At 72.2% G+C, this 57,671-nt stretch carries 47 protein-coding genes and 3 pseudogenes (1 of these 50 only partly in view); 28 read left to right on the top strand and 22 right to left on the bottom strand.

Going from position 1 to position 57,671, the window contains the following annotated elements:
* Positions 1–188: pseudogene (locus tag AB0K14_RS33380) on the top strand (STAS domain-containing protein); its annotated part reaches 427 nt to the left of the window's first position; the annotation flags it as partial.
* 408 nt (positions 189–596) lie between these two features.
* Here the strand turns inward: AB0K14_RS33380 and rpsR are convergent.
* Genes rpsR through rpmB form a run of 4 tightly spaced genes read right to left on the bottom strand, consistent with a single transcriptional unit; the run spans position 597 to position 1,541 of the window.
* The gene (gene rpsR, locus AB0K14_RS33375) at positions 597–833 is read right to left on the bottom strand and encodes a 30S ribosomal protein S18 (RefSeq protein ID WP_360464860.1); all 237 of its coding nucleotides are present in this window, start codon (positions 831–833) and stop codon (positions 597–599) included.
* Positions 834–838: 5 nt separating this feature from the next.
* Positions 839–1,135 (bottom strand): 30S ribosomal protein S14, encoded by a 297-nt coding sequence (rpsN, locus tag AB0K14_RS33370; protein ID WP_360464863.1) that lies wholly within the window; start codon positions 1,133–1,135, stop codon positions 839–841.
* A complete protein-coding gene (rpmG, locus tag AB0K14_RS33365; RefSeq protein WP_360464866.1) occupies positions 1,135–1,302 on the bottom strand; it encodes a 50S ribosomal protein L33 in 168 nt (55 codons plus the stop codon). The genes rpsN and rpmG overlap by 1 nt, the downstream gene beginning before the upstream one ends.
* Positions 1,302–1,541 (bottom strand): 50S ribosomal protein L28, encoded by a 240-nt coding sequence (gene rpmB, locus AB0K14_RS33360; RefSeq protein WP_360464869.1) that lies wholly within the window; start codon positions 1,539–1,541, stop codon positions 1,302–1,304. Before rpmB ends, rpmG begins: the two co-directional genes overlap by 1 nt.
* A gap of 47 nt (positions 1,542–1,588) precedes the next feature.
* On the opposite strand from rpmB, the gene AB0K14_RS33355 reads away from it, so the two are divergent.
* From AB0K14_RS33355 to AB0K14_RS33335, 5 genes are all read left to right on the top strand, one after another.
* A complete protein-coding gene (locus AB0K14_RS33355; protein ID WP_360464872.1) occupies positions 1,589–2,683 on the top strand; it encodes a GTP-binding protein in 1,095 nt (364 codons plus the stop codon).
* A complete protein-coding gene (locus AB0K14_RS33350) occupies positions 2,680–2,931 on the top strand; it encodes a type B 50S ribosomal protein L31 (protein WP_360464875.1) in 252 nt (83 codons plus the stop codon). Before AB0K14_RS33355 ends, AB0K14_RS33350 begins: the two co-directional genes overlap by 4 nt.
* Positions 2,931–3,092, top strand: coding sequence for a 50S ribosomal protein L32 (gene rpmF / locus AB0K14_RS33345; protein ID WP_360464878.1), 162 nt, complete (start codon positions 2,931–2,933; stop codon positions 3,090–3,092). Before AB0K14_RS33350 ends, rpmF begins: the two co-directional genes overlap by 1 nt.
* Positions 3,093–3,252: 160 nt before the next feature.
* On the top strand, positions 3,253–4,905 hold the full coding sequence (locus AB0K14_RS33340) for a glutamate--tRNA ligase family protein (RefSeq protein ID WP_364339780.1): 1,653 nt from the start codon (positions 3,253–3,255) through the stop codon (positions 4,903–4,905).
* A gap of 218 nt (positions 4,906–5,123) precedes the next feature.
* Complete coding sequence (locus AB0K14_RS33335; protein ID WP_360457757.1) at positions 5,124–6,371, top strand: MFS transporter; 1,248 nt, start codon at positions 5,124–5,126, stop codon at positions 6,369–6,371.
* A 35-nt stretch (positions 6,372–6,406) separates the two neighbouring features.
* Here AB0K14_RS33335 and AB0K14_RS33330 read toward each other — a convergent pair whose 3' ends face one another.
* Positions 6,407–6,532: a hypothetical protein gene (locus AB0K14_RS33330; RefSeq protein WP_360457760.1), complete on the bottom strand. Its 126-nt coding sequence runs from the start codon at positions 6,530–6,532 to the stop codon at positions 6,407–6,409.
* A gap of 143 nt (positions 6,533–6,675) precedes the next feature.
* On the opposite strand from AB0K14_RS33330, the gene AB0K14_RS33325 reads away from it, so the two are divergent.
* Positions 6,676–7,992, top strand: a complete 1,317-nt coding sequence (locus tag AB0K14_RS33325) for a GGDEF domain-containing protein (RefSeq protein WP_360457763.1) — start codon at positions 6,676–6,678, stop codon at positions 7,990–7,992.
* Positions 7,993–8,054: 62 nt separating this feature from the next.
* Here the strand turns inward: AB0K14_RS33325 and AB0K14_RS33320 are convergent, their stop codons facing one another.
* Positions 8,055–9,119: a lytic polysaccharide monooxygenase gene (locus AB0K14_RS33320; protein ID WP_360457767.1), complete on the bottom strand. Its 1,065-nt coding sequence runs from the start codon at positions 9,117–9,119 to the stop codon at positions 8,055–8,057.
* A gap of 563 nt (positions 9,120–9,682) precedes the next feature.
* Between AB0K14_RS33320 and AB0K14_RS33315 the strand changes: the two genes are divergently transcribed.
* The 5 genes from AB0K14_RS33315 (at position 9,683) to AB0K14_RS33295 (ending at position 17,182) form a co-directional block, all read left to right on the top strand.
* A complete protein-coding gene (locus AB0K14_RS33315; RefSeq protein WP_360457770.1) occupies positions 9,683–10,393 on the top strand; it encodes a hypothetical protein in 711 nt (236 codons plus the stop codon).
* A gap of 49 nt (positions 10,394–10,442) precedes the next feature.
* A complete protein-coding gene (locus AB0K14_RS33310) occupies positions 10,443–12,809 on the top strand; it encodes an ATP-binding protein (RefSeq protein ID WP_360457773.1) in 2,367 nt (788 codons plus the stop codon).
* Positions 12,810–12,928: 119 nt separating this feature from the next.
* Positions 12,929–15,388 (top strand): PEP/pyruvate-binding domain-containing protein, encoded by a 2,460-nt coding sequence (locus tag AB0K14_RS33305; protein WP_360457776.1) that lies wholly within the window; start codon positions 12,929–12,931, stop codon positions 15,386–15,388.
* Positions 15,385–15,972 carry a TetR/AcrR family transcriptional regulator gene (locus tag AB0K14_RS33300; protein ID WP_360457779.1) on the top strand — a complete coding sequence of 196 codons (588 nt, stop codon included), beginning with the start codon at positions 15,385–15,387 and terminating at the stop codon, positions 15,970–15,972. The genes AB0K14_RS33305 and AB0K14_RS33300 overlap by 4 nt, the downstream gene beginning before the upstream one ends.
* 70 nt (positions 15,973–16,042) lie before the next feature.
* A complete protein-coding gene (locus AB0K14_RS33295) occupies positions 16,043–17,182 on the top strand; it encodes a nucleotide disphospho-sugar-binding domain-containing protein (RefSeq protein WP_360457781.1) in 1,140 nt (379 codons plus the stop codon).
* Positions 17,183–17,468: 286 nt separating this feature from the next.
* Here AB0K14_RS33295 and AB0K14_RS33290 read toward each other — a convergent pair whose 3' ends face one another.
* The 5 genes and pseudogenes from AB0K14_RS33290 to AB0K14_RS33270 form a co-directional block, all read right to left on the bottom strand.
* Entirely contained in the window at positions 17,469–17,981 is a 513-nt protein-coding gene (locus AB0K14_RS33290) for a TetR/AcrR family transcriptional regulator (RefSeq protein WP_360457784.1), read from the bottom strand.
* A complete protein-coding gene (locus AB0K14_RS33285; protein ID WP_360457787.1) occupies positions 17,965–18,339 on the bottom strand; it encodes a DUF4260 family protein in 375 nt (124 codons plus the stop codon). The genes AB0K14_RS33290 and AB0K14_RS33285 overlap by 17 nt, the downstream gene beginning before the upstream one ends.
* Positions 18,340–18,442: 103 nt before the next feature.
* Positions 18,443–18,778, bottom strand: a pseudogene (locus tag AB0K14_RS33280) (response regulator transcription factor); the annotation flags it as partial.
* A 147-nt stretch (positions 18,779–18,925) separates the two neighbouring features.
* The gene (locus AB0K14_RS33275; protein WP_360457789.1) at positions 18,926–21,703 is read right to left on the bottom strand and encodes a tetratricopeptide repeat protein; all 2,778 of its coding nucleotides are present in this window, start codon (positions 21,701–21,703) and stop codon (positions 18,926–18,928) included.
* Positions 21,700–23,496 (bottom strand): TIR domain-containing protein, encoded by a 1,797-nt coding sequence (locus AB0K14_RS33270; protein WP_360457792.1) that lies wholly within the window; start codon positions 23,494–23,496, stop codon positions 21,700–21,702. Before AB0K14_RS33270 ends, AB0K14_RS33275 begins: the two co-directional genes overlap by 4 nt.
* A gap of 164 nt (positions 23,497–23,660) precedes the next feature.
* Here AB0K14_RS33270 and AB0K14_RS33265 point away from each other — a divergent pair, with 164 nt between their 5' ends.
* From AB0K14_RS33265 to AB0K14_RS33240, 6 genes are all read left to right on the top strand, one after another.
* Positions 23,661–24,230, top strand: a complete 570-nt coding sequence (locus AB0K14_RS33265) for a PadR family transcriptional regulator (RefSeq protein WP_360457795.1) — start codon at positions 23,661–23,663, stop codon at positions 24,228–24,230.
* Positions 24,227–24,646: a hypothetical protein gene (locus AB0K14_RS33260; protein ID WP_360457798.1), complete on the top strand. Its 420-nt coding sequence runs from the start codon at positions 24,227–24,229 to the stop codon at positions 24,644–24,646. Before AB0K14_RS33265 ends, AB0K14_RS33260 begins: the two co-directional genes overlap by 4 nt.
* Before the next feature lie 72 nt (positions 24,647–24,718).
* On the top strand, positions 24,719–25,999 hold the full coding sequence (locus AB0K14_RS33255) for an ROK family transcriptional regulator (protein ID WP_360457801.1): 1,281 nt from the start codon (positions 24,719–24,721) through the stop codon (positions 25,997–25,999).
* A gap of 265 nt (positions 26,000–26,264) precedes the next feature.
* Complete coding sequence (locus AB0K14_RS33250; protein ID WP_360457804.1) at positions 26,265–28,709, top strand: glycoside hydrolase family 2 TIM barrel-domain containing protein; 2,445 nt, start codon at positions 26,265–26,267, stop codon at positions 28,707–28,709.
* 338 nt (positions 28,710–29,047) lie between these two features.
* A complete protein-coding gene (locus AB0K14_RS33245) occupies positions 29,048–30,592 on the top strand; it encodes a cellulase family glycosylhydrolase (RefSeq protein ID WP_360457806.1) in 1,545 nt (514 codons plus the stop codon).
* Between the two features lie 143 nt (positions 30,593–30,735).
* Positions 30,736–31,785, top strand: coding sequence for an LD-carboxypeptidase (locus tag AB0K14_RS33240; RefSeq protein WP_360457809.1), 1,050 nt, complete (start codon positions 30,736–30,738; stop codon positions 31,783–31,785).
* 77 nt (positions 31,786–31,862) lie between these two features.
* On the opposite strand, the gene AB0K14_RS33235 is transcribed toward AB0K14_RS33240, so the two are convergent.
* Complete coding sequence (locus tag AB0K14_RS33235; RefSeq protein WP_360457812.1) at positions 31,863–34,097, bottom strand: carbohydrate-binding protein; 2,235 nt, start codon at positions 34,095–34,097, stop codon at positions 31,863–31,865.
* Between the two features lie 810 nt (positions 34,098–34,907).
* On the opposite strand from AB0K14_RS33235, the gene AB0K14_RS33230 reads away from it, so the two are divergent.
* From AB0K14_RS33230 to AB0K14_RS33210, 5 genes and pseudogenes are all read left to right on the top strand, one after another.
* Positions 34,908–35,456, top strand: coding sequence for a tetratricopeptide repeat protein (locus AB0K14_RS33230; RefSeq protein ID WP_360457815.1), 549 nt, complete (start codon positions 34,908–34,910; stop codon positions 35,454–35,456).
* Between the two features lie 148 nt (positions 35,457–35,604).
* The gene (locus tag AB0K14_RS33225) at positions 35,605–35,982 is read left to right on the top strand and encodes an FAD-dependent oxidoreductase (protein WP_360457818.1); all 378 of its coding nucleotides are present in this window, start codon (positions 35,605–35,607) and stop codon (positions 35,980–35,982) included.
* 122 nt (positions 35,983–36,104) lie between these two features.
* Complete coding sequence (locus AB0K14_RS33220) at positions 36,105–37,379, top strand: FAD-dependent oxidoreductase (protein WP_360457821.1); 1,275 nt, start codon at positions 36,105–36,107, stop codon at positions 37,377–37,379.
* 200 nt (positions 37,380–37,579) lie between these two features.
* Positions 37,580–38,603 (top strand): annotated as a pseudogene (locus AB0K14_RS33215) (zinc-dependent alcohol dehydrogenase family protein).
* Positions 38,604–38,824: 221 nt separating this feature from the next.
* Complete coding sequence (locus AB0K14_RS33210; RefSeq protein ID WP_360457824.1) at positions 38,825–39,373, top strand: EF-hand domain-containing protein; 549 nt, start codon at positions 38,825–38,827, stop codon at positions 39,371–39,373.
* Between the two features lie 152 nt (positions 39,374–39,525).
* Here AB0K14_RS33210 and AB0K14_RS33205 read toward each other — a convergent pair whose 3' ends face one another.
* A complete protein-coding gene (locus AB0K14_RS33205; RefSeq protein ID WP_360457827.1) occupies positions 39,526–40,830 on the bottom strand; it encodes an ABC transporter substrate-binding protein in 1,305 nt (434 codons plus the stop codon).
* Positions 40,831–41,081: 251 nt separating this feature from the next.
* A complete protein-coding gene (locus tag AB0K14_RS33200) occupies positions 41,082–41,924 on the bottom strand; it encodes an oxidoreductase (protein WP_360457830.1) in 843 nt (280 codons plus the stop codon).
* Between the two features lie 86 nt (positions 41,925–42,010).
* Between AB0K14_RS33200 and AB0K14_RS33195 the strand changes: the two genes are divergently transcribed.
* The 3 genes from AB0K14_RS33195 to AB0K14_RS33185 all read left to right on the top strand — a co-directional run bounded on the left by AB0K14_RS33195 (position 42,011) and on the right by AB0K14_RS33185 (position 44,888).
* Positions 42,011–43,078 (top strand): LysR family transcriptional regulator, encoded by a 1,068-nt coding sequence (locus AB0K14_RS33195; protein ID WP_360457833.1) that lies wholly within the window; start codon positions 42,011–42,013, stop codon positions 43,076–43,078.
* A 248-nt stretch (positions 43,079–43,326) separates the two neighbouring features.
* On the top strand, positions 43,327–43,734 hold the full coding sequence (locus AB0K14_RS33190) for a YciI family protein (protein ID WP_360457836.1): 408 nt from the start codon (positions 43,327–43,329) through the stop codon (positions 43,732–43,734).
* 8 nt (positions 43,735–43,742) lie between these two features.
* Positions 43,743–44,888, top strand: a complete 1,146-nt coding sequence (locus AB0K14_RS33185) for a DUF6596 domain-containing protein (RefSeq protein ID WP_360457994.1) — start codon at positions 43,743–43,745, stop codon at positions 44,886–44,888.
* A 51-nt stretch (positions 44,889–44,939) separates the two neighbouring features.
* Here the strand turns inward: AB0K14_RS33185 and AB0K14_RS33180 are convergent, their stop codons facing one another.
* Entirely contained in the window at positions 44,940–46,001 is a 1,062-nt protein-coding gene (locus AB0K14_RS33180) for a hypothetical protein (RefSeq protein WP_360457839.1), read from the bottom strand.
* Between the two features lie 315 nt (positions 46,002–46,316).
* Between AB0K14_RS33180 and AB0K14_RS33175 the strand changes: the two genes are divergently transcribed.
* The gene (locus AB0K14_RS33175; RefSeq protein ID WP_360457842.1) at positions 46,317–47,033 is read left to right on the top strand and encodes a class I SAM-dependent methyltransferase; all 717 of its coding nucleotides are present in this window, start codon (positions 46,317–46,319) and stop codon (positions 47,031–47,033) included.
* A gap of 3 nt (positions 47,034–47,036) precedes the next feature.
* Here the strand turns inward: AB0K14_RS33175 and AB0K14_RS33170 are convergent, their stop codons facing one another.
* The 7 genes from AB0K14_RS33170 to AB0K14_RS33140 form a co-directional block, all read right to left on the bottom strand.
* The gene (locus AB0K14_RS33170; protein ID WP_360457845.1) at positions 47,037–47,687 is read right to left on the bottom strand and encodes a hypothetical protein; all 651 of its coding nucleotides are present in this window, start codon (positions 47,685–47,687) and stop codon (positions 47,037–47,039) included.
* A 131-nt stretch (positions 47,688–47,818) separates the two neighbouring features.
* Positions 47,819–48,799 (bottom strand): FAD-dependent oxidoreductase, encoded by a 981-nt coding sequence (locus AB0K14_RS33165; RefSeq protein WP_360457848.1) that lies wholly within the window; start codon positions 48,797–48,799, stop codon positions 47,819–47,821.
* Positions 48,796–50,649 (bottom strand): LodA/GoxA family CTQ-dependent oxidase, encoded by a 1,854-nt coding sequence (locus AB0K14_RS33160; RefSeq protein WP_360457851.1) that lies wholly within the window; start codon positions 50,647–50,649, stop codon positions 48,796–48,798. The genes AB0K14_RS33165 and AB0K14_RS33160 overlap by 4 nt, the downstream gene beginning before the upstream one ends.
* Complete coding sequence (locus AB0K14_RS33155) at positions 50,649–53,612, bottom strand: hypothetical protein (RefSeq protein ID WP_360457854.1); 2,964 nt, start codon at positions 53,610–53,612, stop codon at positions 50,649–50,651. Before AB0K14_RS33155 ends, AB0K14_RS33160 begins: the two co-directional genes overlap by 1 nt.
* 209 nt (positions 53,613–53,821) lie before the next feature.
* Positions 53,822–54,358, bottom strand: coding sequence for a DinB family protein (locus tag AB0K14_RS33150; RefSeq protein ID WP_360457857.1), 537 nt, complete (start codon positions 54,356–54,358; stop codon positions 53,822–53,824).
* Positions 54,359–54,362: 4 nt separating this feature from the next.
* The gene (locus AB0K14_RS33145; RefSeq protein WP_360457860.1) at positions 54,363–55,529 is read right to left on the bottom strand and encodes an FAD-dependent oxidoreductase; all 1,167 of its coding nucleotides are present in this window, start codon (positions 55,527–55,529) and stop codon (positions 54,363–54,365) included.
* Between the two features lie 24 nt (positions 55,530–55,553).
* Positions 55,554–56,588 carry an alcohol dehydrogenase catalytic domain-containing protein gene (locus AB0K14_RS33140; protein ID WP_360457863.1) on the bottom strand — a complete coding sequence of 345 codons (1,035 nt, stop codon included), beginning with the start codon at positions 56,586–56,588 and terminating at the stop codon, positions 55,554–55,556.
* Between the two features lie 117 nt (positions 56,589–56,705).
* On the opposite strand from AB0K14_RS33140, the gene AB0K14_RS33135 reads away from it, so the two are divergent.
* Positions 56,706–57,596, top strand: a complete 891-nt coding sequence (locus AB0K14_RS33135) for a LysR family transcriptional regulator (protein ID WP_360457866.1) — start codon at positions 56,706–56,708, stop codon at positions 57,594–57,596.
* Positions 57,597–57,671 lie beyond the last annotated feature (75 nt).

The raw sequence follows: 57,671 nt of genomic DNA, 5'->3' as shown, positions 1-57,671 counted from the left end.
CGCTCGCGCTGGTGGTGGACCTGACCGGGGTGACGTTCGTCGGTGCCGTCGGTGCCGCCGCCCTGATCGCGGCGAACACCCGCGCCGAGCGGCTGGGCACGTTCTTCGCCGTCGTGGCCGACAGTCGCCCCGTGCTGCGGCCGTTGCGGGTGACCGGGGTGGACCGCCGGCTCCCGGTTTACCCGACGTTGACCGAGGCGGCCTGCGCGGTCGAGTCCGGCGTGACGCGGATCCCGGCGCAGCGGGCGGTCGGGCGACCGACGCCCTGGCGAACTTCCCGAGGGGGACGAGGACCGCCTTCCGGGCGTGTGCCGCGCCTTCGGTTCCCCGGGTGCTGCGGTCGGCGGTTCAACGCGCCGGCCGCAGCACCGAACCTCCACCGCCCGAACCCCGCCGCCCCGGAGTCTTCGCCGCCCCGGAGACTTCGCTGTCCCGGGCCTCCGTCGCCCCCGAGCCGCCGCCGCTCCAGAGCCTCCGTGGTCCCGGAGTCCGCCGCCCCGGAGACTTCGCCGCCGGGAGCGTCTGCCGCGGCGAGGTGGAGGGCCCGGTCGCCCCGAGCCCTCCGACCCCGGTTCAGCGACCGCGTCCGCCGGTGGTCATCGGCTCCCCTGCGAGGGGTAGGGGAGCAGTGCCATCTCGCGTGCGTTCTTGATCGCGGTGGCGACCTGTCGCTGTTCCTGCGGGCTCAGGCCGGTGACGCGGCGGGAGCGGATCTTGCCGCGGTCGGAGATGAACTTCCGCAGCAGTGCGGCGTCCTTCCAGTCCACCTCGGTGATGCCCTCCTTGCGCAGGAGGTTGACCCGCCGCTTCGGTGCGCGTTCGATCTTGGGCATCCGGCTCACCAGCTCGACTTGCTGACGCCGGGCAGTTCGCCGCGGTGGGCCATCTCGCGCAGTCGGATGCGGGACAGGCCGAACGCGCGGTTGAACGCCCTGGGGCGGCCGTCCACGGCATCGCGGTTGCGCAGCCTGGTGGGGCTGGCGTCGCGGGGCAGCTTCTGCAACGCCCGCAGGGCCTCGTCCCGGCGCTCCGGGTCGAGCCGGATGATCTCCTTCAGCTCGTGGCGCCGCTCGGCGAACCGGGCGACGACCTCGCGGCGCTGCCGGTCCTTGGCGATCTTGGACTTCTTGGCCATCAGCGCTCCTCGCGGAAGTCGACGTGCCGCCGGACGACCGGGTCGAACTTGCGCAGCACGAGCCGGTCGGGGTCGTTGCGGCGGTTCTTGCGGGTGACGTAGGTGAAGCCGGTGCCCGCGGTGGACCGCATCTTGATGATCGGTCGGACATCGGTCGACTTGGCCATCAGACCTTCACCCCCTGGCGGCGCAGCTCGGCGACCACGGACTCGATGCCGCGGCGGTCGACCGTCTTGATGGCCTTCGTGGACAGCGTGAGCACGACGTGCCGGTTCTCCGACGGCAGCCAGAACCGGCGCCGCTGGGTGTTGGGCAGCCAGCGGCGCGACGTGCGCCGGTTCGAGTGCGAGACCTGTTTGCCGAAGCCGGGCTTGCGCCCCGACAACTGGCAGTGACGCGATGACACGGTGCCTCCAGTTTGAAACGAAAATCGTTTCCGTTAGGCTAACGCACATGGGAACCGAGGTCGTACTGGTGGCCGGACTCGCGCACCACGACGTGGCCGAAGAGGTCTGGCGCGTCTCGCCGGGATCCGTGCTGGTGCGCCACGACCTGCGCGACCTCGCCGAGGGCTTGGTGCGCCGCTGGGTCGACGGCGAGCTGACGGTGCTGGAACTCGCGCACGGCTGCGTCTCCTGCACGCTGCGCCTGGACCTGCTGCCGCTGCTGGAGCGGTTGGCCGGACGGGTGGTCGTGCACCTGGACCCGGCGCTGGAACCGGAGGCCGTCTGCTTCGCCCTGCGCGAGCTGGACGTCCGGGTCGACGCCGTGATCACGGTGGTGGACCGGGCGACGTGGTTGGCCGACGCGACCGGCGAGGACACGCTCGCCGAACGCGGCCTCGGCGCCGCCGACGGCGACGAGCGGACCGTGGCGCAGGTGGTCGTGGGACAGGCCGAGTTCGCCGACGCCATCGTGCTGACCGGCGCGGGCGGCGACCCGGTGCTGGACGCCGTGCTGGACCGGTTGGCCCCGCTCGCCCCCCGCCACGACCGGCACACGCTGGACGTGCCCGCCCTGCTGGCCGCCATCCCCGACAACGCCCGCCGCGGCCGCTTCGACGACGGGTTCGGCGCCCTCCTGCACGGACAGCCGCCGCTGGAACCGGCGCACGGCGTGGCGGTCGTGCACTTCGCCGAACGCCGGCCGTTCCACCCGGTTCGGCTGCACCACGCCCTGGACGTGCTGCTCGACGGCGTGGTCCGCACCCGCGGCCGGGTGTGGGTGGCGAGCCAGCCGGACAACGCGCTGTGGCTGGAGTCCGCGGGCGGCGGGCTCAACGTCGGCAACCTCGGGCCGTGGCTGGCGGCCGACGAGGACTGGTCCCACGCCACCGCCGAGCGCCGGGCGATCGCCTCGGCGTCGTGGGACCCCTGCTTCGGCGACCGGTCCCAGGAGCTGGTGGTCATCACCAGCACCGCGGCGCCGGAGGAGATCACCGCGGTCCTGCGCGACGCGCTGGTGACCGACGAGGAACTGGCGCTCGCGGACGAGTTGGAGTTCGCCGACCCGTTCGCCGAGTGGCACGACGAGATGGAGGAGCTGTGAAGCAGGGCATCCACCCCGACTACCACCCGGTGGTCTTCCAGGACCAGGCGACGGGCAAGGCGTTCCTGACCCGGTCCACGGCCACGTCGACCAGGACGATCGACTGGGAGGACGGCAACACCTACCCGCTGATCACGGTCGACATCACCGCGGACTCGCACCCGTTCTGGACGGGCAACCAGCGCGTCATGGACACCGCGGGCCGCGTGGAGAAGTTCAACCGCCGCTACGGGAAGAGGACCCGCTGATGGCCGTGCCCAAGCGCAAGACCTCGCGCAGCAACACCCGGCACCGCCGCTCCCAGTGGAAGGCCGAGGTGCCCGACCTGGTGCCGGTCACCACCCTCGACGGCCGCAAGTTGACCGTGCCCCGCCGCCTGGTCGCCGCCTACCGGCGCGGCCTGCTCTGATCGCGGTGCGGTGAGCGGCGCCGCCACCCGGCGCCGCCGCTCACCGCACCGGCCACCGCGACCCCCAGGCGCCCGGGGGTCGGCGGCGGGCGGACCGGTGGAGGCCTGTTGATAACCTCACGGTCCGCCCACCCACCCGTTGTTGGAGACCGTGAACCCGATGCTCGACCGCGCCGAGATCGACGCCCTGTTCCCCGCCGACCTGCCGGAGCCGGCGCACTGGGAGCAGCGTTACCCGGAGCGGCGGTTGCCGCAGGGCGCCGAGGTCACCCGGTTCGGTCCCTCGCCGACCGGGTTCGTGCACATCGGCGGCCTCTACGTGGCGATGATCGACCGCGACGTCGCCCACCGCAGCGGCGGCTCCTACGTCCTGCGGGTGGAGGACACCGACCAGGCCCGCGAGGTGCAGGGCGCCGCGGCGCAGTTCGACCAGGCCTTCGCCTACTTCGGCCTGCCCGCCGACGAGCACGACGAGGTCGGCGACTACGGCCCGTACCACCAGTCCCGGCGCGAGTCGATCTACCTCACCTACGCCCGCGAACTGCTGCGCGAGGGCAAGGCGTACCTGTGCTTCGCCACGCCGGACGAGCTCGCCGACATCCGGGCCCGCCAGGACGCCACGAAGATGCCCCCCGGCTACTACGCGGGGTGGGCGCTGTGGCGTGACCGCGACCCCGCCGACGTGCGCGCCAAGCTGTCCGAGGGCGCACCGTACGTGATCCGGTTCCGCTCGCCGGGCGTCGAGGCCAGGGCCCGGTTCCAGGACGAGATCCGGGGCCGGTTGGAGCACGAGGACAACCGCAACGACGTGGTGATCCTCAAGTCCTCGGCCAACGAGGTCCGGCTGCCCACCTACCACTTCGCGCACGCCGTCGATGACCACCTGATGCGCACCACCCTGGTGATCCGCGCCGAGGAGTGGATCTCCTCGGTGCCGCTGCACCTGCAGCTGTTCGCCGCGCTCGGCTTCCCCGCGCCCCGCTACGCCCACATCGCGCCTCTGATGAAGCAGATCCCCGGCGGCAAGCGAAAGCTGTCCAAGCGCAAGGACTCCGAGGCCTCGGTCGACTTCTACATCGAGCAGGGCTTCCCCGCCGAGGCGGTGCTGTACTACCTGCGCGGGCTGGCCAACGGCCGGTTGGCCGAGACGCCGTTGGCCGAGGCGCTGGACGCGCCGATCCGGCTGTCGGAGTGCGGTGTCGCCGGGCCGCTGGTGGACCTGGTCAAGCTGGAGGACATCTCCGCCGACCACATCGCCACCCTGTCGGGTCCGCAGATCCTCGACGCCGTGCGCACGTGGGCGCTCGACCACGACCCGGACCTGGTGCCGGTGCTCGACGCCCGCCGCGACCTCGCCCTGGCCGCACTGGCCGTGGAGCGGGGCGCGGACGTGCCGAACCCGCGCAAGGACCTGCGCAAGTGGTCCGGATTCCGCGAGGCCTACGGGTTCTTCTTCCCCGAGCTGTTCACGCCGCGGGACGTGACGGGCGAGCAGTTCGCCGGGCTCGGCGTGGCGCCCGACCTGGTGCGCGCGTTCGCCACCGACTTCGCCGACGGCTACCGGCCGCTGGAGGACTCCGGCGAGTGGTTCGACCAGATCCGCGAGCTGGCCACCAAGCACGGGTTCGCCGCGAAGCCGAAGGACCTCAAGCAGAACCCGGAGGCCTACCCGGCCGGTGGGTCCATCCGCGAGGCCTCGCAGATCATCCGGCTCGCCCTGACCGGGGCCACCCGCAGCCCCGACCTGCACGCCGTGGCCACCGCCCTGGGCACCGACGAGGTGCTCCGCCGGGTGCGAGCCCTCGCCGGCTGACCAACTCCCCGGCTGACCAGCTCCCCGGCTGACCAGCTCCTCGGCTGACCAGCTCGCCCCGCCGACCAGCTCCCCGGCCGGCAGTTCCCGGCACCGCCTGATTCCCGGCCTCCGACCGGAGTCGATCCCGGCACGGCGAACGGGCGTGCCGGTGGCCCAGGCCGTCGCCGGACCGTCATGCTGGGCGCGCAGCGGTCGCGTGGCGAGCGGGGGACGGGATGGCGCGGGCGGCGGAGGGTGGCGCGGCGACGTGGCGCTCGGTGGTGGCGTCCGGCGAGTTCCGGGCGCTGTTCGCCGCGCAGCTGCTCAGCGTGCTCGGTGACCAGTTCGCGCGGGTGGCCCTGTCGGTGCTGGTCTTCGAGCGCACCGACTCGGCCGGGTGGACGGCGCTGACCTACGGGTTGACCTACCTGCCGGACCTGGTCTCCGGGCCGCTGCTGTCGGGGCTGGCCGACCGGTACCCCCGGCGCGCGGTCATGGTCGTCAGCGACGTGGGACGCGCGGTGCTGGTGGTCGTGATGGCCCTGCCCGGGTTGCCGCTGTGGTGCGCCGCGGTGCTGCTGGTGTGCGTGCAGGCGCTCGGCGCGCCGCACGGTGCGGCCCGCGGCGCGACCCTGGCCGCGGCCCTGTCGGGTGACCGGTTCACCGTCGCCGCGGCCGCGCAGGACGGGATGGTGCAGACGAGCCAGCTGGTCGGCTTCGCCACCGGCGGTGCGGTGGTGGCGCTGCTGGGCGTGGGGGAGGGGCTGTTGCTCGACGCCGCCTCGTTCGCGCTCTCGGCGCTGCTGGTGCGCTTCGGTGTGCGGGCGCGGCCGGCCCCGAACGGCCCCGCCGAGCCCGGTGCGTCGACCGCCGGGTTCTGGTGGCTGTCGCTGCGCACCGGCGCCGCGCTGGTCTGGGGCGACCGGCGGCTGCGGGCGCTGCTGGCGTTGGCGTGCGTGGCCGGGTTCTACGTCACGGTGGAAGGTTTGGCGGTGCCCTACGCCGCCGAGATCGGCACGAGCACCGCGGCGGTCGGGCTGCTGCTCGCGGCCAACCCGGCCGGGACCGTGCTGGGCACGGTGTTGGTGACCCGCCTGGCACCGCACCGCCGGCTCCGGTTGCTGGGTCCGCTGGCCGTGGCCGCGTGCCTGCCCTTGGTGCTGTGCGCGTGGCAACCGGGATTGCTGCCCACCCTGCTGCTGTGGGGCCTGTCCGGCGCGGCCTCCGGTTACCACACCATCGCCCGTGCCGCGTTCGTCCAACGGGTGCCCGACCGGCAACGGGGCCAGTGCCTCGGCCTGGCAGTGACCGCCCTGCGCACCGCACAGGGCGGCGGGATCGTGCTGGCCGGTCTGGCGGCCACCGCCATGCCCGCCTCGACGACCGTCGCCGTCGCGGGCGGGCTCGGGGCGCTCGTCGCGTTGGCGGCCACCGCGTCGTGGCGACGTGCGGCCACCGCCGCCGGGCCCGGAGCGACGGGGTGAACGCGCCGGGCCGGGCGGGGTGCCGCGGGGCAGGGTCAACGGCGGACGTGCCGGGTCCACTCGTTGCCGGCGCGGGTCCACTCGTTGCCGTGGCGGAAGGTCCACTCGTTGCCGCGCCGGGACGCGGCCGGGGTCCACTCGTTGCCGAATGTGATGATCATGGGGTGCTCCTCGACGTAGGTCGTGCCGGCCGGGACGGTCGCCGCACCCGTACGGACTCGTGACGTGGGGTAGTTCGGTGGTTACGGTGCTGGGATACGTCCAAGTGCGGCGTGGTGTGAACCTATTGGGGTATGGGATGAGTGTGAGCGCGGAGTCCCCGCCGGCGCGAATGACCGGCCAGCGGCTGCGCTTCGTTCAGCCGTCCCGGTGGCGGCTGTGGGAGCTACCCCGACCGGTGCTCGCCCTGGTGCTCGCCGTCGACGTCGCGGCCGCGGTCCTCGTCGCCATGACCTCGGTGCACGCCACGATCACCGACACCGACCTGGTGCGCTTCGCGATCCTGTCCGCCGCGGCGGTGGTGCACCTGGAGGGGGCGCGGCACATCGAGCGGTTGCGGGAGATCACCGTCAGCGGCTCCCCGTACGTCAACCTCAAGAGCCTGTGGAGCTTCACCGCGGTCCTGCTGCTGCCGCTGCCGCTGGTCGCCGCGGTGGTGGCGGTGACCTTCGTCTACGCCTGGGCCCGCGTGGACGGCCAGTCCACCGCGTCCAAGAAGGTCTTCACCGCCGCCACGTTCGTCCTCGCCTCGGGCACCGCCGCCGCCGTGCTCGCCGCGTCCGGGCTCGTGGTGCGGCCCGGCGTCCCCGACGGACCGCTGGGCGCGCTGGTCCTGGTCGCCGCCGGCGTCGCGTGGTGGTTCGTCAACTTCGCGCTGGTCGTCGGTGTCGTCGCCCTCAGCGCACCGGACACGTCGCTGAGCAAGGTGTTGGGCGATCCCGCCGACCAGCTCATCGTCGCGGCGGCGCTCGGGCTGGGCATCGGCATGGCCGCGCTGCTGCTGCACCAGCCGTGGCTCGTGGCGATCCTCATGCTCACCGTCCTCACCCTGCACCGCGGGTTCCTGATGCCGCAGTTGCAGCGCCAGGTCCGGACCGACGCGAAGACCGGGTTGCTGTCGTCGCAGTTCTTCGCGCAGGTGGCCGACCCGCTGCTGGGGCGCCTGCGCGACCAGGGCAGGCCGGCGGCCCTGCTGATGCTCGACCTGGACGACTTCAAGGCGATCAACGACGAGCTCGGTCACCCGGCGGGTGACGAGGTGCTGCGCGAGGTGGCCTCGATCCTGCGGGCCGAACTGCGCGACGGCGACCTCGTCGCGCGCTACGGCGGCGACGAGTTCGTGGCGCTGCTGCCGGGGGCGAGCACCGCGGACATCGACGAGATCGGCATCCGCGTCCAGCGGGCCCTGCGCGAGCTGCGGCTCACCGTGACCACCACCACCGGGCAGGTCGACCTGCCCGGCCTGTCGGCCTCGATCGGCGCCGCCCTGATGCCCGAGCACGGCAACTCCGTCGACCGGCTGCTGCTCGCCGCCGACACCGCCGAGTCACGCGCGAAGAAGTCCGGCAAGGGCCGGCTCGCCCTGGCGCCGAGCACCACCGCGGCCGAAGACGTCCCCTGACCCGGACGCGGCCGAGCCCGGCCACCCACCAGCGTGGGCGGCCGGGCTCGGCGCGCGAGCGGTCAGGACGCGGTGCAGGAGAGGGTCGGGGTGCCGAGGGTGCCGGAGGCGACGAAGCCGAACGTCGTGCTCGCCCCTCCGCCGAGTGAGCCGTTGTAGTTCACGTTGCGCGCGGTGACCGAGGTTCCGCTGGTGGTCGCGGCGGCGCTCCAGATCGAGTTGATCTGCTCGCCGTTGGCGAAGGTCCAGGTCACCGCCCAGCCGGCGATGGCGGCGGTCCCGGCGGTCACGCGCACCTCGGCCTGGAAGCCGCCGGACCACTGGGAGGTGGTGCGGAGGGTGGCCGAGCAGCCCTTGAACGGGACACCGGTGGTCGTGGTCGTCGTGGTGCTCGTGGTTGTCGTGGTCGTGGTGGTGCTGGTGGGCGTGGTCGTGGTGGTCTGGCCACCGCCGGTGAAGTTGACGTCGCTGCAGAAGTAGTACGACTGGTCGAGGTGGCTGGCCTGCCAGACGGTGTACAGCATGTGGTGGCCGGTGCGGCCGGGCGCGTTGACCGGGACGGGCGTGGTCATGCCGGTGGCGATCCGGCCGGTCTGGCCGACCAGCTCCAGGTCGCTCCACTTCAGCTTCTGCGTCTTGGGGTCGAAGCCCTGCTTGGTGGCGTAGACGCGGATGTAGTCGGCGCCGTGGGAGGACTGGTCGCGCAGGTTCAGGGTGAACTGGTTGGGCCGGTCGGTCGGCTTCCAGTTGCCGGGCTCGTCGAAGGCGTTGTAGCGGCCGTTCCACGTCTGGCCGGCGCTGCACAGCTGACCGTCCGGGATGGCGGCCTGGTGGTTGCCCGCGACGTTCTCCCGGAACAGGCCGTTCCAGTTGTACATCGCCGACGAGTCGGCCTGCCACGCCTTGTAGCACATGGGGTCTTCGGTGGCCATCTGCTGCGTGGGGCCGTTGGGCCACCGCAGGTAGCAGTCGTAGTGGCGGGCGGGCGGGTCGCTGACCGCGCCGTGGGCGGAGGCGGTGCCCGCGCCGAAGGTCACCAGCAGGGTCGTCAGCAACGCCAGGCAGGCGCCGACCACCGCCGACACCCGCCACACCGAGCCGGGTCGGGTCGGGACCTTCGCGGTCAAGGCACCCCGCGGCGTGCTGGGAGCGCTCCCAGGAACGTGAAGCATGTGTACCGCCAAATCTTCGTTGATCGGACGACGACGTGGACCTCGCGGTTCCGAGGCGGAACCGGTGCTGCTCACCAACTCGCTGGTGCGGTCGAGCAGGACCGCGTGGCGCATCCCTTCACATGGCTCTGGGAGCGCTCCCAGCGATGTGGTCAGTGTTCGGATAGCAACTACCGCCGGCATTCCGCCATTAGGGTGACATTGCGCAAAATCGGCTGATCGGCCTCCGTAGATGTAGTGGAACCGGCGGTACGGCAGCCCTTGTTCGGTCCATTGCGGCTAGGTCCACACCGTGCTGCGGGACATCGTCCCGTCCTCGACCCCGGGTGCCTGGCGTGCGCTGTATCCACCGTCAACCGATCGAGTGGGACGAGCGGCTGAACGAGTGGCTTCTGCGTCATATGACGCAGAACGCGCCTCCGTCGATCGGTACAACTGCGTCTCATCGGACGCCCACCGGGTCAACGGACACCTGGGGCGACCGGATCGGGCGCGATTCGGCGGCGAGGAGTCATGTCATGATGCAGGGGCAGCCATTGCACGACGTGCGCGTCGAGATCGGCGGGAACGCCCACGGTCCGGTAGTCGCCGGCAGCGGCAACGTCACCCACGTGAACACCGCGACGCCCGCCCCGGAGGCCGCGTCCGAACCCGACGGGCGCGCCGACCTGCTGGCGGCGCACCGGGTTCTGGTGACCACTGACGTGCAGAGGTCGAGCTCGCGCAACAACGACGGGCAACGGCGCATGCGCCGGGCACTGGAGGAGTGCGTCCGGGCGGGGGCGGTGGCCCTGGGCGTGCCACCGGACGACTTCGGGCTGGTCGACCGCGGTGACGGCCTCCAGGTGGTGATGCCGGAGGCGGTCGGGTTGGTCGACGTCCTCGACACCTTCGTCGAGGCGGTCGCCAAGGTGCTGCGGGAGCACAACGCGGCGGCCAGTGCCGCCTACCGGATCGACCTGCGGGCCGCGGTGCACGTCGGTTACGTCGACCGGGTGGGCGGTGAGTGGTCCGGAACCCCGTTGGTGCACGCGGCGCGCCTGGTGGACGCGCCCGAGGTGAAGCACGCCCTTGACGGGGCAGGTGACGCGTGCCTGGCGCTGGTGGTGTCGGACGCGGTGAAGCACGTGGTGGACGAGGGCTACTGCAAGGTCGGTCCCACCGGCTACCGGCACGTCGCGGTGGTCGTCAAGGAGACGTCCTGCGATGCCTGGTGGCGGTTGGTGTGACCGGACCGTTCGGCGCCGGGACTTCCCGCGCTACGAGGAGGGGGCGATCGTGAGCCGGGCACCTGGAGACCCCGGTCGACCGGGCGAGGACGGCCGAGGCCCCGCGCGGGCCCACGGGGGCAACAGCCACACCGTCGAGGTCGGCGGCAGCACCGACGGGCCGGTGGTCGCGGGGGACTACAACGTCGTGATCGACGCGCGGCACGGATCCTCCGTCACGGTCGGCAGGGTCGAGCGGGAGCGGCCCGCGCCCGTGCGCCGGGATCGGATCTCGGTCCTTCCCCGGCGCACGCGCGAGCCGCTCGGACGGGAGACCGATGCGGCGGCGCTGGCCGCGGTGATCGCCGCGGGTGGGCTGGTGCAGCTGAGCGGGCCCGCCGGGATCGGCAAGAGCACCCTGCTGCGCCACCTGGCGCGCACGGCCGAGAACGGACCCGACGGCGTGGTGTTCGTGGGTGCCACGCACAAGCAGGTCGCCGACCTCGCGCAGGAGGTGTTCGAGGCCTGCTACCGGACCTGGGGCTACGCGCCGTCCCGGACCGACCTGCGCGGGCTGCTGACCGGTCTCCGGATCACGGTGTACGTCGACGACGCGGACCTGACGATCGACCAGCTGCGGGAACTCGCCGACCTGGCGCCCGACGCGACCTTCGTGGTGGCCTGTCGGGACAGCACGCTGTTCGGCGACGGCGCCGTGCACCACCTGGACGGCCTCGGCCCGGACGCGGCGACGCGACTGCTGACCGATGCCCTCGGCAGGCCGTTGCACGACGCGGAACAGGTCACGGCGTCGGAACTGTGGCGGGTGTCGGGCGGGAACCCGCTGCTCCTGCTGCGCGCGGCCGGGATGGCGGCAGCCGGCCGGTCGGCGCTGCCGGCGCCCGGCGCCGTCGACGACCTGTTGCCGCGGCTGCTCGACCAGCTCGACGCCTCCGCGGTGACCGCGCTGAACCTCCTCGCGGCACTGCAGGACGCCGAACTCGCCGTCGAGCACGTCGGCGCCCTGGCCGGCGAACCGGATCCGGCCGCGCTGTGCGAGCGCCTCACGGATCTCGGGCTCGTGACGCCCGGCGAGCACGGCTACCGGTGCGCGCCGGGTGTGGTGTCGGCCGTGCGGCGCCGCGACACAGCGGCGATCCCGGTCGAGGGACTGTGCCGGTACTTCACCCGGTGGGCAGCCGATCCGGCCACCACCGCCGACCGGGTCGCCGCCCACAGCAGGGCGATCGAGAGGGTCGCCGGCCTCGCGACGAACGCCGGGATGCCCGAGCTCACCGTGGCCCTCGGCCGGGCCGCGTCGCCGAAGTTGGCGTACTCGCTGCGGTTCGACGCCTGGGGACGGACGCTGGGCCGCGGGTGGGACGGTGCCCGACGCGCGGGCGATCGGCAGGCCGAGGCGTACTTCACCCACGAGGAAGGCATCCGCTGCCTGGTCACGGGCAGCCGCGTCGCGGCGGCGGCCCTGCTGGCACAGGCGGCCGTGCTGTGGCACGTCCTCGGCGACGACCGGGGCACGACCGCCGCCTCCGACGCCCACCAGTTCCTGCCGCAGGAACTCCAGCCACCCGGCCGGATCGACCCACCGGCGGACACCGTCCCCGAAGACACGTCCCAGGCCGTCGCCGACCACATGGTCGACCTCGAACACACGACGCCGGAACCCCCGTCACCCACCGGCTACGACCACGTCGACCAGGGCCACTCCGGCACCGACCTCGCCGACTTCGAGGTGCCGCCCGACCCGGGTCCGACCTCGGCGCTCGGCAACTCCACCACCACACCGGGCGGCGGTGACCTCGGCCTGACCGCCAACGTGACAGGTCCGGCGTTACCCGGCAGCGCCACCGGGGCGACGGCCGCCACCGGGGCGACGGCGGCAGCCGCCACGCAGGGCGGCTCACTGCTGGCCACGCTGCTCATCACACTCGCGGTCGTCGGTGCCGTCGCGCTCTACGCGTACGACCAGAACCGGGAACAGGAGGCCACCGGCAGCCGGCCACCCGCGACCGCCGGTGCGAGGGGGACCGACGTCGCGAACGACCGGCCGACCGGGGCCGCCGACGACGAAGAGCCGGCGATCACCCGTACCCGGCAGACCGGGGTCGCCGGCACCTGGAACGACGGCCAGTCCACCTACGACATCGTGGAGTCCGGGTCCGGCGTGTACCTCTACCGGACGGAGTGCGATGACACGATCAGACTGATCGGCGATGACACGGAAGCCACCGGGGAGGCTCCGGTGCGGACCTACGACCCCGGCGGCGGCTGCGGTTCCCTGCTCGGGTACGTCACGGTCACGGTCGAAGTGGGTGCCGACGAGGACACCGCCTTGCGGACCGTGAGCCAACCGCCTGATGAAGCGGGCGACTGGACCTGCTTCTCCTGCGGGACAACCACTTTGACCCGCGTCGGGTAGCCGCCGGCCTCGTTCCACCACGACCGACGAACTCCACCGCCCAAGTGAACGTTGCGTTCTCTAATGGTCGGCGCTAGCGTGACTAGTGAACGAACTGTTCACTAACTTGCGAGGTGGGAATGGCGCTCGTCTCAGCGCTGGGCACCTTCGGGCGTGCCGATCTCGCCGAGGCCGGCGGCAAGGGGGCGAACCTCGGGGAACTCGTCACCGCCGGTTTCCCCGTGCCCGCGGGCTTCGTCGTCACGACCGAGGCGTACGACGCCGTCGTGCGGTCGGCCGGCCTCCACCTCGACGTGGGGTCGGACGGGGGCGCGACGCTGCGTGCGGCGTTCGAGGCGGTGGTGGTCCCGGCCGGCATCCGTGCCGCGATCACCGAGGCCTACGCCGCGCTGGGCGGCGGTGCCGTCGCGGTCCGGTCCAGCGCCACCGCGGAAGACCTGCCCGGAGCCGCGTTCGCGGGCCAGCAGGACACCTACCTCAACGTCGTCGGCGAGACCGACCTGGTGCACGCGGTGCGCCGCTGCTGGGGTTCGCTGTGGACGGATCGCGCCATCGCGTACCGCCGCGCTCGCGGTGTCGACCCGGCCGGGGTGCGCATCGCGGTGGTGGTGCAGCGGATGGTCGGCGCCGAGGTCGCCGGCGTGATGTTCACCGCGAACCCCGTCACCGGCCGGCGCGATCAGCTCGTGCTGGCGGCCACCAGCGGGCTGGGGGAGGCCGTGGTGTCCGGGCTGGTCACGCCCGACCACTACGTGCTCGACCGGCGCGGCGTGGTGCGCGAGTGGACTCCCGGCAGGCGCGAGGTCGTCATCAGGGCGGTCGAGGGCGGCGGCGTCAGCCACGGAACCGACACCTCGCCACCGTCACGGCTGCCCGCCGCCGTGCTCGCCGACCTGGCCCGGTTCGGCACGGAGGTCGCCGCCCACTTCGGGCGGCCGCAGGACGTCGAGTGGGCCTTCGCGGGCGGACGGGTGTGGCTGCTGCAAGCGCGCCCGATGACGGCCCTCCCACCGCCGCCGGTGCGGCTCGGCCGCTTCCAGCGGCGGCTGGGTTCCGTGCTGCTGGAGTACGTGCCCGTCCGCCCCTACCCGCTCGACATGACCACGTGGCTGCCGTTCGGGCCGGCGGGCCTGATGGGGAAGGTGACGGGCTACTTCGGGCTGCGCGGCGCCTTCGAGGAGTTCCTGGTGGAACAGGACGGCGTGGTCGACCGGCTCGTCCCACCGGCACCGCGTCCCACGCCCAGGATCCTCGGCACGCCGTTCCGGCTCGTCTCGCTGGCCAGGCGCCACGACCCCGCCCGCTGGACGGCGGACCCGCGGTTCGTCGCCTACCTGGCCCGGGTGCACGACCTGGCGGGCCGAGACCTCGCCGCGATGCCGTGGTCGAGCCTGGTCCGGTTCCCCCGGGAGGTGCTCGACTCCGTCCAGCCGGTGGCCGACCTGCGCATCGCCTACCTGCCGCGCACCGGTCTCGCGTTGGCGCGCCTGCTGCTGGTCTTGAAGCTGCTGGGCCTCGGCCCGCTGCTGCCCGACCTGCTCCTCGGCACGAGGACGCGCACCGGGGACACCAACCGCGCGCTGGAGGCGCTCGCCGACCGGGTCCGCCACGACGAGGCGCTCAAGGCCGCGGTGGACCGCCTCGACCCGGCCGGTCTGGCGGCGTTCGGCGACTTCCACCGCGAGTTCACCGCGTTCCTCGCCGAGTACGGCCACCGCGAGACCGTGAGCCCGATCCTCGTGACGCCACCGACGTGGGGCGAGGCGCCGAAGACCGTGCTGGGTCTGATCAAGGTGCTCGCCGCCGAGCCGACCGAGGCCGTGGACCACGCCGCGCGGGCCGTGCAGCGGCTGTTCCGGCATCCGCGGCTGCGCGCCCCGAAGCGCCGGGCGCGCGTCCAGCGGTGGATCGACCAGGCCCGCGCCGGGATCGCGTTCCGCGAGGACAGCCACTTCTACTTCACGAAGCCCTTGCCGGTGCTGCGGCGGACCCTGGTCGAGATCGGCGGGCGGCTGCGTGACGCGGGTGTGCTGGACAGCGCCGAAGCCGTGTTCCACCTGCGGCTGGCGGAGATCGAGGCCATCGCCGACCCGGCCACCGCGGCGGAAGGCGTCGTGCGCGACCTGCGTGCGGCGGTCCGGGAGCGGTCGGCGCGGCGCGACGAGCTGCGCGGGGTCCGCCTCATCGACCCCGGGCTGATCTTCCCGCGCAGCGGGCACGGCAACGCGCTGGTGTCCGGGACGCCCGCCTCCGGCGGCACGGTCACCGCGACCGTCAAGGTGATCCGCGAGGCGGCCGACTTCGCCGAGTTCACCGAGGGCTCGGTGCTCGTGTGCCCCTACACCAACCCGTCGTGGACACCGCTGTTCCCGCGGGCCGCCGCCGTCGTCGTGGACTCGGGCGGACCCGCGTCGCACGCCGCGATCGTGGCGCGCGAGTACGGCATCCCGGCCATCATGGGCACCGCGACCGGCACGAGCGTCCTGTCCGACGGCCAACTGGTCACAGTGGACGGTGACACCGGCCGCGTCACCGCCGCCGCACCCGCGTCACCGACGTCCGCCGGGGAACCGTCATGACCGAGGACCACCGGAAGTTGCCGCGCAGGCGTGGCGAAGAGCTCAACGCGGCGATCTACCAGGCGGTGCTGGCGGAGCTGGCCGAGGTCGGCTACGCCAAGCTGACCATGGAACGGGTCGCGGAGCGCGCTCGGACCGGCAAGGCCGCCCTGTACCGCCGGTGGTCCAGCCGCATGGAACTGGCCGTCGACGCGGTGTACCACGCGCTGCCGGACCCGGCGTCGCCACCGGACACCGGGAGCTTCCGCGGTGACCTGCTCGCCCTGCTGCGGCGCAGCGCGGAGCTGCTGACCGGACCCGCGGGCGAGGCGTTGCGCGGCCTGCTCGGCGACGTGCTCCGCGACCCGGAGCGCACCGCCGAGCTGCGCCGGCTCTCCCAGGGCAACGGTCGCAAGGCCATGCGGGAGATCACCCGACGTGCCGTCGAACGCGGCGAGGTAGACGGCGACTCCGTCACGCCCCGCCGCCTGGAGGTGCCGCAGGCGATGTTGCGCCAGCACTTCCTGTTCAACGGCGTGCCCGTGCCCGACGACGTGATCGTCGGGATCGTCGACGAGGTCGTCGTCCCGCTCTTCCGCGTCTAGCCGGCTCTTTCCGCGTGCAGCCCCGCTCTGTCCGCGTCCAGCCCTGATCTCATGCGTCCAGGAGGCACCCGTGCGTGTCCTGTTCGTCTCCAGCCCCGGAGCGGGGCACGTGTTCCCGATGGTGCCGCTCGCGTGGGCGTTGCGGGCGGCGGGGCACGAGGTCCTGGTCGCGACGACCGACACCGGGTTGATCGCGGCACGGGCCGGGCTGCCGGTGGTCGACCTCGCGCCGGACGTCGACCTGGACGCGGTCCGGACCCGGCTCCTGCGGGAGGAGCCCCGGCTCGCGGAACTGGCGTTGAAGGGCGGGCTGGACGACGTGCGGGAGGCGGTGGGCGCGTTCGCGCACATCTCCGCGCTGCTGGCGGACGGGCTCGTCGCCGCCGCGCTCACCTGGCGCCCGGACCTCGTCGTGCAGTCGCAGCTGCAAGGAGCGGGGCTGGTGGCCGCGGCGAGGATCGGCGTTCCCCTGGTGGACCACGGGTTCGGGTTCGCCCGCACCGGGGGACTGGCCGCGTTGTTCCGCGGTCACATGGCGGAGGTGTTCGACCGGCACGGCGTCGACCTGCCGGCCAGGCACGCCGTCATCGACGTCGCCCCGCCCAGCATGCTCGACGGCCCGCCGCAGGGGTGGTCGATGCGCTACGTGCCGTACAACGGCGGCGCGCAGCTGCCCGCGTGGCTGTCCGACCCGCCGGAGCGGCCCAGGGTCGCGGTCAGCGTCGGCACCGTCGTGCCCGAGCGCAACGGGCTGCGGTCGTTGCGGCGCCTGGTCGACGCGGCGAGCGAGGTGGACGCGGAGTTCGTGCTGGCCCTGGGCGAAGCGGACCCCACGCCGTTGGGCCCGCTGCCCGCGAACGTCCGGCCGGTCGGCTGGGTGCCGCTCAACTCGCTGCTGCCGACGTGCCGGGCGATCGTGCACCACGGTGGCGCGGGCACGACGCTCACCGCGCTCGCCTGCGGCGTGCCGCAACTTGTGCTGCCCAACGGTGCCGACCGCCACATCAACGCGCTCGCGGCCCGACGGCGCAACACCGCCCTGGTCAGCTCACCCGAGGACGTGACCGATCACGAGCTGCGCTCGGTCCTGGCCGACGACGCGCTCCGGTCCGACGCCGACGACGTGCGGCGGGAGATCGAGGCCTTGCCCACGCCCGCCGACACGGTCGACCGCCTGGTCCGCCTCGCCACACCACGTCGTCCCCGCTGAGCGTTCAGAGGGCGGCGCGGTCGAGCTCGTCCAGTTGCCGTTGCGCCCGGTCGGCGTCCTGGTCGCGGTGCTGCGCCCCGGCCCTGGGCGGCGGCGGTCTGCTGGGCCGCGACGACGCACGCCTTCCCCGTGTGCGCCCGTCCGCCCGTCTTCCTGATCGCCACCCCCTCGTGTCGGCGCGGCGGGGAAACTCCCCCGTTCGTCGGTGCGCGGTGATCAGACCCTGTCCGCTGGATTGCGGTGAACCCGAGACAGCGCACCAGCGTCGGCCGCTGTCGGATGCGGCCTACGAGCGGTGTCGAGCAGGATCGGCGAACGCCGCGAGCCCTGTCCTCCAAGCGCCGTCGAGGTCCGCGTCGGGCGGGAAGCGGCCGTCGAGTTCCAGGATGACCATGCCGTGCGCGAACGCCCAGACGGCACGTGCGCGGTCCACCTCGCCGCCGACCGCGCGCACGAGTGGCAGCGCGGTCGCTTCCTCGACCCCGGGCGGCAGCAGGTGGCGGGGGAGCGGTCCGGAGTTCATCAGCCGGTAGAGGTGGGGGTGCGCGAGCGCGTAGGCGCGGTAGGTCGCCGCGAGCGCGACCAGGGAGTCGGCTCCCTCCAGCGCGCCGGCCAGCTCCCGCATGGCGAGCGCGATCACCCGCGCCTCGACCGCGCCCTTGTCCGGGAAGTGCTTGTAGAGCGACGGAGCGCGAATGCCCAGCCGTTCGCCGAGGGCTCGCATGGTCAGGGCCGCGGCGCCGCCTTCCTCGATCAGCGCGCGTGCCGCGTCGACGATCTGCTCAGACCGCTCGGACACGCCGGCTCCCGTCGCGCTCACGCAGGCCGTAGCCGAAGGCCCGGTCCAACGCGATGTGCGCCAGCCAGCCGAGTCCCGCCGTGAACAGCGGAACCCAGTCCCCCAGCGCGCCGAAGCTGTAGCAGACCAGGACGGCCAGTGGGATCCACGGTCGGTGCACGAGGTTGTAGTAGGGCACGGCCTTCGGGGACAGCCTGCCGTGACCGGCCGCGCCGGCACCGATGACCATCGTCAGGTCGGGCGCGATCAGCAGCAGCAGCGCGCCGATCAGCGCCGAGCCGCCGTGGTTGATCACCTCCAGCACGATGAAAGCCAGGAGGAACACCGCCAGAGCGGCCCACGCCACCCGTTTGGCCACTCGGAAAGTAGGTGTCGGAATGACGGACATCGGGGCCCCCAGCAGCGGCTAACGTTGTTAGCGCAACCCTACGGCTAATGCTGTTAGCCGTCAAGCCGCCCCTGCGGGGGCCAGCGTCCTTGAGCAGGAAACCCCCGGGTGCCGCTTTCAGCGCGCCGCTGACGTGTTCGTCGGTGTCGAAGGTGGTGATGACGACGATGGCCAGCGGGTCCTCGACGTCGGGTCCTGCGAGCCGGCGTGTCGCCTCGACGCCTTTGAGGTGTGGCATCCGGATGTCGAACAGGCACACGTCGGGCCGTAGTCGACGGGCGAGCGCCACGGCCTCGCGGCCGTCGGCGGCTTGGCCGACCACGTCGACGTCCGGTTGGCCGTTGAGGATCGTGGTCAGTCCCGCCCGGATGGTGTTCTGATCGTCGGAGATGACGACGCGGATGGTCATGCGAGGGCCTCTCGCCTCGGGATCACCGCGTGCACCGTCCAGCCGGTCAATCCTGATGGTGGTCCTGACACTCCTGCTCACACCGCCTGGAAGTGGCCGCCACCGACGGTCGCAACCCCGCTGTCCTGACCGGGCGGGGCAGGGCGGTCAGTAGAGGTGTTCCAGGAGGGCAGGCAGGATCGTGGACGCGCCGCCCCGCCGATCGGCGGTCCACTCACGGCGCAGCGTCTCGAACCACTGCCGCCGCACGTCCTCGGGGAGCAGCCTGAACAACTCCTCGAACTCCGGGAACTCGCGTCTGACCGCCGCCGTGCCGTGCGGGCCGATGCGCGGGTCGGTGAGCATGCGGAAACCGTCGGAGTAGTGCTCCAGTGCGGCGTCGAGCATCGCGGGCGCGCCGGCGGCCACCGCGTCCAGGGTTGTCAGATGGCCTTGGAGCAGCCGCCAGCGACCCCGGAGGTCGAGGAAGTCGTACGCCCGGTCGACCTCCTCGATGTCGACCGCGCAAGCGTCGAGCAGGAACCGGTATCGCTGATCGCCGGTGCGGCGCCAGGCTCGACAGGCCAACTCCGCCTGGTCCACCAGCGACGCCGACAGGGACCAGCCGTCGCCGATCCGCCTCGCCTCGGTGACGGCCTGCGTCAGGTAGCCCAGTCCTCGGTCCACGTCGTCGTGGCCGAAGATCCGACCGGCCCGGTTGAGCGCCGTCGGGTACGAGCGGACCGCCAGGTCGCGGCAGATGCCGACGGCGCGGGTGATCAGCTCGCGGGCCCGGGCCATCGGATCGTCCACCAGGTCGACGCCGAGTCGGTGTGCCTGGAACAGGCAGATGGCCTGCTGTTGGTGGATCAGGCCGAGCCACGGCACGTTGCGGTAGAGCTGGAAGGCGTCCTCGGCCTGCTCGTAGGCGTTCCACGCGCGCAGGAACTGCTCGTCGTAGCGGTTCACCTCGCCCTGGACGCTGAGCGACAGCGCGACGCCGAACCGTCGGTCGAGCCTGCGACGCACCGCGATCGCGCTTTCAATCAGGCCGTGCGCCTCCCGGTAGCTGCCCCGCAACGCCTTGAGGTAGGCCCAGTTCGTCTGGATCGAGGCCATCTCCTCGCGGTCCGCATCGTCGCTGCCCGGCCCCAGCGCGCCGACGAGCGCGTCCCGTGCGCTGGAGTAGGAGTCCTCCGCGTCCGCCCAGCGGCCCACGTTGCGGTAGTAGAAGCCCAACTCCTTGTGCGCATGGGCAAGGGCGGTGGCCCGCAGGTCGGCAGGCAGGTCGGCGGCTCCGCGCAACGCCTGCCGGAAGTGCTCCTCGGCCTCGACGACCCGCTCCGGCAACCGCAGGCAGGCGTTGCCGCGCAGGTTCGCCAGCGTGCCGCGCAACCGCGGCCCGGCGGCGTGACCCGGCACGTCGGCGAGCAGCTCCAAGGCCTCGGCCGGTTGCTCGTTGTCGGTCAGGAACGCCGCGACCCGCAGCGCGATCTCCAGGTGTCGGGTCGCACCCTCGTCCCGCAACCACTGCCGGAAACCGAGGACGGCCGCGCTTTCCGAGTCGTTCAGCGACAGCCTGGTCCCGGGCAGGAAGCGCTCGACCTCGTGGCAGAGGAGTTCCACGAACAGCACGTCGTGGCGTTGGATCGCCTCGTCGTGCCAGGCGAGGAACGTCGCCGCGCCCGCGGCGGAGTCGACCAGCAGCCGGTAGCGCAGTTCGGCGACCCGGGCCTGCGCCGGTGCTCGTTCCCCGCCCTCGCGCGCCGCCTGTTCGGCGGCCGTCGAGCCGTAGACGTCGGAGGCCCTGCGCCACAGCCACGCCCGCCAGGTCCCGTCGTGGTCGTCCAGCGGGAGGAGTCGCTGGGCCAGCTCCTCCGCGAGCGCGTCGTGCAGGGTGATGTGGTGGTGGTTCGCGCGCGGCCGGATCCACGGCCGGGTGAGCAGCGACCGCCAGGCTTCCTCCCACGTGGCGATGTCCTCGGGCAACGATCGGTCGCTCATCAGCCCGGTCCACACCGCCCGGCTGACGCCGTGCCGCACGACGACCAGGCGCCTGATGGCCTCGACCCAGAAATCGGCGCCGCGGTAAGGGGTGAGGAGCCGACGGCGGAACGCCTCGCGCACCCGGTGGTCGACGGGGTGGTCGTCGGTGAGTTCGGCCGGCGCGTCGTCGTGCACCAGGAACTGCACGGTCAGCGCCAGCCACAGCGGATGCCCCTCGGTGAGCAGGGCGATCCGCGTCCGCTCGGCGGGGCCGAGCGCGTCGCGCAGCGGGCCGGCGTCGAAGAACCTCCCCACCTCGACGTCGGTGAAACCGGTCAGGCCGATCGACGTGGTCTCCACGGGGTCGTGTCCTTCGCGCAACAGGTCCGCGATCGCGCCGGCCGGGTCCTCGGCGACGCCCGGCCTGCCGGACAGGACGAACAGCGTTCCGGGCAGTCGCTTCATCCACTGGGCCGACGCGGTTGGGAAGAACCGGCTCGGGGCGGCCTCCACCGTGTCGAGGGTGATCACCACCGTCGTCCCGGTGTCGCGCACGAACGACCGGTAGCACTCGACGAACAGGTCCCTGGCTCGCCGCAGCCGGCTGAACACCGCGTCGGCACCGAGACCCTCGTCGGGGTGGTCGGGCGTCCACGAGAGGTGCCGCAGGTACGGCGTGAAGTGGCGGCACTCCGGGTCGAGGCGGTTCGCGATGTACTCCTGCAAGCCGTCCATCGGCCAGAACTCGGAGTCGTCCACGTCGACCGGTGGGAGCCACACGACGCCGGGCGCGGAGCGTTGCGACAGCGCCCGCACCATTCGCGTCTTGCCGACTCCGCCGGGCCCGTGCACCAGCAGCGCCCGGCTCCGGCCATCGACGCCGACGGCGTGGGCGGCGGCGAGCACGTCGGCTTCCGCGGCTCGTCCGACGTAGAAGTCGTCTTCGGGCCACTCGGTCATTCGACGGCCTTCCTCATGGCTCCCATGACGTCCTCCGACAGCCCGTCGAACTCGCCCAAGGCGGAGCGGAGGTCGGAATCGTCCTCCACCAGGGCGGCGACGAGATCGACGACTTCCCACGGCGTCTCGGATCGGGGGTCGCGGAACGCGGCGGCGAGCGCGCCCGCGGCCTGAGGGAGTGTCCGGTCGACGGACCCGCGCTCTTCCACCAGCCGCCAGGACGCTTCGTGCCACAGGCACTCGACCGCCATCACAGCCACCTCGCGGTAGGCGGGCTGGCCCGACCACCTGCGGTACAGGTCCACCGCCGTGGCATGGGCTTGTGCCCTCTCCCGGTCGGTCCGGTAGTAGCTCCGGAAGAGCAGTCGCCGGATCGGTGGGCTGATCGTGTACCACATCTCGTACCCGAACTGGTGGGTCAACGAGGTCGAGTGGACCACCTCCCACAGCTGGTCGAGGTCCCAGCCGACCTCCGCCGCCTGCGCGATGAGCTCCGGGTCGCGTTCGGCGTAGAAGCGCAGGTGCGATCTCGTGATCAGCCGGTGTACGACCAGGTGCCGAAGCGCTCGCTGCACCACCGCGCTCGCGCGGACGGGATCGGGCGACCGGTCGACGCCGAGGGATTCGGCGGTGAGCAGGTGGTCGCGCAGGTACGGCCGGGTGATCGCGTCGAACGCCCGCGACGTGTCGGCCTCGGTGCTACCGGTGAAACCCCGTTCGGCGGCCCAGTCGAGCCAGGCGAACAGCGGTTCGGGCATTCCCTGGCTCAGCTCGTGCAGCCGCCTGGCGCTCTCGTCGATCCGGTGGGCGGGCCCCGTCGCCTGGCGGGCCACCGTCATCGCCCGGACGACGTCCGGGCCGAACTCGGCCAGGGCCACCGACCGGAACCGGGCGTCGCCGGTTCGGCCGAGACCTCGCCAGTCCGCGTATCGGCGGGTGCCGACGACCACGCCCACCCGGGCCTTCCCCGCCATCGCGCGGCGCAGTGCGGCCAGCGCCCGGCGGACCTCGGCCGTGGTCGCGGGGAGGAGCCGGTCGGCGGTGTCGAGCAGGTAGAGCTGACGCGGCCCTCGTTCGGCGAGCTGCCGTGCCAACGATGTGATGTCGGTGTCGGCGAAGCCCTCCGCGTCCACGTCGAGCAGCGCCGCGAGCAGGCGAACCGCGTCCGTCCGCAGGGTCTCGCGCCCTTGCACGTCGAGCAGCCGCACCGTGAACCACTCGCCCGTGCCGCTCAGCTCGTCGCGCAGCCGGCGGAGGAACCAGGACTTGCCCATGCGGGGTGGGCCCGCGACCACCCAGAAGTCGTCCGATCCGGCCAGGGCGGCGCGGACCAGTGCGACTTCCTGCTCACGGCCGCCCGTGGACACGACCTCGGGGGCGGCCTCCGTCACCTCCAGCCCCAACGCGGCCGCGATCGCCGGGAACTTGGGGCCGAACGGCGGGTGCAGGTCCAGCAGGTCGTAGTCGCCCAGCAGGCCGGCCTCGTCCGGGTCCACCCGGTCGACCCGGAGGACGTAGATCAACCGCGTCCCGGACTTGATCTCGCGTCGCAGCGCGAACCTGCTCTCCCTCCGGCACCACCCGGAAGCCAGGTAGTGAACGGACAACAGCGCGATGAACAGGTCGGCCCGCCGCAGCTCGTCCTCGACGACCTCGACGATCCGGTCACCGCGTCGCGCCGGGTCCTGCCACCAGAAGACCGTCAGGTCGTGGTCGGCCAGCCACGCCACCAACTGCTCGGCCGTGCCGCTGTCCTCCTCGGCGTAGCTGAGGAAGACCCGTCGCACCGCCATGCCGCCTCCATGTTCACCGTCCGCGCGGAAGCGCCCCGGTGGTCTTCACCGCCCGAGTGGTTATCGGCACGGCCCGTCGTTCCGCAACGTGCGGCTCGTCGCGGTGAGCGGCTTGCCGAAGTGTTGATGCCTCTGATAGATATATCTGGCAGATAGGAGGTCGGATGGCCAGGTCGAGTCAGACCGAGCTTGCGGTGCTGGGCGGGTTGAGCGTCCAGCCCATGACGGGATACGCGCTGCGCGAGGCGATCCGGGACGTGCTGGGGCATTTCTGGAGCGAGAGCTTCGGTCAGATCTACCCCACCTTGGCCGACCTCGAACGCCAGGGGTTCGTGAGCAGGCAGGGCGCGGCCCGGGCCGGTGCGTCCACGTTCGCGATCACGCCGTCGGGTACCCGGCGCCTGGAGGAGTTGCTGGCGCAGCCGGTTCAGGCCACGCCACCGCGCAACGGACTGCTGCTGCGGCTGTACTTCGGCCGCCACCTCGGTCCCACCGCGTGCCGGGCGCTGGTCCAGGCGGCGTTGGCCGAAGCGCAGGACGCGCTCAAGCGGTACGCGGAGATCCGCGAGGAGATCGAGGGCCAGGACGGCCAGGACCGTGCCTACTGGCTGCTGACCGTCTCCGCCGGAGAACATTCGGCCCGTGCCGCACAGGCGTGGGCCCACGAAGCACTGTCCACTCTCGCCGCCCTCGACGAGGACCCGGCGAGCACACGATCAGGGGGAACCTCATGACCACGGCTTTCACGCACCGGCTGAGACGGACCGCTGCCGCTGCCGGGGCGGGTTTCGTCGCGGTGTCGGCGTTCCAGGCACTGCTGGCTGCCGGGATCCCGTTGGGCCGCGCGGCATGGGGCGGCGCGGCGGCCGAGCTGCCCACCACCCTGCGGGTGGCCAGCGGGGTCGCCACCGCGTTCTGGCTGGTGGCCGCGGCGGTGGTGCTGCGGCGAGGTGGCTACCCCGTGCGGTGGGTACCGGAGCGGGTCGCCACGGTCGGCACGTGGGCGTTGGTCGGCCTGCTCACGGCGGGGCTGCTGATGAACCTGGCCTCGCCGAGCCCGTGGGAACGCTTCGGCTGGGCACCGGTGATCGCCCTGCTGGCCGCGCTGTGCCTGGCCGTGGCCCGCGGACACCGCCCGACCGCGTCATGACGTCACCTCCGCTGCCCGGTGGAACCGGTAAATAAAGTAACCTGGCAAAGGGGTGGGAACGAGGAGGTGTCCGTGGCGAGGAGCCCGGTCTGGGCGAGCCGGCCGAAGACGCGCGGCATGGTGCTGGACGTGATCAGGGCCGCGCGCACGATCAGCCGGGTGGAACTCGCGACGGCGACCGGTCTCACCGGGGCGACGATCTCCGAGGTCGTGCGCGAGCTCCTGGGCGAGGGCCTGGTGGTCGAGGCGGGTCGGGGTGCGCCGACGGGTGGCAAGCCGCGCACGCTGGTCCAGCTCAACCCGCCGGCCCGCTACGGGGTGGGCGTCCAACTGGAGCGCAACACGTGCGTCATCGTGGTCGTCGACCTGGCCGGCCGGCCTGTGGCCCGCACTTCGTTCCAAGGTGTGGCGCCGATGCCGCCGGAGAAGGCGCTGCCGCTGGTGGCGTCGCAGGTGGACGCCCTGCTGACGACGGCGGCCGTGGACCGGGAGAAGGTGCTCGGGGTCGGCCTGGTCAGTTACGGTCCGCAGGACCGGCGTGCGGGTGTGCTGTTGACGCCGCAGCCCACCGAGGAGTGGTGCGACTACCCCGTCGCGCCGCGCCTCGCGGAGAGCCTCGGGCTGCCCGTGCTGCTCGACAACGACGCCGCGGCGGCGGCCATCGGCGAGTACTGGATGGGCGCGGTGGACCCGCGCAGCACCTACGGCTGCATCTACATGGCCACCGGGATCGGCGGCGGGGTGGTGGTCGCGGGTGAGGTGTACCGGGGCAGCTCCTCCAACACCGCGGAGATCGGCCACGTCTCGATCGACGTCCACGGCGATGAGTGCCCGTGTGGCAACGTCGGGTGCCTGGAGAACTACGCCGGCCCGTCGGCCCTGGTCCGGCAGGCATTGGCGACACCGGGACTCGCCCGACGGCTGGCGCTCGATCCGGCCGGTGACGACTTCCTGACCGAGTTCGCGCGGATCGCGGCCGCCGCGAACTCGGGCGACCCAGAGGCCCGTGAACTCGTCGAGCGGTCGGCCCGCTACCTCGGTCACGCCGCGGTCACCCTGGCGACCCTGTTCGACCTGGACGTGATCGTCCTGGCCGGGCAGAGCTTCGCGGTGGCCGGTTCGATCTACCAGGCGGTGATCCAGCGGGAGGTGGACCGCCGGTTGTTCGCTCGGCGGGCGCACCCGGTTCGGGTGGTGCCCTCGGTCAACGGGTCGGACGCGGCGGCGATCGGCGGCGCGGTCCTCGTCCTGCAGAGCGAGCTGACTCTCGGCCACGGCCGCTCCGACGACGGGGCGCGACCGGTGCCCGTTGGCGCGGACCCGGTGACCGCGGGCGCGGACCAGGCACCCTGACCGCCACACTGTCAGCGCCTGGACTTCTCGCCGTCAGACGGCCTCCTCCCCGACGTGCTGCGCGGGCGTGCCGCGACGGTCGCCGGCGCAGCCATTGTTAGATCGCCTGAATAAACCGTCAATAGGGCGGATGGCGGCAATGGACCGTAAACGGACGCAACGCACTTCGGTCCCCGTATGCCCTGCCTGTTGACTTAGTTCGGCTGCCTGAGTAACGATCTGCGTGGTCTTCGGCCCTGCGTCGACCACGAGGAAGAGGGCTGCCATGACGCGCTCGAACTTGCACGACGGCTGGCGTCTGCGAGCCGTGGGAGGCCCGGTGCCGGACGTCCTCGCCGGTCGGGACGTGCCCGCCCGGGTGCCCGGCAGCACCCACCTCGACCTGATGGCCGCGAACGTCGTCCCAGACCCGTACCTGGACGACAACGAGGCGGAGCTGGCCTGGATGCACCGCGTCGACTGGCAGTACTCGACGACGTTCCCGGCGCGGGCGCCGCAGGTCGGTGAGCGGGTGGACCTGGTCTTCGACGGCATCGACACCGTGGCGACCGTCGAGTTGAACGGCGAGGTGCTCGGCAGAACCGCCAACATGCACCGCGGCTACCGCTTCGACGTCGGGCGCTCGCTGCGCGACGGCGACAACGACCTGACCGTGACGCTGAGGTCCGCGCTCGCCCACGCCGAGCAGGCGGAGGCCGAACTCGGTTGGCGGCAGCGGGCGTACCCGCACCCGTACAACGCGATCCGCAAGATGGCGTGCTCCTTCGGCTGGGACTGGGGACCCGACCTGCAGACCGCCGGTCTGTGGAAACCCGTGCGGCTGGAACGCTGGGACACCGCCCGTCTGACCGGCGTGCGCCCCCTCGTCACCGTCGACGCCGACGGCACCGGCCGCGTCGACGTGCACCTGGAGCTCGACCGCGCCGCCGATCGCGACTACACCGCGCTGGTCACGGTCGGCGACCGCACGGAACGCATGGCCGTCACCGGCGACATCGCGCACGTCACCGTGCTCGTGCCGGACGCCCGGTTGTGGTGGCCGGTGGGCTACGGCGACCAGCCGCTCCACGACCTGACCGTCGCGCTGCTGGCCGACGGCAGGCAGGTGGACGTCGTCCGGCGCCGGATCGGTTTCCGCACCGTCACCGTGGACACCGAACCGGACGAGCACGGCACCCCGTTCGTGTTCGTCGTCAACGGGAAGCGCGTGTTCGCCAAGGGCGCCAACTGGATCCCGGACGACCACTTCCTCACCCGGGTCACCCCAGAGCGGCTCGCCCGTCGGATCGACCAGGCCGTCGACGCGAACATGAACATGCTGCGGGTCTGGGGCGGCGGCATCTACGAGACCGACGACTTCTACGACGCCTGCGACGAACGGGGCGTGATGGTGTGGCAGGACTTCCCGTTCGCCTGCGCCTTCTACGCCGAAGAGGAACCACTGCTCGGGGAGGTCGAGGCCGAGGCGCGGGAGAACGTCACCCGCCTGGTCGCGCACCCGTCCCTCGTGCTGTGGAACGGCAACAACGAGAACCTGCCCGCCTACACGGACTGGGGCTGGGAAGACGGCTTGGAGGGACGGAGCTGGGGCGGCGGCTACTACCACGACCTGCTGCCCAAGATCGTCGAAGAACTCGACCCCACCCGCCCCTACGCACCGGGCAGCCCGTACAGCCCCGGCGACCTGCCACCCAACGACGCCCACCACGGCACCCGGCACGACTGGGACGTCTGGAACGCCCTGGACTACACGCACTACCGCGACCACATCCCGCGGTTCTGCGCCGAGTTCGGCTTCCAGGGGCCGCCCACCTGGGCCACCCTCACCCGGTGGGTCCACGACGAGCCGCTGACGCCCACCTCGCCCGCGTTCCTGCTCCACCAGAAAGCCGAGGACGGCAACGGGAAACTGGACCGCGGCCTCGCACCCCACCTGCCGGCGCCGACCGACTTCGAGCAGTGGCACTGGGCGACCCAGCTCAACCAGGCCCGAGCGGTGGCCTTCGGCGTCGAGCACTACCGCTCCTGGTGGCCGCGGACCGCGGGTGCCCTGGTCTGGCAGCTCAACGACTGCTGGCCGGTCACCTCGTGGGCCGCCATCGACGGCGACGAACGCCCCAAACCCCTCTACTACGCCCTCAAGCACGCGTTCGCGCCACGGCTGCTGACCGTCCAGCCCCGCGAGGAAAGGCCGACCCTGATCGCGATCAACGACCACGACGAGCCCTGGGCGGGTGCGGTGCACGTGACCCGGCAGAACTTCGCGGGCGAGGAGTTGGCCGCCGCCGAGCTGCGGCTCAGCGTGCCACCCCGGTCCACCGCGGTCCTGGACCTGGCCGACGACCTCCTCGAACCCGCCGACCCGACGAGCGAGGTGCTGGTCGCGACCGCGGGCGGCGTTCGCACCCATCACCTGTTCCGCGAAGACCTCGACCTGCGCTACCACCCGGCGCCCTTCACCGCCGACGTCACACCCGTGGCCGGCGGGTACCGCGTCGACGTGCGGGCCACCTCCTACGTCCGCGACCTCGGCCTGCTCGCCGACAAGGTGGCCGCCGACGCGGTCGTCGACGACATGCTCGTCTCGCTGACCGCCGGCGAGGCGCACCACTTCACCGTGCGCACGTCCGAGAGGTTGCGGGAACCGGCCGATCTGCTGGATCCGCGCGTGCTCCGCTGCGCCAACACCTCGGCACCGGGCGTCTCGTGAACCACCGGCGGGCGGGGTAGGCCCAGAAGTTCATATCCGTGCGCCCGGAGCGCGGAGCCGATCGCGCCGTCGATTCGATCGGTCACGACTCCGGAATTTGGCGACCGATTCCCGGGAAATGAAAGACGCGGACGTCATGAATCGCGCGGACATTTCCTTGCCAAGGTCTTCACGTTTCGCGACATCTTCGCTACGGTCCTTCTGGGAACGCTCCCAGGTTCGTGGCGGGATCCAATCCCCGGAGCGGTCCGTCCCCCATTCAGTGGCCCTGCCTGCCGGTTGAACGCTTCGGCGAGACACGGCGCCGGGCTGAACGTCACCTGCACAAAGGAGTGCTGATGTTGGGAAGAGTCAGAAAACGCAGTACCGCGCTCGCCGCGCTGGGCGCCGCGGTGTCCATCGCGGGCGCGATCCTGACGGCGGCGGCAGGTGGGTCGTGGGCGAGTGACGCGAGCGCGGCGGCGGCGTTCGCGTGCCGCGTCGACTACACGACCAAGGACTGGGGCAGTGGGTTCGGCGCCGACGTGACCGTGTCCAACCTCGGTTCGTCGGCGGTCAACGGCTGGTCGCTGACCTACACCTACGCCGGCAACCAGACCCTGCAGCACGGCTGGAGCGGCAACTGGTCCCAGTCGGGCAAGCAGGTCACCGTGACCAACATGGGCTGGAACGCCACCATCCCGGCGGGCCGCGGCGTCACCGCAGGGGCGATCTTCTCCTACAGCGGCAGCAACGCCAAGCCGACGGACTTCGCCGTCAACGGCGCCAAGTGCACCGGCATCGACCCGACGTCCACCACCACGACCACGACGACCACCACCACGACCACCACCACCACTCCGCCGGGCGACGGCCCCGCACCGACGCTGCGCGTCGCGGGCAACAAGATCGTCACCGCGGACGGCGAGACCTACCGGCTGCTGGGCGTGAACCGCTCCAGCGGCGAGTTCGCCTGCGTGCAGGGCAAGGGCATGTGGGACGGCGGTCCGGTGGACCAGGCGTCGGTGGACGCGATGAAGACCTGGAACATCCACGCGGTGCGGATCCCGTTGAACGAGCAGTGCTGGCTGGACGTCAACGGCTCGCCCGGCGGCGCCACCTACCAGCAGAACGTCAAGGCCTACGTGGACCTGCTGGTGTCCAACGGCATCAACGTGATCCTCGACCTGCACTGGACCTGGGGCGCCTACCCGAACAGCCCGGAGTGGCACTGCAAGGACGAGCACGCGACGTGCCAGAAGCCGATGCCGGACGCGCGGTACTCCCCGCAGTTCTGGACCGGCGTCGCGAACACGTTCAAGGGCAACGACGCGGTCGTGTTCGACCTGTTCAACGAGCCCTACCCCGAGATGGCCGCCGACTGGAACAAGACCCTGGGCTGGCAGTGCTGGCGGGACGGGGGCACCTGCACCGGTCTTCCCTACGAAGTCGCCGGCATGCAGGACCTGGTCGACGCGGTGCGAGCCACCGGCGCGACCAACGTCCTCATGCTGGGTGGCCTGGAGTGGGCCAACGACATGCGGGAGTGGCTCGCACACAAGCCGACCGACCCGCTGAACAACATCGCGGCGTCCTGGCACGCCTACAGCTTCAACGCCTGCGTCACCGCGGCCTGCTGGGACACCCAGATCGCCCCGCTCGCGGCGCAGGTCCCGGTCGTGCTCGGCGAGTTCGGCCAGGACAACTGCGGCTTCGACTACATGCAGCGGCTGGTCGACTGGGCCGACGCGCACCACATGGGTTACCTCGCGTGGACCTGGAACCCGTGGGGCTGCACCACGGGCGCCGTGCTCATCAAGGACTGGAACGGCACACCCGAGCCCGGCGTGGGCGAGGGCCTGAAGGCCCACCTGCTCAGCCAGGACCCGTACGTCACGCCGTAGTCGAACGCGCGGTGAGCGCTCACGCGCTCACATGGGGTCGCCCGCCGCCGCAGGTGGCGGGCGACCCCGCACGTCGACCGGTCCACGCGGTCGGCGGACAAATGGAGGTGCGCACCCGCGGGTCACGTGGTGGGGTTCCGGGCATGGCGCCCGATCTCGTCCACCCGCCGAAAGCCCGGCCGGGAGACCGCATCGCGGTCCTCTCGCCGTCGTTCGCCGCCGCCGGCGCCTTCCCCGAGGTGCACGAGCAGGCGATGCGCCGGCTCACCGAGGTGACCGGCCTCATCCCGGTCGAGTACCCGACGACGCGGGACGTCGGGGCGACACCCGCGGCGCGCGCCGCGGACGTCAACGCCGCCTTCGCGGACCCGCTGATCCGGGGGATCCTCGCCGTCGTCGGCGGCGAGGACCAGATCACCGTGATCCCGCACCTGGTCGCCGACCTCGCCCGGGCGGACCCGAAGCCGTTCCTCGGGACCAGTGACAACACCAACCTGCACCACTGGCTCTGGGCGAACGGCATCGCCAGCTTCTACGGCGGCTCGTCGCAGGTCCACCTCGGTCCCGGACCCGCCGTGGACGACGTCCACGCCCGGTCGCTGCGGGCGGCCCTGCTGACCGGCGAGCGACTGGAGATCACCGATCCGGGTGAGTCCGAGGACGTCGGCGTCGACTGGGCCGATCCGCGCGCCCTGGACTCCTTCGGCGAACGCGAGGCGACGGAGCCCTGGAGCTGGCACGGGCCGGCCCGATCGGTGACCGGCCGCGCCTGGGGCGGCTGCCTGGAGGTGGTCGAGTGGATCCTGACCGCGGGGCGGTTCCCGTTCCCACCACAGGTCCTCCGGGGCGGCGTGCTCATCATCGAGACCTCCGAGGAGCTCCTCCCGGCGCGCAACGTCGGGTGGATCGTCCGCTCGCTCGGCGAACGCGGGATCCTCGGCGAGGTGGAGGCGGTCCTGGTGGCCCGGCCACCGGTGTCCGACCTCACCCGCCGGCCGTCCGCCCGGGACCGGTCGCGGTTGCGCGCCGAACAACGTGACGCGGTCGTCGAGGTGGTGGGCCGCTACAACCCGGAGGCGGTCGTCTGCGTCGGAGTCCCCTTCGGACACACCAGACCGCAGTGGATCCTCCCGCACGGCGGTGCCATCACCGTCGACGGCGCCGAACGCCGGATCTTCGCCCACTACGCGTGACGAGACTCCGGCACCCGACCGGGACGACGGAGGGGCGGGCCGGCTCGACGCGAACCGGCCCGCCCCTCCGATCGGGGTCAGCGGACGTAGATGGTCGGCTGGGACAGGGTGCTCATGCCGCCGCCGAGGAAGAAGCTCGGGTGCGGCGGCTGGTTGTAGGCGCTGTTCTGCCACGCGATGGCCACGCGGTACTGGGCGTCGTGCATGAGGGTGTGGATCCGCCGGTCGGTCTGGGTCGACGTGGCGTAGACGCGCAGCGCGGCGTTGTCGTCGCGCGGCAGGATGATCTCCTCACGCCAGTCGCCGAACAGGTCGCCGGAGAGCGACGGGGTGGCCTTGGTGCCGTTGATGGAGTGCGCTCCGCTGCCGGTGAGCAGGCGTGTGTCACCGCCGGTGCCGTACTTGTCGACGTGGTTGCCGTCCAGCAGTTCCCGCACCGGGTCGGCGTCCCACCAGGCGAGGAAGTTCGCGCTGGCCGGCGCCCGTCCGACGCTGCCGCCGGAGCCGTTGAACAGGTTCGTCAGGCCGGTGCCCTTGCCCCAGAACTCGGCGCCCGGGTTCCCGGCGTACACGTCGCCGGCCACACCGCGAGCCGGGCCCTCACAGCTGCAGGTGTTGTTCTTCTGCATGATGGTGGCGCCGTTGTTGGCGTCCCGCAGGGTGGCGGCGGCGCCGGAGCTCTGCTCGTGGATCTGCCAGATCTCCTTGCCCGGGCGGCTGGGGATGAAATCACCCACGTGCAGCGCGTCGCCGTGGGCGTAGAAGCTCGTGGTGTACCGCCCGGTGCCGTCGGCGTTGATGGTCATGCCGCCGTAGATGATCTCGTCGTTGCCGTTGCCGTCGACGTCGGCGATGGACAGCGAGTGGGTGCCGCGGCCGGTCCACTGGCGGCCTGCGGAGCCGGAGTCGAACTTCCAGCGCCGGGTGAGCTGCCCGTTGCGGAAGTCCCACGCCGCGATGGTGCTCTTCTCGTAGTAGCCGCGGCCCATGATGATGCTGGGGCGCTGTCCGTCCAGGTACGCGGTGCCGGCCAGGAACCGGTCGCCCCGGTTGCCGTTGCAGTCGCCCCAGTCGCAGATGTTGCCGCGAGCGGGGTCGAAGGGCACCGTGGACATCGCGGCGCCGGTGAGCCCGTTGAAGACGGTCAGGTACTCGGGCCCGGTGATGATGTGACCGCCGGAGTTGCGGTGGTCGGCGTTCGCGTTGCCGATCACCTGACCCGTGCCGGACACCGTGCCGTCGCCCGTCCTGACCGCCATCTCGGCCCGGCCGTCACCGTCGTAGTCGTACACCTGGAACTGGGTGTAGTGCGCGCCGGCGCGGATGTTGCGGCCCAGGTTGACACGCCACAGCCGCTGCCCGTTGAGCTTGTAGGCGTCGATGTAGACGTTGCTGGTGTAACCGGACTGGGAGTTGTCCTTCTGGTCGTTGGGATCCCACTTGAGGAAGATCTCGTACTGGCCGTCACCGTCGGCGTCGCCGACGCTCGCGTCACCGGCCGTGTAGGTGCTGCCCGGCCGGGAGATCGGCACGTCCAGGTAGTTGCCGCCGGCGAAGCGCAGTGACGGTCCGGACGGCTCCTTCTCCACCCCGTCCTCGACCGCGCGGACCGTGTACGAGGCGTCCGCCGCTGCCCCGGAGTCCAGGAAGTTCGTGGAGTTGGTGATGGGGGAGCCGTTCAGCTTCGTCGCGCCCCGGTAGACGTTGAACCCGGTCGAGGCAGGCTCGGTGCCCAGGAGCCGCCACGAGACCAGGTTGCCGGTCCCGGAGCGCACGCTGATCAGGCCCCGGTCGAGGTCCTCCATCTGCTTGCCGGTGGGCGGGGTGCCCGCGACGTCGACTTCGAGGTGGTCGACGTTCGCCAGGCCGTCCGCGGTGGTCGGGCTCAACCGGATCGTGTTCGTGCCGGCGTTCACCGGGACGGTGAGCGTCTTCGTGGCCCACGTGCTCCAGGCGCCGGTCGGGTCGAACGCGGTGCCCGGGTGGGCGACCGCGCCGTTGACCAGCACGTCCGCGGGGCGGTTGGCGGTCGCGCCGTTGGCGTACCGGACGGCGATGGTCGCGGGGCCCGCCGCGGCCGCCGTGACGGTGAACTGCGCCGCCGCCCCGACCGCGTTGTCCGCGTTGCAGAACCCGCTGCCGGAGAAGCCGGTGTGGTTGGACTCGATGACGCCGGCGCAGGTGGCCGGTGCGCTTTCCGCCTCGTAGCGGGTCGGAGCGGCCGAAGCCGCGGGTATCAGCACACCGCCGCCGGCGACGGCCAAGGTGACGCTTGTGGCGAGCAGCGCGGTGCGCCGCCTGTGCACGAGCATGACGGACCTCCAACAGGTGAGGGGGTGAGATCGGGTTGCCGGTGGCACGGACCGGTGACGGCGTCGGCGGAGTACTCGGCCGACGACCGGGCGCCATGAGGGGGAGCGGCTACCGTGCCGCTGCGCGTACCAGCCGATCCGATGGTGCCTGCGTCGTGAGGTCGTCACGGCGACAGCCCGCACCCTGAACAAAGTTGGTGAGCACCGTTGCTCCTCCGTCGCAGATTCTGGGAACGCTCCCAGCGGTGACTGCGCGCAGCCTGCGGCAACACGGCCGCAGGATGGCGCCACGCTGGTTGTGAAACGATTCAATTTGGCCGGGATGGTGCTGGAAAGCGCTATCCAATCGGTGGGCACTTCAGCCGTGAGATCACTCGTCGGCTTGGGTCGTCGTTCGAAAGCCGTTGGCTCCCATGACGTCCGAGCGCCAACGCTGCTCAGGTAGACCGTACGAACGTCGCCGTCCCGGTGTCAACAGGCTCGGCGAAAAGTTTCGGTGGGTGCCCGCCTCGGTGATCGACTTCCCGGCGCCGTGCCCGAGGGGTGTCCGCCGTGCTCGATCCTCGGTTGTTCGAGGTGGGGAAGCCGTGCCGTCGTGCGTTCGACCGCGCCCTTCAGCGCGGCCGCTGGAGGGACGCGTTCGTGGCGCCGCCACTGCCGGTCGTCCAGAATGGACAAGCCCACTCGGTGCTTCGGCGGCTCCTTCGCCGGCGACGCCGATCGCGGTGTGAAGTAGCGCCCACCGAGCGTCGAGTCCGATCGAGTGGGGTCGCGTATGACCGCCGCCGTGCACTGCACCGGACCATCCTCGTGGCTGCTGCTGCTCGCCGGCCCGACATCCTCAAGGCGCTGTTCACCGAGACCTTCCCGAAGGCGCCGGCAGCGGCCCTGCTCGACCACAACGCCGGACGCTCCGCCGAGACGCGGATGAGGCTGCGGTCGGCCCTGCGCGCGGGCGAAGTGCGACACGACGAGCACGGCGTCACGTCCGCGTCGATCAACCTCGCGTTCCGGCTGCTGGACGCCGAACCTCGCAGCGGCCGCGGACGCCCTGAACGTCGCCCTGGCGTGTTACGAGGACCTCGACTTTCCCCGTCGGCAAGGCCGGACGCGTTCACCGAGTTGGGTGCGTCACTGGTGGCTGCCGGGTCGTCGCGGGAGGTCGATGTGCTGCTCGGCCAAGCGCTGGAGCTCTACCGCGACTTCGGCCACCCGTACGGCCAAGCGTTGACCTTGAACAACCGCGGCGAGTGCCTGATCCGGCTGGGTGAGGTCGAGCAAGCCACCAAGTGCTACGACGCCGCCCTGGCGCTGGCTGAGGCCCGGCCACAGCCTGCTGCGCTGTACCTGAACGGGTGATTGTGGCCGTTGTGCTCATGACCGGTGTTCGGTATGACCGTTGTCGCGCAACGGTTTCGCCATCGAGTGGAATGCCGACGATCATCGCCTGACGGCCGGGCGGTGCGCTACAGTGCCGCCCGGTTGGGGCCGGTTCGAGGGTGGGGCGGTGTCCGTGGACGGAGTCGAGCTCAGTCGTCGCACTTTCCTGGCGGGCGCGGGTGCCGGTGTGGCGGGGTTGGCCCTGCCGGGAGTGGCGGAGGGCAGTCGCGCGGGCGCCACGGTGGCGGTCCTCGGCGGCGGGGTCGCGGGGATGACGGCGGCGCACGAGTTGGCCGAGCGCGGGTTCGCGGTCACCCTCTACGAATGGCGCGCCCTCGGTGGGAAGTGCCGCAGCATGCCCGTGCCGGGCACGGGCCGCGGTGGTCGGCGCGACCTTCCGGGCGAGCACGGCTTCCGGATCTTCTTCGGTTTCTACCACGACCTGCCCGACACGCTGCGCAGGGTCCCGTTCCCGGGCAACGCCAACGGCGTGCACGACAACTGACCGCGGCGACCGGGTTCCTGGCGTCCTTCGCCGGGGGACGGGAAGACCTGCGCATCCCGCTGGGCCTGGGCGGCCTGCCGGAGCAGCTCTCGCCGGACGTGCTGCTGCGGCAGGTGCGAGCCGTGGTCGAGACCCAGTTCCACCTGCCACCGCACGAGGCCGCGGTCTTCGCCCAGCGCATCCTGGTCTACCTCACCAGCTGCGAGGAACGCCGCCCGAACCAGTGGGAGCACACCACCTGGCCGGACTTCCTGCGCGCGCAGGGCAAGTCGGAGGACTACCGGCGGATCTTCGTCCACGGCCCCACCCGCGTGCTGTCGTCGACCAGGACCGACAACGCCAGCACGCACACCGCCGGCCTGGTGTTCGAGCGCATCCTGTTCAACCTCCTCGGCCGCGGCGCGGAGGGCCCGGTGGACCGGGTGCTGGACCTGCCGACGAACGAGGCGTGGATCGACCCGTGGGAGCAGCACCTGCGCCGCCTCGGGGTGGAGTTCCGCGTCGGGTGGGCGGTCGAGGACCTCGCCGTGGACGGCGGCCGGATCTCGGCGGCGCGCGTCCGCGACCCCGAGGGGCGCCAAGAGCAGGTCGAGGCCGACTACTACGTCTGCGCGCTGCCCGTGGACCACGCCAGACGGGTGTGGAACGCGGACCTGCTGGCCGCCGACCCGCGGTTGCGCGACGCGGCCACGTTGGAGACGCAGTGGATGACCGGCCTGATGCTCTACTTCGACCGGCCGACCCCGCTCGTGCACGGTCACGTCTACTACGTCCACGCGCCGTGGTCGCTGAGCTCGATCAGCCAGGCCGCGTTCTGGCCGGAGCGCGACTTCCGGGCCGACTACGGCGACGGCACCACCGCCGACTGCGTGTCCGTAGTGATCTCCGACTGGGACACTCCCGGCGTCCTGTTCGGCCGCCCCGCGAAGCAGCTGACCGAACGGCAGATCGTCCAGGAGGTGCTGGCGCAGCTCAAGCAGCACCTCAACGACTCCGGTGGCCAGGTGCTCGACGAATCGTCGCTGGTGACCTGGTTCCTGGATCCCGGCGTGACCGGGTTGGGCGGTCCGAACCCGACCAACGCCGACGAACTGGTCGTGCAACCGGTCGGGTCCTGGCGCCGACGCCCGACCGCGCGCACCGCCGTGCCCAACCTCTTCCTCGCCGGTGACTACGTGCAGACGCCGATCAACGTGGCCGGCATGGAGGCGGCGAACAGCGCCGCGCGCCTGGCGGTGAACGCGCTGCTGGACGAGGCCGGGTCCACCGCCCCCCGCGCGGTGGTGCACGAGCTGTACCGGGCGCCGGAGTTCGAGCTGCTCAAGGTCAAGGACCAGGTGGACTACCGGCTCGGCCTTTCCAACGCCTTCGACGTCGTGCCCCTTCCGGTGCTCTGACGGGGACCATCCGGCCGAGGCCGCCTGACCGTGGCTACCTGACCGTCGCTACCTGACCCGGACCGCCTGACCGAGGCCACCTGACCAGGACCGCCCGACCTGACCGCGCCGCCCGCGCCCGTTCCGGCGCCCGTCCGGGTAACCGCCGGTTCGAGGCCGCGCCAGGCGGGAACTCCCGGACGAGATCGAGGAGGACCACCATGCGCGGTGCCGTCCTGCACGCCCCCGGCGACGTCCGGGTCGAGGAACGCGAGGACCCGCGGATCGTCGCGCCGACGGACGCGGTCATCCGCCTGTCCGCGACCTGCGTCTGCGGCTCCGACCTGTGGCCCTACCGGGGCATCGAGGAGATCAGCGGGCCCACGCCGATGGGGCACGAGTACGTGGGCGTCGTCGAGCAGGTCGGTGACGAGGTCCGCGACGTGCGGCCGGGGCAGTTCGTGGTCGGCTCGTTCTTCGCCTCGGACAACACCTGCGAGATCTGCCGGGCCGGCTACCAGAGCTCGTGCGTGCACCGGGTGCAGATGGGCGGTATCGGCGCCCAGGCGGAACTCCTGCGGGTGCCGCCTGGGCGCCAGCACCCTGGTGGCGACCCCCGACCTGCCCCCGGACGACCTGGTGCCCGGCCTGCTGGCCGCCTCCGACGTGCTGGGCACCGGCTGGTTCGCCGCGGTGGCCGCCGCGGCGGGCCCCGGCAAGACCGTCGCGGTCGTCGGCGACGGCGCGGTCGGCCTGCTCGGCGTGCTGGCCGCGGCGCGGCTCGGTGCGGAGCGGATCATCGCGATGAGCCGCCACGAGTCGCGACAGGAGCTCGCCCTCGACTACGGGGCCACCGACGTCGTGACCGAGCGCGGCGACGAGGGCGTGGCGAGGATCAAGGACCTCACCGACGGGCTCGGCGCGCACTCGGTCATCGAGGCGGTGGGCACCCAGGAGTCGATGATGCAGGCCATCCGCTCGACCCGGCCCGGCGGGCACGTGGGCTACGTCGGCGTCACCCACGAGGTCGCACTGCCCGGCATGGAGATGTTCTTCTCCCACGTCCACCTGCACGGCGGCCCCGCACCCGTCCGCCGCTTCCTGCCCGAACTGGTCGACCTGATCCGGCGCCGGGAGATCGACCCGGGCAAGGTCTTCGACCTCACCCTCCCGCTCGACCGGGCCGCCGAGGGCTATCAAGCCATGGACGAGCGTCGGGCCATCAAGACCCTCCTCACCGTCTGATCCGGCCGGCATCGGTCTGCCCCGAAGAAACACCGATCACTTCCAGCCGTCGTTCCCATCGGGGCGGCCGGTGTTCTACCGGCAATGCGACCCATTGTGCACGGCGTTCGCGATAACCGTTCGAGTGAACTATTGAACCCATCTTCGCGATTCGGTGCGCCGATCTGCGTCGTTAGGCTTCCCCTCGGAGGCCGAGAACAACGACGAGAACAGGTGAATCCATGTCCGATGAGGTGCTCGCCCGGAACATCGACCGCATTTTCGTGGCACTCGACCTGAACGGTGACGGAATCCTCGAATGGTCGGACTTCGAGACGAAGACGGGCCGCATCGGTCAGGAGTTCGGGCTCGCCGAGGACGCACCCGAGGTCCGCGACTTCCTGACCGCCTACCGGCGGCTCTGGGAGTACGTCCACGGTGCCGCGGACGTCGACGGGGACGCCGTCGTGACGAAGGAGGAGTTCGAGGCGGCGCACGTGGCGCGGCGGCTGTCGGCCGAGACCGTGGTCGACCTGTGGATGGCCGCCTCGGACCGGTGCTTCGACGTGGTCGACCGCAACGGTGACGGCTACATCGACCAGGCGGAGCTGATCGCGTTGTACCGCAGCGCGGACATCCCCGACCCGGAGCAGACCGCCTTGGTCGCCTTCAACGGGATGGACGCCGACAGCGACGGCCGCGTCGACAAAGCCGAGTTCAACGCCAACGTGCGGGGTCTCCTCACGGCCACCGACGATTCGGTGAAGGGCGCGAACATGCTCGGCGACTGAACCGGTCGCGGGCACGGCGACCCCGCCGGTCACAGGCCACGCGGCTTGGTCCTCTTCCCCGGCAGGGAAAGGGTTCCGTCCGGCGTGGACGCGACCGGCGGGGTGTGCGCGGCGGGGTGTGCGCGGAGATCACCGGGCTCGACGCCGGTTGGTCAACCCGATGCGGCCAGGATCTCGTCGATGCGCCGTGACGCCGCCGCCATGCCGTCGTCCACGCCGACCTTGCCGCTGACGACGTCCCGGATCGCCGGCTCGAACACGTCGTCGTGGATCTTGGCGAACTCGACGGTGCCCGGCATCAGCGGCTGGGCGATCCGCGCGTCGTCGGCGAACTCGCCGACCAGCGGGTTGTCGTTCGGCGCGTACTGGTCGAGGCGGATCGAGGGGTAGCCGGAGCCCTTCATCCAGCTCTCCTGCGCCTGCTCACCCACCCAGTAGGACAGGAACCGCTGCGCGGCCCGCTTCTTCTCGGGCGTCAGCGTGGCGCTCAGGGCCAGCGACGTGGTCGAGCCCAGGGTGGCCTGCCGGATCGGTCCGGGCGGCACGGGGGCGAGGTCGAAGTCGACGCCCGCGTCCCGGAAGCCGCCGGTGGCCCACGGTCCGGTGATCGTCATGGCGGCCTTGCCGGTGCGGAACAGCTCCTCGGCCTCGGCGCCCGAGAGCCCGGTGGGGGAGACCTTCTTCCTGGTCACGAGATCGGTCCAGGTCCGGACCGCGGCGATCGACTCCGGCCGGGTGAGCGCGGACTTCGACCCGTCGGGTTCCAGGAGGTCGCCGCCGTGGCCCCACAGCAGGATCGGCCAGACCGGGATGGTCTCGTGGTCCGGGATCGCCAGGCCGTACCGCTCGGGAACCCCGTCGTCGTCATCGTCGGACGTCGACCGGATCATGGCGTTGCGCCACTGGTCCCAGGTGGTGGGCGGCCGGACCGGATCAAGCCCGGCCTCGGTGAACAGCGCCCGGTTGTAGCACAGCTTGAGGCTGGTGAAGGTCATCGGCACCGCGTACTTCACGCCCTGGTAGGTGACCGCGTCGACCGCCGCCGTGACCAGCGCGTTGGACGCGGGGTCGGCGGCGAACCAGTCGTCCACCGGTGCGAGCACGCCCTTCTTCGCGTACTGGGCGACCCGGGTGCTGTCGAACGCGGCGAGGTCCGGGCCACCTTCGGAGGAGTAGGCGGGTAGCAGGTTCTGGAAGAACACGTCCCACGGCATGAGGCTCACCTCGATCCGGACGTCCGGGTTCGCCGAGTTGAACTCGTCCACGATCGCCTCCAGCGCCGTGGGCGCCGGACCCGCGTAGCCGCTCCAGAACGTCAACCGGGTGATCGAGGCGGACGCGGGTTGCCCCTCGGTGCCGCAACCGGTGAGCAGCGCCCCGACCAGGCCGGCCACGCCGACGAACGTCATCACGGAGCGCCGCACGCCGCCACGTGGCAGCCGTTCGGGCAGGGACATGGGCAGTTCCTCTTCTCGGTCGGCTCACAGCCTTGGCGTGACCGGGGTCACGCCAAGGCTGTGAACGCTAACATGCCAATTGAGACATTCCAAGGAGGCTGCCACGCGGATAGGGAATCCGAATCCCGGTATTCGACAATCGGTCGTTCTGCATTGAGAATGTGAGCGATCACAGCACGGTGGTCGGACGCCTCGCCGTGATGCCCCGCCCGTTCAGGCGCACTTCCCCGCGCTCCGCGGCCCGACGGAGCTCATCCGCCGAACGCGGTGTCCCGGGCGACCTTCTCCCAGTCGGCGATCTCCGCGCGCACCGCGTCGAGGTGGCCGAGGATCGCGTCCACCGAGTCGTCGCCGAGCGGCAGCCGCAGCGGGGTGCGGTCGGCGGCCAGCGCCGCCCGGATGGCCGCTGCCGCCTTGGCCGGGTCGCCCGCCTGCTCGCCGTGCCCCGTCGCGACGTACTCCCGGGTCCGGCCCGCGCTGTTCGCGTAGGCCGGGTTCTCCGCGCTGAAGTGCGCCGCGCCCGCGCCGAACAGGTTGGTGCGGAACGCGCCGGGCTCGACCACCAACACCTTGATCCCGAACTCCGCGACCTCGTCGGCCAACGCCTCGGAAAGCCCTTCGAGGGCGAACTTCGTCGCGCTGTAGGCGGAGAACCCGGCGAACGACAGCTGCCCGCCGACGCTGCCCATGTTCACGATCGCGCCGCCGCGCCGGGTCCGCATCGACGGCAGCACCGCGCGGATCAGCGCGGCCGGGCCGAAGAAGTGCAGGTCGAACAGGTACCGCAGGTCGGCGTCGGTGGTCTCCTCGACCGCGCCGACCTGGGTGCGGCCCGCGTTGTTCACCAGGACGTCGATCCGGCCGTGCCGGGCCAGCACGTCCGCGACCACCGCCTCGATCTGCGCGGTGTCGGTGACGTCCAGCCGCACTGGGTCCACCTGGTCGGGGTAGGCGGCCACCAGGTCGGCCAGCGTGTCCGGGCGGCGGACGGCGGCGATGACGGTGTCGCCCAGGGCGACCGCGTTCTCGGTGATCGCCCGGCCGAAGCCGCTGTTCGCGCCGGTCACCAGCCAGACCTTCGGGTTGTCGATCAACTTCGCTCCTCTGCGTGCGTTGGGCTGGGTCCACGGTGGCCGACGGGCCGGTCGTCGTCCAAGATCCGTTGTGATAGCCATTGGTCATGGACGTGCACGGACGGGACCTGAACTACTTCGTCACGGTCGCCGAGGAGCTGCACTTCACCCGTGCGGCCGCGCGGCTGTTCGTGTCCCAGCCCGCGCTGAGCAAGCAGATCCGGGTGCTGGAGCGGCAGCTCGGCGCGCCGCTGTTCGAGCGGGACCGGCGCGAGGTGCGGTTGACCGCGGTCGGTGCCGCTCTGTTGCCGCACGCCGAGCGGATCGTCGCCGAGTGGCAGCGGGCCCGGGCGGCGGTCGAGTCGGCGAAAGCCGCGCAGCGGGCGACGCTGGTGGTCGGCATGAGCACCAGTCCCGGCCGAGGCCTGCTGCCCGCGCTGCGGTCCAGGCTCGTCGTCGAGCACCCGACCGCCCGGATCACCCTGCGCCAGGTCGGCTGGGGCGACCCGACGGTCGGCCTCGCCGACGGCTCGACCGACGTCGGCTTCGTCTGGCTGCCGATCCCCGACTCGGACCGGTACCGGTGGGTGGTCGTCGCACGCGAGCCGCGCCTGGTCGCCCTGCCCTCGGGCCACCGCCTGGCGGCGCGGGGGAGCGTCGACTTCGCCGAGCTGCTGGACGAGCCGTTTCTCGCGCTGCCCGAATCGGCGGGCCACGTGCGCGACTACTGGCTCGCGCTGGACGCGCGCGGCGGCCGGGAACCGGTCGTCGGCGCCGAGATCGCCAGCGCCGAGGAAGCCCACGAGGCGGTGGCCAACGGCGACGGCGTGGTGCTCCTGGCCGAGGGCAACGCGCCGCTGATCGCCAGGGACGAGGTGGTGGTGCGCCCGGTCACCGGGGTGGCGCCCTGCGAACTGGCGGTCGTGTGGCGGGCGGACGACACGCGCCCGCCGGTCGTCGGCTACGCCCGCGCGGCGGCGGATCTGAGCGCGGGGGCCGGTCGGCCCCAGCGGGACCTCACGACGTGGTCTTCCCAGGCCCACGCGGTCGGCCGGGCGGGCACGACCGACGCGCCCTCGTCACGTGGTCGGGGGCGGCAGGAGGCGGCGGGCCAGGAGTTCCACGACCGGGTCCGTGTCGGTGATGCCCAGGCCGTCGGGGAGGGTGAGCTGTGACCAGATCAGGCCGTTGAAGGCGAGCACTTGCACCCGCCAGTCCTCGGGCGCCATGCCGGCGCGCGGCACCCATGGGGATCACGCCGGAGGTGATCCGGCCGTCATGAGGGCCAGGAGCACCCTCGGCAACACGTGTGACGCGGGTCACACTCGAATCGGGGGACGGCGATGTCGAGATCCCGTGACCGGCTCCGTCCCTGCGGTGAACGCAACCACAATGGCTCGCACAAGCACCGAGGAGAACTCCGATGGCCAAGTACCTGCTGCTCAAGCACTACCGCGGCGCCCCGGCAGCGGTCAACGACGTGGCGATGGACCAGTGGACGCCGGAAGAGATCACGGCGCACGTGCAGTACATGCGCGACTTCGCGGCCCGGCTGGAGGAGACCGGTGAGTACGTCGACGGCCAGGCGCTCGCCCCCGAGGGGACGTTCGTCCGGTACGACGGCGAGGGCCGCCCGCCGATCACCGACGGCCCGTTCGCCGAGACCAAGGACCTCATCGCCGGCTGGATGGTGATCGACGTCGACAGCTACGACCGCGCCGTCGAGCTGGCCGGTGAGCTGTCGGCCGCTCCGGGCGCGGGTGGGAAGCCGATCCACGAGTGGCTGGAGCTGCGCCCGTTCCTGTCCACGCCGCCGACGATCACGGAGTGACCACTCGGATGGACGAGGCCCTGCTCCGGAGCCTCACGCCGAACGTGCTCGGGATCCTCGTCCGCCGCGGAGCCGACTTCGCGGCGGCCGAGGACGCCGTGCAGGACGCGCTGGTCGAGGCGGTCCGCGTCTGGCCCGCCGACCCGCCGCGCGACCCGAAGGGCTGGCTGGTCACCGTCGCCTGGCGCCGGTTCCTCGACGGTACCCGGGCGGACGCCGCCCGCCGCCGGCGTGAGGACGTCGTCGACGAGGAGCCCGCGCCGGAGCCCGTGCCGGCGGTGGACGACACGCTCCAGCTCTACTTCCTGTGCGCCCACCCGTCGCTGACGCCGTCGTCCGCGGTCGCGCTCACCCTGCGCGCCGTGGGCGGCCTCACCACCCGCCAGATCGCCCAGGCGTACCTGGTGCCCGAGACGACCATGGCGCAGCGCATCAGCCGGGCCAAGCGCACCGTGGCCGGCGTGCGGTTCGACCAGCCCGGCGACGTCGCCACCGTGCTGCGCGTGCTCTACCTGGTGTTCAACGAGGGCTACTCCGGTGATGTCGACCTCGCCGCCGAGGCGATCCGCCTCACCCGGCAGCTCGCGGCCGCGATCGACCACCCGGAGGTGGCGGGGCTGCTCGCCCTCATGCTGCTGCACCACGCCCGTCGCGCCGCCCGGCACGCGCCGGACGGCAGCCTGGTGCCGCTCGCCGAGCAGGACCGGGGCCGGTGGGACACCCGGTTGATCGCCGAGGGCGTCGGGATCCTCCAGGCGGCGCTGTCCCGCGACCGGCTGGGCGAGTTCCAGGCCCAGGCCGCCATCGCGGCACTGCACGCCGACGCGCCGACCGCGGAGGAGACCGACTGGGTGCAGATCGTCGAGTGGTACGACGAGCTCGTGCGCCTGACCGACAGCCCGGTCGTCCGCCTCAACCGCGCGGTGGCCGTCGGTGAGGCGGACGGACCGCGGGCCGGCCTGGCGGCACTCGCGCCGCTGGACGACTCGCTTCCCCGTCACACGGCGGTGGCGGCATACCTCCACGAGCGCGACGGCAACCTGGTGACGGCGGCACGGCTGTACACCGAGGCGGCCGGGAAGGCCACCAACCTCGCCGAGTGCGTCCACCTGACCCGCCAAGCCGCCCGGCTCAACGCCCGCGAAGGTCACTGACCTCCGTGGTGCCGGTCGAGCGGTCCGCCGATCTCCACGTGCCGCGGCGGTTCAGGTGTCGGACCTGTCCTCGAGGGACAGGTGGTGTGCCGACGACTGCCGCAGCGTGCCCAGGTAGTGGCGGAACGCGGCGCTGTCCTGTTCCTGCTCCGACCGCCACCGCGCCAGGTCGGCGGCGGTGATCTCGCGGCCGGTCAGGGTGCGCAGGTGGGCGGTCAGCTTGGTGTCGTCGTCGGTGGCCTCGAAGACCACCTTGTGGTGCGAGATCTCGAACTTGCGCATCAGCTCCATGCGGAAGGTCGAGTACAGGAACGAGTCCCGGCCGAAGCGGTACGACTCGGGCAGTTCCATCTGGGTCGACTGCGGGCTGTGGTACCACGACACGTACACCGACTCGTCCAGCATCACGTACCGGTACACGGCCGTGTCCTCGTTGTAGAGGATCTCCACCGGGCACAGCCACCGGCAGTCGAACAGCGACACCAGGTTCATCAGCAACTCGTTCTCCAGCTCCTGCTCGATCTGCGCGATCGCCCGCCCCCGGAACCGCGGCGTCGACATCCGGTCCGACGCGCTGCGGCTGATGGCCTTGCGGTTGCCGGGGTTGATCATCGCGATCCGGATCTGCTGGAGCCGGTGGCGCGAGGTGAGCAGCCGTGCCGCGACGAACCGCGCGTTCGGGCCGTAGAAGGCGAAGAAGCCGCTCTTCTGCAGGTCGAGCGTCATGTCCTCGTTGTACGGGTCGCCGAAGCCATCGGTCGGGTTGAGCGCGTCGTAGTGCTTGGACGGCAGGAACAACCGGTTCGTGCGGGCCATGTTCCGCTCGATCCGGTCGGCCACCTCCTCCATGCCCTCGGTGAGCGTGTCCCGCAGGTGCCGGTCCTGCGTCCAGTTGGCGAGCGTGGCGAACACCAGCGCGAACACGACGCTCGCGATCAGGTTCAACCCCACCGCCGAGTAGATCTGCGTGGCGGTGAGGGCGTCGTCCCGCGCGATCAGGGCGACGCTGATCAGCACCGCCACGCCGCACGCGGTCGCGAACGAGTAGCGGACCAGGGCCAAGCGCAGCGCGCGGGCCGACGTGGTGGGCCGGCGGGACCGGCCGCGCGTCACGGCTCCCGCCGTCCGACGCGGCACGGACCATTCCGGCACGGACCACGCCGGTGCGCACCACCCGGCCACGCGGAGGGGAGCGTCACGGGCACGCGGGTGGCGGCACGTCCGCGCACGTCACCGCAGGCGCACAGGAGCCGGGTCCGGTCCGGCACGATGTGGTCGGTCCGCATCCGTCGGCTTCCCCTCGGCGTGCTTTCGTCGAGCCACTGAACCAGATCGGGTCGGCCGCCGCGTCCCATTTCGGCAGGCGCGGCACCGAACTTCACCCGACTGGCAGCGTGCCGGTCCCCGGTTCTGCGCGATCATGCGGTCGTGGGTCGAGCACAGGGCCGGGCTACCGCCGCGAACCGGCGCCGGTACGCCCACGACGAGGTCGCGGGCTACCTGCGCGACTCCTACCACCGCCGCCGGCTGCGCCTCGCGCTCGACCTGCTCGGCGAGCACCTCGACCTGGCCGAACGCCCGCTCGTCGCCGACCTCGGCGCGGGAGGTGGGCAGGTCTCCGCCGTGCTCGCCCGCCGCGGCGCCCGGCCGATCGCCTGCGACGTGGTGCTCGACGCGGGCCGAGCCGCCCTGCGCGCCGGCGTGCCGGCCGTCGCGCTCGACCTCGGCGAACCGCTGCCGTTCCGCTCGGGTGCGCTGGACGGGATCCTGGCAGGGGAGGTCATCGAGCACGTCTACGACCCCGCGTCGCTGCTCGCGGAGTGCCACCGCGTGCTGCGACCCGGTGGGGTGCTCGTGCTGACCACGCCGAACCTCGCCACCCCGCAGGACCGGCTGCGGTTCCTCTTCGGGCACGCCCCGCGCCACGTCGACCCGTTCCACGAGTACCTGCACCTGCACATCCGCCCGTTCACCGCGGGCCTGCTGGCGACCGGCCTGCGGCTCGCGGGTCTGACGCCCACGGCACTGCGGTCCAACCACGTCGTCTGGCGCACGCGCTTCGGCGACCTGCGTTCGGCACGGGTCGCCCGCCACCTGCCGACGTGGGGCGGTTCCCTGGTGGTCAGCGCCATCCGGCCGACGTGAGGCTCAGCCCGCGATCGCAGCCAACCCGATCGACGCCACCCGCACGGCCTCGTCCCGTTCGCACAACCGCCGCACCACCCGGTGTTCGCCGGCGTCCGGGTCGCCCAGCGACAGGTTGGGCATGGCGGCCCGCGTCCACCCCAGCGCGACGGTCACCACCACGTCGGCCTCGTCGGGCACCACCGTTTCGTGGAAGATCCCGGCCGACAGGCGGTACCGCTCACCGGCGCGGTGCACGAGGGTCCGCTCCACCTCGGTCCGGACCAGTCGCGAGGTCGGCCGCACGTGGTCGCCCTCCGGCCCGCTGCGCACGTCGAACACCCGGTGCGTCGGCGCGTCGTCGGTGTCGACGACCCGGATGGTCCGGTTGTGCAGCGCGCCCGCGGCCACCCAGCTGGACAGGTCCCAGCTGTGGGAGTGCGGCACGGACGTGATCGGTGCCGCCGAAGCGGACCGGGCTTCCCAGAGGTGCACGCACACCCCTTCGGGGCCGTCACGGTGAGCCGGCACGCACAGGAACCCCAACGGGTGGCGCACGACCCCGACCCCGAGCCGGTCGGTCAGCACCCCGTCCAGCACCGCGCGCGCCCACGCCACGACCGGCGCCCCGTCGTCGCGCTCGATGGCCGCGTCCAACTCCGAGTACAGCGTCATGGCCAACGCCCCCGCCCAGGTTCCGACCCGGCATCGTAGCAACGACCTCGGCCGTGAGGCCGGGTTTCCGTGCGGCCGGGTTTCCGTGCGGCACAGCCGAAAGGCGGACCGCCTGCCGTCAGGTCGGCGCCTCAGGCGCTGCCCGCGACGGACGGCCGACCGCCGGCACGCCGCCGCCAGAACGGACCGTCGAGGCCCGCGGCCGAGTAGACCGCCCGCGCACCGGCCGCGTGCGCCGCCGTCGCCCGGGCGAGCCAGTCGGGATAGCCGGTCGGGTCGTCGGCGGCCAGCACGGCGCCTTCCACCGCCAACGCCAGGCCCTGCCCCGACAGCGGGTCCGCGGCGAGCGCCGCGTCCCCGATGACCGCAACGCCGGGAGGCGCCGGGCCGGTCGTCCGCGCGGTGGTGGCCGAGCGGTGCCAGGTGTCCACCCGGTGCCCGGCCCAGGCGAACCGGTCGACCGTGCGCAGCAGGTCGGTGTCCGTGCACAGGCCCAGCGCGGTCCCCGCACCGCAGCCGATCGCGTACCACCAACCGCCGGGCGCCGCGGTGACGTGCAGCCGGTCGCCCAACCCCGGCAGCCGGGCGTCCACCCAGCCGGTCAACGCGGTCATCCGGTGGGTGACCTCGCGCGTGATGCCGAGCCGGGGCAGCCGCGCGGTGCGGCCGGTGGCGAGCACCACGCGGTCCGCACGCCGCCACTCACCGCCCACCCGCACGCGCCAAGCGCCACCGTCCCGCTCGACGCCCTGGGCCTTCGCCGGGACCCACGTGCACCCGGCCGACACCGCGGCGGCCACGAGCGCCGGATCCAGGGCGGTGCGGTCCACGATCCAGCCCGCGCCACCGGGCGTGCGCAGCGCCGGCTTGTCGACGACCGCGCCGCCCCAGCTCGCGAGCACCCCGGCACAGGGACGCGCCGGCAAGCCCACCACCCCCAACCCGGCCACCGCGTCGTGCGCCCCGGCCGTGAGCAGCTCCACGGTGTGCCGACGGTGCCGCGCCGGGGGACCGACGAGCAGCACCGACGCCCCGGCGCGGGCGGCGGCCAGCGCGTGGCACGCACCGGCCGGGCCCGCGCCGACCACCACCACGTCGTGACGACCGCTCACGGGACGGCGCCGCCGCGTTCGGTCTCGGCGAACACGCCCGCTCCCGGCACGACGAAGCCGAGCTTGGTCCAGTTGTCCAGCATCTGGTGGTAGGACGGCATGTCGCTCGACCGGGGACTGGGTTCGTGCGCGTCGCCCGGCCAGTCCGACGACGCGCCGACCGTGGCGCGGTGCCAGTGCACCATCGACCCGGCGGCCAGGGCGTCGGCCGTCGTCGCGTACACCGCGTCCGGGCGCTGGGACGGCCACCAGCCCCAGTCGGTCCTGGTGACGCTCTGCTCCTCGACCTTGCACTGCAGGAAGTCCGCGATCCACGGCAGCGCCATCTGCCGGGTGAAGTGCCCGGCCACCACGGTGCGGCCGCGGGCGTCGCCGACGTACTTCGAGGGCGCGCCGTGCTTGATCCGGAACGGTTCGGCGAACAGCTCCGGCTCCCGGATCTGCCAGCCGACCTCGATGCCGGGGTAGAAGGCGCCGCCGGACACGGACTGCGCCGCCGCGCGGTCCAGCCCGTCGGGTGTCACCGACCCTGGCCCGGTCGGGGTGAGCAGCGACGCCGACGGCAGCGCCGACCTGACGAAGTCGCCCTCGGCCCAGGCCCGCATGATCGCGTACTGGGTGGTGGTGAGCGACAGGCCCCAGCGTCTGGTCCTCAGCTTGTTGTACGGGTCGTCGCCCAGCAGTTGGGGCATGGTGTCCGCGCCCAGGCCCGCCGTGCCGGGCTTGCGCAACCGCCGGAACACGGCGAGCCGCGCGGTGTTCGGCTTCACCGGATCGGACAGCGCCTCCCACTGCGCGGCGGGCAGGCCGCCGGCGCCCATGGACGTGTGGAAGCCCTGCAACTGGTCGAACACCCACCCCGGCAGGACGGCTTGGCGCAGGATCGGCGCGACGTCCTCGTCGAACGACGGCTTGTAGCGCGACAGGGACGTGCCGTGCTTGAGGTCCTTCGCCATCGCGGTGAGCCGTGCCAGCGCCCCGCCCGTGCGGAACACCGCCTCGTCCCCGGGCAGCGGGATCCGGCGGACGGCCAGGTCGACCAGGACGTCCCAGAGCGTGACGGTGGGCGGGATGGCCGGTGCGAAGTCCGGCGGGCCGACCAGCACCCACGCGCCCCGCACCGGCACGGTCGTCATCCCGCCGCCCACGCGGAGCCGGAGCACCGCGTTCACCGGGCCGTCGGAGACGTCGTCGAACCACATGTCGTTGTTCGCGTACCCCGTGATGTCCGGTGCGCCTGCCTGCTTGGCGACCACGCCGGCACCGCCGATGACGATCAGCCTGCCCTTGGCGTCGGTGCGCAGCTCGCCCAGGTACTCCAGCGCGGGCGAGGGCGCCGGGTCGGGCCACTGCTCGGCCGCCGGGTTGGCGGAGGTGCCCTTGCGGAACTGGACCGGCCCGGCCGTGCGCCCGGCGATCGACCGCGGGCCGGGGACGATCCGCAGCTTGCGGCGGTCGGTCTGAGCCTCGTTGCGGCGGACCCGCTTGGGCTGCCGGGGCAGCAGCGGGGAGCCGGACAGGCCGTCGAACTCGAAGAACGACGCCTTGCGGTTGGCCAGGTCCACCGTCCACGTCAGGTCGGCGACGTCGGCCAGGTCCGCGGTGATCTCCCGCGACGCGGTCCACACGCCACCGGACTCGGTGTACTCGAAGACCCGGAAGCGCTGCGCCTGGCGGCGGATCCGGCCGCCGACCTTGTGCGGCGGCACCGTCTTCCCGGTGCCCGACTCGCCCATGCGGGCGGGCCGGTCGGGCACCTCGGGTCCGAGGAAGAACTCGTCCGCGGCGGCGTCGCCGACCCGTGCGACGCCGATCGCCGGGTGGATGCGGTAACGCGGGGGCTTGGCCATCAGTCCTCCAGCCAGGTCCCGTCGGGCTGCTTGGTCCACGTCGGCAGCGAGTCGTCCGGTCGCAGCCGCACCAGGGTGGTCGGCAGGCGCACCTCCCACGGGTCGCCCTGCGCGATCTCGGCGCCGGGCGCCTGGGTGCGCTCCTTGATCTCGTCGATGATGCTCACGTACAGCGGGCTGGTCAGCGTCGGCGGGTCGGCGCCCTCCCAGATCTCCCCGGTGTCGAGGAAGTGGGCGACGGCGGCCTCGAAACCGGGCCGGATCGGGACCACCACCCGGGCCGAACCCGCCTTGAGGAACTCGGCGAACTGCGTGTCGACGTCCTGGAGCAGGGCCTTCGTCCGCCACCCGTTCTTGCGCCCCCAGTAGTAGGGGTAGAACAGGTACATCATGTGCTCCCACTCGACGGCCTGCTCGAAGAAGCGGATGTAGCGGCCCTCGGCGTCGGCCTCGTGGAGGTGGGGCTGCGGGTAGCCCTCCGGCGAGTGGCCGATCGCGCCGAACAGGTCGTAGTGCTGCGCGGTGAACACGCTGATGGCCTGCTTGCGCAGCTCGGTGCGCTCGATGATCCGGTTCTCCGCCGGGTTGCGGCCCTGGATGTCGTTGGCGGCCTGCACCTCCAGCGCGGCCAGCTCGTCGCGGTAGTCGCGCTGGAGCTTCAGGTACGCCTGCTGGATGGCGGCGTGGGTCTCCAACTGCCAGGTGCGGTAGGCGCGCTGGGTCCGCTGGCAGTCGACTTCGACGGCCACCGTCCAGGTGCGGCAGCCGTGGGAGTGCACGGTGAGGGGCACCGAACCGCGTTCGTTGTCCAGCGTGTAGTAGTTGTTGATGAAGCTGTTCTTCCTCCGCCCCCACTGTCGCTTGCCGATGACGACGACCACGGCCCAATCGTCCTCGAAATCGGGAAGCCAGCGGTTCGTGATCACGAGCGCGTGGCCGGTGATCGCCTGGTAGCCGTCCGGGATGGGCACGTCGGCGACCTTCGTGCCGCTCTCGTCCTCAAGAGGCACCATGCCCTCGAACGTCTTGGACACCGTGGTGTACGGCTCCGGCGGCGGCTTCAGCCCGGCCACCTGGTAGCGCTTGACGTAGATGCCGTAGTTGGCCTCGGTGATCTGGACCGGTTCGAGCGTGAACGGCTCCGGTTCTTCGAGGGTCGCGCCGGGCTGGGGCTTGTGCGCGTGCGCGTGGATCCAGAACGCGGCGGGCTCGGGCACCATGATGTCGAACATCATCCGCTTGCCGTAGTTGAAGACCTGCGCCTCGTAGACCTTGTCGACCCACTGGTAGACGCCCACGACGTGGCCCTCGCCCGCGGCGTTGTCCACGCCGTGCTCGTTGCGCTCCTCGAAGATCTCCAGCGTGCGCAGGACGCGCACCTCGCGGTGGCGTTCGGACACCTTGGACGAGGCGCGGCTGGTGACCTCCTTGGAGTAGTTCGTCGCGGTCTTGGTGGACTCCTGCTTGACGTGGTTCATGGCGAAGTCGGTGTAGGCCTTGAACTCCACGGCCGGCCCGAAGGAGGCGCTGAGCGCCAGGCCCGCCTTGAAGGTGATGTCGTTCTTGACCACCTCCGCGGCCTCGCGCTGCATCTCGAACCGCTCGGTGGTCTGGGTGTCGCGCTCCTCGACCTTGGTGATCTCGTGCTCGACCGTGGCGGTCTCCTCGGTCTCCTGCCTGCGCAAAGTCGACCGCTTCTTGGACTCGCCCTTGAGCACGTTCTCGATGTGGGCGACCTCGCCGCCGCGGTAGCCCTTGAGCTGCTGGCGCACGACCAGCAGGTCGCCGACGCCGACGGGTTTGATGGTGCCGTGGCTCTCCGGCACCGGCTGGGGCAGCCCGGACTTGCTGTTCTCGGTCTTGGCGAGCGCACCCGTGTCGTAGAGCTGCGAGCCGATCAAGGTGTACGAGGTGGCGCCGTTGTCCAGTTCGGCGAGCCGGCCGTACAGGGTGGTGAGCTCGCCCTCGACGGACTTCAGCGCTGCGGGCAGCGGGGTGCGTTCGAGGCTCAGGGCGAGGGATTCCAAGGTGGCCCGGTGCGACTGGGGCAGCTCCGCGACGGCGGTCCGGCTGAGCAGGAGCCGGGCGGCTGGCGGGTGCTGCTCGCCGGGTTCGACCGCGGACGACTGCACGTCGGCCAGTGCGCGCACGACCGCGTGCACCGGCCCGGTCTCGATGCGCTCGACCTCTCCCGCGCGCACCCGTTCGGTGATCGCCCGGCGGAGGGTCTCCGCCGCGGCGGGCCGCCCGGGTGAGGGCGTGCTCTGCGGTTCCTCGGGCGCGGCGAAGGCATCGGGGGCCACGGCGGTGAGCGTGTCGCTGAGGGACTCAAGGGCGCCGATCCGCGCGCGGATCCGCTCCCGTTCCGCGTCGGTGTCCGGCTCGGGCCGCCGCGGCTGCTGCTCCTCGGGCAGGTCGCGGCGCGGTCCGGGGACGGCCCGGCCGATCGCCGTCGGCCGGTTCAGGGCGGCGCCGACCGCGCCCGCCTCGTCCAGCGCCGGGTCGCCGGCCGCCACCCGGTCGAGCACGGCCATCAGCCGCAGCAGGTCCTCCATCGTGCGCGCCTCGACGGCGCCGTCCCGGGACAGCAGCTTCGCCGCGATGAGGTTGTCGGCCAGCAGTTCGCGGTCGGCGGCGAACGCCGGTGCCCCGACCACCTGGGACAGGGGCTCGCCGAACCCGTCCGCCACGGCCTCCTCGACGTCCGCCCGGGTGGGGTCGCCCATACCGCGCAAGGCCCGTTCGGTGCGCCACAGGGCGGTCGCGTTGGCCAGCTTCCCGAGGTCGGTGAGACCACGCTCGTTCGCGACGAGCCGCGCGGCCGCGGCCTTCAACGCCGTCTTCCGGTCCGGGGCGTCGTGCGCCTTGGCCAGCGCCGCCGCGAAGTCGTCCGAGGCCATCACGTCGACCGCGGTCGCGGGGGCGGGTGGGTGCAGGAGCAGGAACCGGAAGATCTCTTCCATGGGTGGAGCCCCAATCGACCTGGGTGACGGTGACGGTGACGGTGATCACGAGTCTCCGGCCGAGGCCGCGTACGCCGGAATGTCCCGACGTTCACCCGTCAGGGCCCCCGGTTGCTGCCCTTGCGGACTGTCCATGAGGGCGAAACGGGCGAACGGCCGTGCGTCGACCGATCACTCGACGATCGGACGCCGCCGCCAGGTCGATCGGCTCACACAGCGAGGGGGTTGAGGACGAGGTACCCGTCCAGGCGGGCGACCCGACCGGTGTCCGGGTCGGGAGGGAGGGCGTGGCCGAGGTCGTTGGCGCGGACCTCGCCGATCCACTGGTCGTGCTGGTACTCGTGGTTGATCAGGGCCACCAGGAGGTGGGTGGCGACGACGGTGAGCTGCTCCGGGGCGGCGACGCGACCGGTGGCGATGGCGTTCATCCGGGCGTGCACGCGTTCGGTGACGGTGTCGCGGAACCGGGTGAGCCGCTGGATGGTGGGCAGCGCGCCGCGGAACCGCTCGGGTTGCGCGGAGTCCATCAGCGCGTCCAGCTCGGGGTCGGGGCTCGGCTCGGCCGCGGTGAGGTTGCGGATCATGAAGTGGGCGACGTGGGCCTGGTGGCCGAGGTGCCAGCCGATGGCGCTGGAGTCCTCGCTCGGCCGCCAGGTCACCTCGTCCGGGCTGAGGTCCCGCCAGAGCTCGTCGGTGTAGGCGCGGGCGTGGTCGTACTCGCGCAGCAGTGCTTCGACCTCGTACATGTGATCACCTGGGTGTGGTGGGAGCGGGGTCCGGGGAGGAGCGGGCGCTCAGGACGGTGCGGGCGGCGCGCTGCCCGCCGGCGAGGGCGCCTTCGAGGTGGCCGGTGTAGTCGGTGGTCTCCGTGGACGCCCAGTGGAGCCGCCCGTCCAGGGCCGGCTGCCGGTACCGGGGGTGGCCGAAGAGGCTGTAGTTGTTCAGCCGGTGCACGTCGGGTGGCGAGGTCCAGTGCTCGGTGCTCCAGTCGTGGACGTGCAGGGCGCTGGGGCGGGCCGCCGCCGGACCGAACAGCTCGGTGAGCTGCTCGATGACGGCCTGTCGGAAGGCGGGCCCCGTCGAGGTGGTCGTGGCGGTGGCGGTGCCGAACCCGAACAACGCCGCCGGGTGGCCCAGGGGACCGGACATGTCGTGGAGTTCCTGGAGGGGACCGGTGTAGCTGAAGGCCGCGCCGGCGAGGCCGTCGTGGCGCCAGAACGCGTCCGGGTAGACGGCGATGACCTTGACGACCGCGCCCATCCACACGGGGGTGGCGCGGGCCAGGCCGACGAGGTCGGTCGGCAGTGCGTCGCCGAAGTCGATGCGGGCCAGGGCCAGGGCGGGCGGCACGGCCAGGACCACGTGGCCCGCCACGTGGGTCGTGTCGGCGGTCTGGACGGCCAGGCCGCCGGTGGTGGCGCGGATCGCCGTCACGGGGGTGTTCAGGCGCAGCGCGCCGGCGGGCAGGGTGGCCGCCAGTCCGTCGGTCAGGGCGTCGGCGCCCGCGGTGTAGCGGTGGGCGGGGCCGTCGATGGGATTGCCCTGCAACCGGTGGGTGCCCTTGGCGTCCTGGAAGATCGCGCTGCCCGCCGTGTGCTGCGCGAAGGTGTCGAGACCGAGACGGGCGACGAGGTCCTGCACCCGCTGCTCGCCGTCCCAGAACCAGGTGGCCCCCAGGTCGAGCGCGTCCTCCCCGCCGGCGCCGGTCCCGTCGGGGTGGGTGCTGCCGGGTTGGGTGGTGCCGGTGCTGTCGGGGCGGGTGCTGTCGGCGCGGATGCTGAGGAGGCGGCCGCCGGGGCGGTTGCGGGCCTCCAGGCACAGGACGTCGCACCCGGCGTCGGCCAGGACGGCGGCCGCGGCCAGTCCCGAGGCTCCCGCCCCGACCACCACGACGGGCCGGTCGTCGGCGTGCGGCATGTGCGACTCCACTTCGTGTCCGGGTCAGGCGGTGGGGAGCAGGACCATGCGGAACCGGGCTTGGCCGGCCTGCTGGATCTTCAAGGCCTCGTCCACGTGCTCCAGCGGCGCGGTACGCACGTGCGGCCGGACACCGCCCGCCAGGGCGAAGCGCATGGCCTGCTCGGTGTCGACCGGGTTGCCGGTCAGGTGGCCGGTGACGCTGCGGGCGTGCATGACGAGGTCGCCCAGCGGCAGTCGCACCGGGGTGCCGTCCAAGCCGGCGACGGTGAGGCGGCCGTGCGGCGCCAACCCGGTGACGAGCCCGGCCAACGGCTCGCTGCTCGACGCGGTGGACAGGATCAGCCGGCACCCGCCGAGGTCGCGCAGCACTCGCCCGGCGTCCTCGCGGGAAGCGTCGACGTAGTGGTGCGCGCCCAGCTCGGTGGCCGCCCGCCGCTTCTCCTCGCCCCGGGCGACGGCCACCGTCTCGAAGCCCATGGCGGCGGCGAACTGCACCGCCAGGTGCCCGAGCCCGCCGATACCCACCACGGCGACGCGATCACCCGGCTCGGCGCCGCCGTCCCGCAGCGCGGTGAACGTGGTCACGCCGGCGCAGCCGAAGGGCGCGGCCTCCGCCGAGGTGAGCCCGTCCGGGATGTGGACCAGGGCGTTGACCGGGACGGTGATGCTGGACGCCCAACCGCCGGGGTAGGACAGGCCGGGGATCCGGCGTCGCGGGCAGTGGACCACGTCACCCGACCGGCAGGCCGGGCACGAGCCGCAGCTGCCGCCGAACCAGCCGACACCCGCCCGTTCACCGATGTCCCAGCCCCGCACGTCCGGCCCCAGTTCGGCGACCACACCGGCCACCTCGTGGCCCGGGGTGACGGGGAACCCGTTCGCCGGGGAGGGGTCCGCGACCGTGCCCGCGTCGGCTCCGCAGATCCCCGACGCGACGACGTCCAGCCGCACCTCGCCCGGTCCGGGCGCGCGCGCCTCGACCGGCGCGAGGAGCACCGGCCCGCCCGGCTCCACCACCCGCGCGGCCCGGTGGGCCGAGCGGCGATCCTGCGACACGAAGATCACTCCTGACGGTCAGCGCACGAGGCGACGGTAGAACCGCCCACCCAGGCGCGGTAGAGGCTCCCGCTGAATGCCCCTATAGTCGGTCGTTATGACCGAAGTGGGTTCGGGATGAACATCGAGGGACTGCGCTACGCGCTGGCGGTGTCGCGGACGAAGTCCTTCAGCGCCGCGGCGCGGGACTACGGCGTCACCCAACCCGCGCTGTCGAACGGCGTGGCGAGGCTGGAGGAGGAACTCGGCGTCAAGCTCTTCGACCGCTCCCCGCGCGGCGTCCAACCCACCGCCCAGGGCGCTCGCGTCCTGCCGCTGATCGACCGGGCGCTGGCGGCGTTGGACTCCGTCGTGGCCGAGGCGCGGCGGCTGGCCCGGCCCGCCACCGGCACCATCCGCATGGGCGTCTCGCCGCTGATCGGGTCCGACCTGGTGGCCTGCGCCTTCGACGCCGCCCGGCGGCTGTCCGACCCGCGTGACCTGGTGCTGCGGGAATCGGACCTCGACCTGCTGCGCGGGGCGTTGCAGGCGGGCGACCTCGACGTCCTGCTGGTGCCCGCGGTCGAGGCCATGCCCGCCTACCGCCACCGGGTCATCGCCAGCGAGCCGATGGTCGTCGTGGACCCGGCCGCCGCCCCCGGCGCCGACGGACCGCTGGAACTGGGCGCCGCCGCCGACGCCGACTACATCCTCGTCCCCGACACGTGCGGCCTGACCACGTTCACCACCAGGCTCTTCCACAGCAACGACCTGGCGCTGCGCACCTACCCCGGCGAGGCGGCCAGCCACCGCGTGCTGGACGAGTGGGCGGGCCTGGGCGTGGGCGCCGCCCTGCTGCCCCGCTCCAAGATCACCCGTCAGCACGCGAGCTGCCGCCCCCTGGTCCGAGGGGGCAACCCCGTGGAGATCTCCTACGAGGCCGTCTGGTCCCGCGAGAACGCCTTCGCCGCCGACCTGGAGGAGTTCGTGGACTTCCTGGCCGACGCCGCCGCGGCCCCGGCCTCGTGATAACGGATGGCTATAGCCGCGGCACCGGTCGCGAGCTCCGGCCGCGGACGCCCCGGACGACCTCCAGGTTGGCCA

This window comes from Actinosynnema sp. NPDC050801 (assembly GCF_040673975.1).
Classification (GTDB): Bacteria; Actinomycetota; Actinomycetes; order Mycobacteriales; family Pseudonocardiaceae; genus Actinosynnema.
This window is presented reverse-complemented; position numbering and strand designations above follow the sequence as displayed.

What these genes read in the sequence shown, in the direction of transcription:
- rpsR (WP_360464860.1), bottom strand. Translation starts at nt 833, where the DNA reads ATGCCCAAGATCGAACGCGCACCGAAGCGGCGGGTCAACCTCCTGCGC.
- rpsN (WP_360464863.1), bottom strand. Translation starts at nt 1,135, where the DNA reads ATGGCCAAGAAGTCCAAGATCGCCAAGGACCGGCAGCGCCGCGAGGTC.
- rpmG (WP_360464866.1), bottom strand. Translation starts at nt 1,302, where the DNA reads ATGGCCAAGTCGACCGATGTCCGACCGATCATCAAGATGCGGTCCACC.
- AB0K14_RS33355 (WP_360464872.1), top strand. Translation starts at nt 1,589, where the DNA reads ATGGGAACCGAGGTCGTACTGGTGGCCGGACTCGCGCACCACGACGTG.
- rpmF (WP_360464878.1), top strand. Translation starts at nt 2,931, where the DNA reads ATGGCCGTGCCCAAGCGCAAGACCTCGCGCAGCAACACCCGGCACCGC.
- AB0K14_RS33340 (WP_364339780.1), top strand. Translation starts at nt 3,253, where the DNA reads ATGCTCGACCGCGCCGAGATCGACGCCCTGTTCCCCGCCGACCTGCCG.
- AB0K14_RS33335 (WP_360457757.1), top strand. Translation starts at nt 5,124, where the DNA reads ATGGCGCGGGCGGCGGAGGGTGGCGCGGCGACGTGGCGCTCGGTGGTG.
- AB0K14_RS33330 (WP_360457760.1), bottom strand. Translation starts at nt 6,532, where the DNA reads ATGATCATCACATTCGGCAACGAGTGGACCCCGGCCGCGTCCCGGCGC.
- AB0K14_RS33315 (WP_360457770.1), top strand. Translation starts at nt 9,683, where the DNA reads ATGATGCAGGGGCAGCCATTGCACGACGTGCGCGTCGAGATCGGCGGG.
- AB0K14_RS33305 (WP_360457776.1), top strand. Translation starts at nt 12,929, where the DNA reads ATGGCGCTCGTCTCAGCGCTGGGCACCTTCGGGCGTGCCGATCTCGCC.
- AB0K14_RS33300 (WP_360457779.1), top strand. Translation starts at nt 15,385, where the DNA reads ATGACCGAGGACCACCGGAAGTTGCCGCGCAGGCGTGGCGAAGAGCTC.
- AB0K14_RS33275 (WP_360457789.1), bottom strand. Translation starts at nt 21,703, where the DNA reads ATGACCGAGTGGCCCGAAGACGACTTCTACGTCGGACGAGCCGCGGAA.
- AB0K14_RS33270 (WP_360457792.1), bottom strand. Translation starts at nt 23,496, where the DNA reads ATGGCGGTGCGACGGGTCTTCCTCAGCTACGCCGAGGAGGACAGCGGC.
- AB0K14_RS33265 (WP_360457795.1), top strand. Translation starts at nt 23,661, where the DNA reads ATGGCCAGGTCGAGTCAGACCGAGCTTGCGGTGCTGGGCGGGTTGAGC.
- AB0K14_RS33260 (WP_360457798.1), top strand. Translation starts at nt 24,227, where the DNA reads ATGACCACGGCTTTCACGCACCGGCTGAGACGGACCGCTGCCGCTGCC.
- AB0K14_RS33250 (WP_360457804.1), top strand. Translation starts at nt 26,265, where the DNA reads ATGACGCGCTCGAACTTGCACGACGGCTGGCGTCTGCGAGCCGTGGGA.
- AB0K14_RS33245 (WP_360457806.1), top strand. Translation starts at nt 29,048, where the DNA reads ATGTTGGGAAGAGTCAGAAAACGCAGTACCGCGCTCGCCGCGCTGGGC.
- AB0K14_RS33240 (WP_360457809.1), top strand. Translation starts at nt 30,736, where the DNA reads ATGGCGCCCGATCTCGTCCACCCGCCGAAAGCCCGGCCGGGAGACCGC.
- AB0K14_RS33235 (WP_360457812.1), bottom strand. Translation starts at nt 34,097, where the DNA reads ATGCTCGTGCACAGGCGGCGCACCGCGCTGCTCGCCACAAGCGTCACC.
- AB0K14_RS33210 (WP_360457824.1), top strand. Translation starts at nt 38,825, where the DNA reads ATGTCCGATGAGGTGCTCGCCCGGAACATCGACCGCATTTTCGTGGCA.
- AB0K14_RS33205 (WP_360457827.1), bottom strand. Translation starts at nt 40,830, where the DNA reads ATGTCCCTGCCCGAACGGCTGCCACGTGGCGGCGTGCGGCGCTCCGTG.
- AB0K14_RS33195 (WP_360457833.1), top strand. Translation starts at nt 42,011, where the DNA reads ATGGACGTGCACGGACGGGACCTGAACTACTTCGTCACGGTCGCCGAG.
- AB0K14_RS33190 (WP_360457836.1), top strand. Translation starts at nt 43,327, where the DNA reads ATGGCCAAGTACCTGCTGCTCAAGCACTACCGCGGCGCCCCGGCAGCG.
- AB0K14_RS33185 (WP_360457994.1), top strand. Translation starts at nt 43,743, where the DNA reads ATGGACGAGGCCCTGCTCCGGAGCCTCACGCCGAACGTGCTCGGGATC.
- AB0K14_RS33170 (WP_360457845.1), bottom strand. Translation starts at nt 47,687, where the DNA reads ATGACGCTGTACTCGGAGTTGGACGCGGCCATCGAGCGCGACGACGGG.
- AB0K14_RS33160 (WP_360457851.1), bottom strand. Translation starts at nt 50,649, where the DNA reads ATGGCCAAGCCCCCGCGTTACCGCATCCACCCGGCGATCGGCGTCGCA.
- AB0K14_RS33155 (WP_360457854.1), bottom strand. Translation starts at nt 53,612, where the DNA reads ATGGAAGAGATCTTCCGGTTCCTGCTCCTGCACCCACCCGCCCCCGCG.
- AB0K14_RS33150 (WP_360457857.1), bottom strand. Translation starts at nt 54,358, where the DNA reads ATGTACGAGGTCGAAGCACTGCTGCGCGAGTACGACCACGCCCGCGCC.
- AB0K14_RS33145 (WP_360457860.1), bottom strand. Translation starts at nt 55,529, where the DNA reads ATGCCGCACGCCGACGACCGGCCCGTCGTGGTGGTCGGGGCGGGAGCC.
- AB0K14_RS33135 (WP_360457866.1), top strand. Translation starts at nt 56,706, where the DNA reads ATGAACATCGAGGGACTGCGCTACGCGCTGGCGGTGTCGCGGACGAAG.